This is a genomic window from Streptomyces sp. NPDC048696, from assembly GCF_043198895.1.
GTDB lineage: Bacteria > Actinomycetota > Actinomycetes > Streptomycetales > Streptomycetaceae > Streptomyces.
Genome location: NZ_JBICVJ010000003.1, coordinates 109,593 through 167,106, shown reverse-complemented (window position 1 = coordinate 167,106; position 57,514 = coordinate 109,593). Strand labels below are relative to the sequence as shown.

General features: G+C 70.5%; 52 protein-coding genes and 1 tRNA gene (2 of these 53 only partly in view). 34 read left to right on the top strand and 19 right to left on the bottom strand.

What is annotated here, in order from left to right:
• From ACGFRG_RS06915 to ACGFRG_RS06905, 3 genes are all read left to right on the top strand, one after another.
• A protein-coding gene (locus ACGFRG_RS06915) for a dolichyl-phosphate beta-glucosyltransferase (protein WP_393262056.1) crosses the window boundary here: on the top strand, positions 1-232 show its final stretch. The gene continues 2,246 nt to the left of window position 1, outside the view; 232 of the gene's 2,478 nt are visible here — the last part of the coding sequence; the start codon falls outside the window, past its left edge; the stop codon is at positions 230-232.
• A gap of 426 nt (positions 233-658) precedes the next feature.
• Complete coding sequence (locus tag ACGFRG_RS06910) at positions 659-1,309, top strand: hypothetical protein (RefSeq protein WP_188276894.1); 651 nt, start codon at positions 659-661, stop codon at positions 1,307-1,309.
• Between the two features lie 117 nt (positions 1,310-1,426).
• On the top strand, positions 1,427-2,296 hold the full coding sequence (locus ACGFRG_RS06905) for a class I SAM-dependent methyltransferase (protein WP_393262054.1): 870 nt from the start codon (positions 1,427-1,429) through the stop codon (positions 2,294-2,296).
• 439 nt (positions 2,297-2,735) lie between these two features.
• On the opposite strand, the gene ACGFRG_RS06900 is transcribed toward ACGFRG_RS06905, so the two are convergent.
• On the bottom strand, positions 2,736-3,464 hold the full coding sequence (locus tag ACGFRG_RS06900) for an SLATT domain-containing protein (RefSeq protein ID WP_393262051.1): 729 nt from the start codon (positions 3,462-3,464) through the stop codon (positions 2,736-2,738).
• Positions 3,465-3,849: 385 nt separating this feature from the next.
• On the opposite strand from ACGFRG_RS06900, the gene ACGFRG_RS06895 reads away from it, so the two are divergent.
• From ACGFRG_RS06895 to ACGFRG_RS06885, 3 genes are all read left to right on the top strand, one after another.
• The gene (locus ACGFRG_RS06895; protein ID WP_361428667.1) at positions 3,850-4,185 is read left to right on the top strand and encodes a YbaB/EbfC family nucleoid-associated protein; all 336 of its coding nucleotides are present in this window, start codon (positions 3,850-3,852) and stop codon (positions 4,183-4,185) included.
• Between the two features lie 115 nt (positions 4,186-4,300).
• Complete coding sequence (gene recR, locus ACGFRG_RS06890; protein ID WP_361428669.1) at positions 4,301-4,900, top strand: recombination mediator RecR; 600 nt, start codon at positions 4,301-4,303, stop codon at positions 4,898-4,900.
• On the top strand, positions 4,893-5,552 hold the full coding sequence (locus ACGFRG_RS06885; protein ID WP_361428671.1) for a DUF5063 domain-containing protein: 660 nt from the start codon (positions 4,893-4,895) through the stop codon (positions 5,550-5,552). Before recR ends, ACGFRG_RS06885 begins: the two co-directional genes overlap by 8 nt.
• Before the next feature lie 97 nt (positions 5,553-5,649).
• On the opposite strand, the gene ACGFRG_RS06880 is transcribed toward ACGFRG_RS06885, so the two are convergent.
• Complete coding sequence (locus ACGFRG_RS06880) at positions 5,650-6,330, bottom strand: LysR substrate-binding domain-containing protein (protein WP_393262048.1); 681 nt, start codon at positions 6,328-6,330, stop codon at positions 5,650-5,652.
• Positions 6,331-6,563: 233 nt separating this feature from the next.
• On the opposite strand from ACGFRG_RS06880, the gene ACGFRG_RS06875 reads away from it, so the two are divergent.
• The 11 genes from ACGFRG_RS06875 to ACGFRG_RS06825 all read left to right on the top strand — a co-directional run bounded on the left by ACGFRG_RS06875 (position 6,564) and on the right by ACGFRG_RS06825 (position 16,216).
• Complete coding sequence (locus ACGFRG_RS06875) at positions 6,564-6,956, top strand: hypothetical protein (RefSeq protein WP_393262046.1); 393 nt, start codon at positions 6,564-6,566, stop codon at positions 6,954-6,956.
• A gap of 307 nt (positions 6,957-7,263) precedes the next feature.
• On the top strand, positions 7,264-8,190 hold the full coding sequence (locus ACGFRG_RS06870) for a hypothetical protein (protein ID WP_393262043.1): 927 nt from the start codon (positions 7,264-7,266) through the stop codon (positions 8,188-8,190).
• Positions 8,191-8,311: 121 nt separating this feature from the next.
• The gene (locus tag ACGFRG_RS06865) at positions 8,312-8,530 is read left to right on the top strand and encodes a hypothetical protein (protein ID WP_393262041.1); all 219 of its coding nucleotides are present in this window, start codon (positions 8,312-8,314) and stop codon (positions 8,528-8,530) included.
• The gene (locus ACGFRG_RS06860; RefSeq protein ID WP_393262038.1) at positions 8,527-8,952 is read left to right on the top strand and encodes a PIN domain nuclease; all 426 of its coding nucleotides are present in this window, start codon (positions 8,527-8,529) and stop codon (positions 8,950-8,952) included. Before ACGFRG_RS06865 ends, ACGFRG_RS06860 begins: the two co-directional genes overlap by 4 nt.
• Positions 8,953-9,002: 50 nt before the next feature.
• The gene (locus tag ACGFRG_RS06855; protein WP_393262036.1) at positions 9,003-9,398 is read left to right on the top strand and encodes a hypothetical protein; all 396 of its coding nucleotides are present in this window, start codon (positions 9,003-9,005) and stop codon (positions 9,396-9,398) included.
• Positions 9,395-10,822, top strand: a complete 1,428-nt coding sequence (locus ACGFRG_RS06850) for an NB-ARC domain-containing protein (protein WP_393262033.1) — start codon at positions 9,395-9,397, stop codon at positions 10,820-10,822. The genes ACGFRG_RS06855 and ACGFRG_RS06850 overlap by 4 nt, the downstream gene beginning before the upstream one ends.
• Before the next feature lie 15 nt (positions 10,823-10,837).
• Entirely contained in the window at positions 10,838-11,419 is a 582-nt protein-coding gene (locus ACGFRG_RS06845) for a tetratricopeptide repeat protein (RefSeq protein ID WP_393262030.1), read from the top strand.
• A 200-nt stretch (positions 11,420-11,619) separates the two neighbouring features.
• Positions 11,620-12,891 (top strand): aspartate kinase, encoded by a 1,272-nt coding sequence (locus ACGFRG_RS06840; RefSeq protein WP_188276899.1) that lies wholly within the window; start codon positions 11,620-11,622, stop codon positions 12,889-12,891.
• Positions 12,888-13,994 (top strand): aspartate-semialdehyde dehydrogenase, encoded by a 1,107-nt coding sequence (locus tag ACGFRG_RS06835; RefSeq protein WP_361428679.1) that lies wholly within the window; start codon positions 12,888-12,890, stop codon positions 13,992-13,994. The genes ACGFRG_RS06840 and ACGFRG_RS06835 overlap by 4 nt, the downstream gene beginning before the upstream one ends.
• A gap of 267 nt (positions 13,995-14,261) precedes the next feature.
• Complete coding sequence (locus ACGFRG_RS06830) at positions 14,262-14,930, top strand: SigE family RNA polymerase sigma factor (protein ID WP_188276901.1); 669 nt, start codon at positions 14,262-14,264, stop codon at positions 14,928-14,930.
• The gene (locus ACGFRG_RS06825; protein ID WP_393262026.1) at positions 14,927-16,216 is read left to right on the top strand and encodes a hypothetical protein; all 1,290 of its coding nucleotides are present in this window, start codon (positions 14,927-14,929) and stop codon (positions 16,214-16,216) included. Before ACGFRG_RS06830 ends, ACGFRG_RS06825 begins: the two co-directional genes overlap by 4 nt.
• Before the next feature lie 174 nt (positions 16,217-16,390).
• On the opposite strand, the gene ACGFRG_RS06820 is transcribed toward ACGFRG_RS06825, so the two are convergent.
• From ACGFRG_RS06820 to tatA, 3 genes are all read right to left on the bottom strand, one after another.
• Positions 16,391-17,161 carry an SURF1 family protein gene (locus ACGFRG_RS06820; protein WP_361428683.1) on the bottom strand — a complete coding sequence of 257 codons (771 nt, stop codon included), beginning with the start codon at positions 17,159-17,161 and terminating at the stop codon, positions 16,391-16,393.
• Between the two features lie 82 nt (positions 17,162-17,243).
• Positions 17,244-19,022 (bottom strand): S9 family peptidase, encoded by a 1,779-nt coding sequence (locus tag ACGFRG_RS06815; protein ID WP_393262023.1) that lies wholly within the window; start codon positions 19,020-19,022, stop codon positions 17,244-17,246.
• 239 nt (positions 19,023-19,261) lie between these two features.
• Positions 19,262-19,543 carry a Sec-independent protein translocase subunit TatA gene (gene tatA / locus ACGFRG_RS06810; protein WP_361428685.1) on the bottom strand — a complete coding sequence of 94 codons (282 nt, stop codon included), beginning with the start codon at positions 19,541-19,543 and terminating at the stop codon, positions 19,262-19,264.
• An 80-nt stretch (positions 19,544-19,623) separates the two neighbouring features.
• Between tatA and ACGFRG_RS06805 the strand changes: the two genes are divergently transcribed.
• From ACGFRG_RS06805 to ACGFRG_RS06795, 3 genes are all read left to right on the top strand, one after another.
• Positions 19,624-21,156 carry an LCP family protein gene (locus tag ACGFRG_RS06805; protein ID WP_393262020.1) on the top strand — a complete coding sequence of 511 codons (1,533 nt, stop codon included), beginning with the start codon at positions 19,624-19,626 and terminating at the stop codon, positions 21,154-21,156.
• A 177-nt stretch (positions 21,157-21,333) separates the two neighbouring features.
• On the top strand, positions 21,334-22,872 hold the full coding sequence (locus ACGFRG_RS06800; RefSeq protein ID WP_393262018.1) for an alkaline phosphatase: 1,539 nt from the start codon (positions 21,334-21,336) through the stop codon (positions 22,870-22,872).
• A 119-nt stretch (positions 22,873-22,991) separates the two neighbouring features.
• Positions 22,992-23,552, top strand: a complete 561-nt coding sequence (locus ACGFRG_RS06795) for a hypothetical protein (protein WP_393262015.1) — start codon at positions 22,992-22,994, stop codon at positions 23,550-23,552.
• A gap of 32 nt (positions 23,553-23,584) precedes the next feature.
• Here the strand turns inward: ACGFRG_RS06795 and ACGFRG_RS06790 are convergent, their stop codons facing one another.
• The 3 genes from ACGFRG_RS06790 to ACGFRG_RS06780 are packed head-to-tail and all read right to left on the bottom strand — an operon-like array spanning position 23,585 to position 26,733.
• Entirely contained in the window at positions 23,585-24,412 is an 828-nt protein-coding gene (locus ACGFRG_RS06790) for an SDR family oxidoreductase (protein ID WP_393262012.1), read from the bottom strand.
• The gene (locus ACGFRG_RS06785) at positions 24,409-26,070 is read right to left on the bottom strand and encodes an FAD-binding dehydrogenase (RefSeq protein ID WP_393262009.1); all 1,662 of its coding nucleotides are present in this window, start codon (positions 26,068-26,070) and stop codon (positions 24,409-24,411) included. The genes ACGFRG_RS06790 and ACGFRG_RS06785 overlap by 4 nt, the downstream gene beginning before the upstream one ends.
• Positions 26,071-26,079: 9 nt before the next feature.
• Positions 26,080-26,733: a TetR/AcrR family transcriptional regulator gene (locus ACGFRG_RS06780; protein WP_361428697.1), complete on the bottom strand. Its 654-nt coding sequence runs from the start codon at positions 26,731-26,733 to the stop codon at positions 26,080-26,082.
• 237 nt (positions 26,734-26,970) lie between these two features.
• Between ACGFRG_RS06780 and ACGFRG_RS06775 the strand changes: the two genes are divergently transcribed.
• The gene (locus tag ACGFRG_RS06775) at positions 26,971-28,782 is read left to right on the top strand and encodes a S8 family serine peptidase (protein WP_393262006.1); all 1,812 of its coding nucleotides are present in this window, start codon (positions 26,971-26,973) and stop codon (positions 28,780-28,782) included.
• 36 nt (positions 28,783-28,818) lie between these two features.
• Positions 28,819-29,319: a hypothetical protein gene (locus ACGFRG_RS06770; protein ID WP_361428701.1), complete on the top strand. Its 501-nt coding sequence runs from the start codon at positions 28,819-28,821 to the stop codon at positions 29,317-29,319.
• 71 nt (positions 29,320-29,390) lie between these two features.
• On the opposite strand, the gene ACGFRG_RS06765 is transcribed toward ACGFRG_RS06770, so the two are convergent.
• Positions 29,391-30,065, bottom strand: coding sequence for a histone deacetylase (locus ACGFRG_RS06765; protein ID WP_393262004.1), 675 nt, complete (start codon positions 30,063-30,065; stop codon positions 29,391-29,393).
• Between the two features lie 49 nt (positions 30,066-30,114).
• Complete coding sequence (locus ACGFRG_RS06760) at positions 30,115-32,076, bottom strand: protein kinase (protein ID WP_393262001.1); 1,962 nt, start codon at positions 32,074-32,076, stop codon at positions 30,115-30,117.
• Positions 32,077-32,360: 284 nt separating this feature from the next.
• Between ACGFRG_RS06760 and ACGFRG_RS06755 the strand changes: the two genes are divergently transcribed.
• From ACGFRG_RS06755 to ACGFRG_RS06720, 8 genes are all read left to right on the top strand, one after another.
• Positions 32,361-33,125, top strand: a complete 765-nt coding sequence (locus tag ACGFRG_RS06755; RefSeq protein WP_393261998.1) for a MerR family transcriptional regulator — start codon at positions 32,361-32,363, stop codon at positions 33,123-33,125.
• Positions 33,126-33,326: 201 nt separating this feature from the next.
• The gene (locus tag ACGFRG_RS06750) at positions 33,327-34,091 is read left to right on the top strand and encodes a Crp/Fnr family transcriptional regulator (RefSeq protein ID WP_361428707.1); all 765 of its coding nucleotides are present in this window, start codon (positions 33,327-33,329) and stop codon (positions 34,089-34,091) included.
• A 91-nt stretch (positions 34,092-34,182) separates the two neighbouring features.
• Positions 34,183-34,995, top strand: coding sequence for a hypothetical protein (locus tag ACGFRG_RS06745; RefSeq protein WP_361428709.1), 813 nt, complete (start codon positions 34,183-34,185; stop codon positions 34,993-34,995).
• Complete coding sequence (locus ACGFRG_RS06740; protein WP_393261995.1) at positions 34,988-37,258, top strand: hypothetical protein; 2,271 nt, start codon at positions 34,988-34,990, stop codon at positions 37,256-37,258. Before ACGFRG_RS06745 ends, ACGFRG_RS06740 begins: the two co-directional genes overlap by 8 nt.
• A gap of 4 nt (positions 37,259-37,262) precedes the next feature.
• Positions 37,263-38,336, top strand: a complete 1,074-nt coding sequence (locus tag ACGFRG_RS06735; protein WP_361428713.1) for a hypothetical protein — start codon at positions 37,263-37,265, stop codon at positions 38,334-38,336.
• Positions 38,287-39,786, top strand: coding sequence for a DUF4407 domain-containing protein (locus tag ACGFRG_RS06730; protein WP_393261992.1), 1,500 nt, complete (start codon positions 38,287-38,289; stop codon positions 39,784-39,786). Before ACGFRG_RS06735 ends, ACGFRG_RS06730 begins: the two co-directional genes overlap by 50 nt.
• A gap of 89 nt (positions 39,787-39,875) precedes the next feature.
• Positions 39,876-40,415, top strand: coding sequence for a Pycsar system effector family protein (locus ACGFRG_RS06725; RefSeq protein ID WP_361428717.1), 540 nt, complete (start codon positions 39,876-39,878; stop codon positions 40,413-40,415).
• A 534-nt stretch (positions 40,416-40,949) separates the two neighbouring features.
• Complete coding sequence (locus ACGFRG_RS06720) at positions 40,950-41,474, top strand: hypothetical protein (protein ID WP_393261989.1); 525 nt, start codon at positions 40,950-40,952, stop codon at positions 41,472-41,474.
• Positions 41,475-41,570: 96 nt separating this feature from the next.
• Here ACGFRG_RS06720 and ACGFRG_RS06715 read toward each other — a convergent pair whose 3' ends face one another.
• The gene (locus ACGFRG_RS06715) at positions 41,571-42,023 is read right to left on the bottom strand and encodes a DoxX family protein (RefSeq protein ID WP_361428721.1); all 453 of its coding nucleotides are present in this window, start codon (positions 42,021-42,023) and stop codon (positions 41,571-41,573) included.
• Positions 42,024-42,181: 158 nt separating this feature from the next.
• Between ACGFRG_RS06715 and ACGFRG_RS06710 the strand changes: the two genes are divergently transcribed.
• Both ACGFRG_RS06710 and ACGFRG_RS06705 read left to right on the top strand, forming a co-directional pair.
• Positions 42,182-43,450: an amidohydrolase family protein gene (locus tag ACGFRG_RS06710; RefSeq protein WP_393261986.1), complete on the top strand. Its 1,269-nt coding sequence runs from the start codon at positions 42,182-42,184 to the stop codon at positions 43,448-43,450.
• A 103-nt stretch (positions 43,451-43,553) separates the two neighbouring features.
• On the top strand, positions 43,554-44,486 hold the full coding sequence (locus ACGFRG_RS06705) for an FkbM family methyltransferase (RefSeq protein ID WP_393261984.1): 933 nt from the start codon (positions 43,554-43,556) through the stop codon (positions 44,484-44,486).
• An 87-nt stretch (positions 44,487-44,573) separates the two neighbouring features.
• On the opposite strand, the gene ACGFRG_RS06700 is transcribed toward ACGFRG_RS06705, so the two are convergent.
• From ACGFRG_RS06700 to ACGFRG_RS06680, 5 genes are all read right to left on the bottom strand, one after another.
• Positions 44,574-45,335, bottom strand: a complete 762-nt coding sequence (locus tag ACGFRG_RS06700) for a glycosyltransferase family 2 protein (RefSeq protein ID WP_393261982.1) — start codon at positions 45,333-45,335, stop codon at positions 44,574-44,576.
• Positions 45,336-45,339: 4 nt separating this feature from the next.
• Positions 45,340-46,128: a GntR family transcriptional regulator gene (locus ACGFRG_RS06695; RefSeq protein ID WP_361428726.1), complete on the bottom strand. Its 789-nt coding sequence runs from the start codon at positions 46,126-46,128 to the stop codon at positions 45,340-45,342.
• Between the two features lie 348 nt (positions 46,129-46,476).
• The gene (locus ACGFRG_RS06690; protein ID WP_393261979.1) at positions 46,477-50,508 is read right to left on the bottom strand and encodes an AAA family ATPase; all 4,032 of its coding nucleotides are present in this window, start codon (positions 50,506-50,508) and stop codon (positions 46,477-46,479) included.
• Positions 50,509-51,105: 597 nt separating this feature from the next.
• Positions 51,106-51,179 (bottom strand) — tRNA-Pro (locus ACGFRG_RS06685).
• A 78-nt stretch (positions 51,180-51,257) separates the two neighbouring features.
• Entirely contained in the window at positions 51,258-52,187 is a 930-nt protein-coding gene (locus ACGFRG_RS06680) for a metallophosphoesterase (protein ID WP_393261976.1), read from the bottom strand.
• A 189-nt stretch (positions 52,188-52,376) separates the two neighbouring features.
• Here ACGFRG_RS06680 and ACGFRG_RS06675 point away from each other — a divergent pair, with 189 nt between their 5' ends.
• Positions 52,377-52,841: a GatB/YqeY domain-containing protein gene (locus ACGFRG_RS06675; RefSeq protein WP_361428756.1), complete on the top strand. Its 465-nt coding sequence runs from the start codon at positions 52,377-52,379 to the stop codon at positions 52,839-52,841.
• Between the two features lie 181 nt (positions 52,842-53,022).
• Here ACGFRG_RS06675 and ACGFRG_RS06670 read toward each other — a convergent pair whose 3' ends face one another.
• A complete protein-coding gene (locus ACGFRG_RS06670; protein WP_393261973.1) occupies positions 53,023-55,278 on the bottom strand; it encodes a transglycosylase domain-containing protein in 2,256 nt (751 codons plus the stop codon).
• 407 nt (positions 55,279-55,685) lie between these two features.
• Here ACGFRG_RS06670 and ACGFRG_RS06665 point away from each other — a divergent pair, with 407 nt between their 5' ends.
• Entirely contained in the window at positions 55,686-56,054 is a 369-nt protein-coding gene (locus ACGFRG_RS06665; protein ID WP_361428760.1) for a WhiB family transcriptional regulator, read from the top strand.
• Between the two features lie 111 nt (positions 56,055-56,165).
• Here ACGFRG_RS06665 and ACGFRG_RS06660 read toward each other — a convergent pair whose 3' ends face one another.
• On the bottom strand, positions 56,166-57,458 hold the full coding sequence (locus ACGFRG_RS06660; RefSeq protein WP_361428809.1) for an ArsA family ATPase: 1,293 nt from the start codon (positions 57,456-57,458) through the stop codon (positions 56,166-56,168).
• Between the two features lie 2 nt (positions 57,459-57,460).
• Positions 57,461-57,514 carry the end of an ArsA-related P-loop ATPase gene (locus ACGFRG_RS06655; RefSeq protein WP_361428762.1) on the bottom strand. The gene runs 909 nt beyond the window's last position, so only the last 54 of its 963 coding nucleotides appear in the window; the start codon falls outside the window, past its right edge — the gene reads right to left on this strand; it ends in the stop codon at positions 57,461-57,463.

Below are 57,514 nucleotides of genomic sequence, written 5' to 3'. Positions count from 1 at the left end.
CCCGCGCTGGACCTCCAACCTCCTGCGCGACGTCCGCTACGGCGCCCCGGTCCCGGACATCGGCGACGCCTGGCGCGCCCAGGCCCGGGCGGACCTCGCGTACTGGAAGGCGGGGGTCGTCGTACTGCCGCCACAGGACAACGAGGACGCGCTGTACCGGACGGTGTCGAAACTGCTGGCCCGAGAGGGCCGCCGGGTCGGCGGGGTGTGGATCTGGGACGTGGGCCGCTGAGCGGATCGGGGGGCGCTGGCCGCCGGCGGTGGTTCGGCGGGGGCCGGTGGGCGGGTCGGGCGGTGGTTCGGCGAGTGGTTCGGCGCGGGGCCGGTGGGCGGTCCGGTGGGCGGTCCGGTGGGGCGGTTCGGCGCGGGGTCGGTGGGCCGTTCGGTCGGCGGGGCGGTGCGCGGGGGCGGTGGCCCGTGCGCAGGTGTGGTCGCGCGCGGGGGCAGAGGGCGGGCGCGGGGCGTGAGGGATGTGCGAGTGGGTATCCATGGGCGCGGACGCGCGGTCCGGTGCGCCCCCAGAGGCGGATGTGACGCGTGAGCCGATGCCTTCGCGTCGCGTTGACGAGTCGGCCGCACCTGAGTTGACGGGCGAGCTTCGCGGAGCGTGCTCGGCGGACTACGCTGTCCCGACCATCGCGACCTCGTAAGGAGCCCCGTGGCCTGTGACTTGTGGCTGGTCCCCCTTGTCGACGTGCTGTGCCACAGCCCCGACAACCCGTTCGCCGAGGAAATCGCCTCGTACGACAAGGCGCTCGGCGAGGCCGGGCTGCCGCCCGTGCCCGTCTTCGCGTACATGCCCGGCCTCTCGGGCGACGTGGCCCCGGTCGCGGGCTTCGACTACGACGCGCTGCACTTCCTGCGCCGCGCCTACCTCCTCCAGCTCTGCCGCCTCGCGGTGACGCCGGTGGACGAGCTGGGCGGCGACTACGAGCAGCTGCTTGAGATGTTCGAGACGACGGCCCAGCAGTCACATCTGGTCTGGCACTACGACCACGCGGGCGCGTACGTCCCCGTCGACTTCGCCTCCCCGCTCGCCAACGAGGAACTGCTCGCCGGGGGCGGTCCGCTGGGCTCCACGCACGGGCTGCTGCGCGAGCTGGAGTTCGTGGCGCCGGCGATCGGCATAGACCCGGCGAACCCCCCGATGGCTCCGGCGCCGCCGGACCGCCCGACGTCCCTGGAAGAGCCCGCGGGCCCGATCCCGTACGACGAGAGCCCGTTCGCCCGGGAACGGCATGTGTGGCTGGGGCTGCACGCGGCGGCGACGAGGTCGCTGGCGCAGGGCTCTATGATCATCTTCAGCTGAGATCCCGACAGGGTTCCTGCGGGGTTCCGACCGCCGGGTGGGGATGTCGCCGGGGCACCATCGGCCCCATGCCTCGCCGTAAACTCCGCGCCATCTGGCGGGAGTAGGACCGGGTCCATGTCACAAACGACGAGCGCTCAGAGCGCCGCCCCGGCCCGCTTCTCCGACGTCAAGGGGTGGTTCTGGCCCGCCGACCAACTGCTCTTCGACTGGTTCCTGGCCCGCCAGGAACGCCAGGAACTCCACGGTGACCTGCTGGAACTCGGCGCGTACCTGGGCAAGAGCGCGATCTTCATGGGGTCGTACCTGCGCGAGGACGAGACGTTCACGGTCTGCGACCTGTTCGACTCGCCCGCGCCGGACGACCCCAACAGCGAGGAGATGGACCGCTCGTACGCGACCCTGACGCGGCGGGCCTTCGAGGCGAACTACCTCTCCTTCCACGACGAGCTGCCGGTGGTGGTGCAGGCGCCGACGTCGGTGATCGCGGGGCGGGTGCCGACGGGCAGCTGCCGCTTCATCCACGTCGACGCCTCACACCTCTACGAGCACGTCCACGGGGACATCGCGGCGGCCCGCGCCCTGATCGCCCCCGACGGGATCGTGGCGTTCGACGACTTCCGGGCCGAGCACTGTCCGGGGGTGGCGGCGGCGGTGTGGGGTGCGGTCGCGACCACCGGGCTTCGGCCGATCTGCATCACGGGTACGAAGCTGTACGGCACGTGGTCGGATCCGGACCCGGTCCGGGAGGAGCTTCTGACCTGGCTGTCCGGGCGGTCGGACATGTGGCACGGGGTGGAGGAGGTGGCGGGGTCTCCGCTGATCCGGATCGACGGGAAGAAGGCGAAGGCGCCGAAGGCGCCGAGGTCCAGGCATGAGGGCGCGGCCCCCTCAACCCCGAAGCCGCCCTCGGAGCCGGTCCCGGCCCCGAAGCCCCGCCAGCCCTTGGCCCGCCGCCTGGCGAAGACGCTGCTCCCCCGCCGCTGACGCGGGGCATTTCCCCCACCCCGCCCCTTCCCTAAACCCTCCGGGGGATCTGTTCGTCTGCGGACCGTGCGTGGCTGGTCGCGCAGTTCCCCGCGCCCCTAAAGGCGGGCCGGTGGTTCGGGTGCGGGTGGTGCGTGGCTGGTCGCGCAGTTCCCCGCGCCCCTTAGATGGGCCCTTCGGGCCCTCCTGTAGGGGCGCGGGGAACTGCGCGAGCAACCCAGCACGGTCCGCAGACGAAAGCGGGGTGCAGGGGCGTAGCCCCCCCGCTGCCCACCCACCCCCAGCCGGGTTCCGGGGCGGAGCCCCAAGCGGGGTGCAGGGGGCGCAGCCCCCGCCAAGGGGTCCGGGGGCCCCGCCCCCGGGAAACCGCCTCCACCCCCACCCACCCCCGGAGGGTTCAGGGAAGGGGCGGGGTGGGGGCCCAATCCGCCGTAGGAGGCTAGCGCGGGGGTTCCGGGGGCCGCTGGCGCGGCATGTTCGGGCGGGTGCCCGGGGGGAGGGGGAAGCGGCCGGGCCCCGGGGCCGCGTCGGGCCGCACCGCCGCCGACGCCAGCGACTGCATCACCAGCGGGGCCGGCCCCGACCGGAACTCCACCATCCAGTCCGCCGTCTCCGAGCGGATCAGCTCAGTCACGTCCTCGGAGAAGCGCCGCAGCACCAGCAGACACCTCTCCGCCGCCTCACTCGCCGTCCCCTCCGTCGGCCCCAGAACCTCCCGCACGCTCTCCGACGCCCAGTCGAACTGCAGGACCTGCAACCGCCGCTGCACCGCCTGCGCCGTCGCGACATCCCGCATCCACCCGGACGTGAGCCCGAAGTACCGGTCGCAGGCCAGGCACGCCGCGCCGAGCAGCAGCGACACGTACCCCCACCCCGACGCCCCCGACAGCGCCCCCGTGACGTCGAGCAGCGGCAGCCCCGCCCCGGCGATCGCCCCCGCCGCCGTGCACACCCGCAGCACCCGCGCGCCCCGGCGCTTCCACAGCCGGTCCGCGAGGTACCACTCGGCCGTGCGCAGCGCGCCCGTCTCCACCCACCGGTACAGCTCGTCGAGGCGTTCCGCGGGCTCGCCCCAGTCGCCGAGCGGGAACGGGCGCCCGGTCAGGTCGCCCTCGTCCCGGGGCGGTCCCGGCGGAAGCCCCTCGGGCTGCATCTCCGGCTGGCTCACCCGGCGCTCCCTCCGCGGTGCGTAATCGGCCCTGCATGATCGACCGTGCGTAATCGGCCCTGCGTAATCGGCTCTGCCTGATCGGCCCTGCGCGATCGATCTCCGTAACGTTCAGACGCGTAACGTACAGTCACTTATACGAGGCGCTACGTAACGATCCGTAGTCGTCCGGCACGCGACCGGCGCGCGGTCAGCCCTTCCTACCGCCGAATGGTGGGAGTCAGCGCCGATATCCCGGTATTTCCCCTCGTACGTGGCCCCCGGCCCGGCGCGGTGACGGCCGCCGACTCACTCGAAAGAGTTGTGGGGCAGGCGCCGGGGAGACCACGTAGGCTCGGAGGGAACCGACGCAGCACACGACACGCGACGAAAGACGGAGTGCACCGTGATCCCTGGTGGTGGCCAGCCCAACATGCAGCAGCTGCTCCAGCAGGCGCAGAAGATGCAGCAGGACCTCGCCCGCGCGCAGGAGGAGCTCGCGCACACCGAGGTCGACGGCCAGTCGGGCGGCGGTCTCGTCAAGGCGACCGTGACCGGCTCCGGTGAGCTGCGCGCCCTGGTCATCGACCCCAAGGCGGTCGACCCGGAGGACACCGAGACCCTCGCGGACCTGGTCGTCGCCGCCGTACAGGCCGCGAACGAGAACGCCCAGCAGCTCCAGCAGGACAAGCTCGGCCCGCTGGCGCAGGGCCTCGGCGGCATGCCGGGCCTGCCGTTCTAGACCCGCGACAGACCCGCCACAGACCCGCACGGGTCCGCCCTTCTGCGGCGCCCGCGCACCAACTACCGTAAGCACGGTATCGATAAGCACGGTATCGATCACGAGAGGCAGTCCGTTGTACGAAGGCGTGGTCCAGGACCTCATCGACGAGTTGGGCAGGCTGCCCGGCGTCGGTCCCAAGAGCGCGCAGCGGATCGCCTTCCACATCCTCCAGGCCGAGCCCACCGACGTACGCCGGCTCGCGCACGCCCTGCTCGAAGTGAAGGACAAGGTCCGCTTCTGCGCGGTGTGCGGAAACGTGGCGCAGCAGGAGCAGTGCAACATCTGCCGCGACGCGCGCCGCGACCTCTCCGTCATCTGTGTCGTCGAGGAGCCCAAGGACGTCGTCGCGATCGAGCGGACCCGTGAGTTCCGTGGCCGCTACCACGTGCTCGGCGGCGCCATCAGCCCCATCGAGGGGGTCGGCCCGGACGATCTGCGCATCCGCGAACTGCTCGCCCGGCTCGCCGACGGCACGGTCACCGAGCTGATCCTGGCCACCGACCCCAACCTGGAGGGCGAGGCGACAGCGACGTACCTCGCCCGGATGATCAAGCCGATGGGCCTGAAGGTCACCCGGCTGGCCAGCGGACTCCCCGTCGGGGGAGATCTGGAGTACGCGGACGAGGTCACGCTCGGGCGGGCCTTTGAAGGAAGGCGACTTCTCGATGTCTGACGCAACGCTGCACGCGGCCAACCAGGATCCGGACTCCTTCGCGGTCCAGATCGCGGACCAGGTCGAGTCCTTCATCGTCGCGGTCACGGAAGTGGCCAAGGGCGACGAGCCGGACAGCGCGGTGCCGTTCCTGCTGCTTGAGGTCTCGCAGCTGCTGCTGGCCGGCGGGCGGCTCGGCGCGCACGAGGACATCGTCCCGGACGAGCGCTACGAGCCGGACCTCGGTCCGGAGCCGGACGTCGACGACCTGCGCGAGCGCTTCGCGGCCCTGCTTGAGCCGATCGACGTGTACTCCGAGGTCTTCGACCCGTACGAGCCGCGCAAGGCGCCCGTCGCCTGCCGGATCTCCGACGACCTCGCCGACGTCGTCACCGACCTGCGCCACGGCCTCGCCCACTACCGCGCGGGCCGCACCACCGAGGCCCTGTGGTGGTGGCAGTTCTCGTACTTCTCCAACTGGGGCTCCACCGCCTCCGCCACCCTGCGCGCCCTCCAGTCCCTGGTCGCCCACGTCCGCCTCAACCAGCCCCTTCAGGAGCTGGACGGTCTGGACACCGACGAGGACCTGTCCGAGGAGTCCCTGGCGGACGAGGCGGGCCGCGTGATGGCCGAGGAGATCGCGGGCCCGCTGGGCCTGCGGACGGTCAAATAGCCGCAGCCGCCGGTCAGTTGAGCGCACGTACCGCCGTTTCGGCCGTACGTGCGCTCAGCCGATCACGCTCAGTCGATCACTCTCGTACGTACGCTCATCACGCCGTCCGCGCCCACGCCTCCCGCACCCGCTCCCGCAGCCACCCGTGCGCCGGGTCCGCGTCGTTGCGCGGATGCCAGGCCATCTCCACCCGCACGGACGGGAGTTCCAGCGGCACCTCGAACGTCCTGAGCCCGAGCGCGGCCGGGCGGTGCTCGCCGGTGCCGGCCGGGGTGAGGCACACCAGGTCGGTCTCCGCGCACAGGAACAGCGCGGCGGTGTGCGTGGGCACGACCGCCGACACCCGCCGCCGCAGCCCGAGTTCGGCGAGGCGGTCGTCGACCGGACCCCGCACCCGGCCCTTGCGCGACACCCCGATGTGGTCGGCGGCCGCGAACGCCCGCGCGGTGATCCGCCCGCGGGCCGGCAGCGGATGCCCGGCGCGTACGGCCCCGAGCAGCCGGGTCTCGCCCAGCGGCTCGGTGAGCACTTCCGGGTCGGCCCGGCCGGGCGCCCCGATCTCCAGGTCGACCCGCCCGTCCCGCAGCGCCGGGGCGTCCTCCAGGGACTCCGGTACGAAGGTGAGGGTGACCCCCGGCGCCGCCCGGGACACGGATGTGATCAGCCGGGCCGCGAGCGAAGCCCAGACCACCTCGTTGGCCTGAAGCGTGAACGTCCGTGTCAGCGCGGCCGGTTCGACCACGGGAGCGGCGGCCAGCACGTCCCGCGCCTGCTCCACGACGGCCTTCACGCGCGGCCGCACTGGTTCGCGCTGACCCCGGACGGACGCCGGGTCTACTCCGCCAACAAGGAGGCGCCGTTCGTCTCGGTCGTGGACCTCGCGTCGGGCGCGCTGACGGCCCGGATCGAGGTCCCGGACAGCGAGGGCATAGCGGCCTCCCCGGACGGCCGGTACGTGTATGTGGCCGCCCCAAGGGCGACTTCGGGCCGGGCCCGGTGGCCGGGGCCGGGGTGCGGATCATCGACACGGAGAACGACCGCGTGGTGCGCACCCTGGCGACCCGGGGCACGGTCTTCCCCGTCCACGTCACCTCGCGCGGCCTGGTGCTCGCGGGCGAACTGCGCACGGCCGAGGGCCCCGACGGCCGCGCCCTCGGCACCCAGGGCCCGGGCCTGCTGCGGGTGTACGACCCGGAGGGCGAGCCGCTGGGCCGGGTGGAGGTGGGCGTCTTCCCGCTGACGATCACGTCGTCCCCGGACGGCCGGCTCGCCTACGTCTCCGCGGTGGTGTCCAGCACGGTGACGGTGGTGGACCTGGCGGCGCTGACGGTGGTGCGGACGCTCACGGTGGAGCGCGCGGGCGAGCCGGGGGCGCACGGACTCGCGTACCTCCCGGGAGCCTGACCGCTGCCCGTATGCGCAGTTCGGCCCGGAGCTCAAGCCCCGAGCCCCGAGCTCCAAAACCAGGGTTTGGTTGTTGTGTCGGGGGATTTGGTGCCGCCCAACCGACCATGTCTGTACGGGAGTTGAAGCGCGTCACTCACACGTGTGACTTTCCGTGGTCAACTTGCGTCGGAAAGTAAAGGCACCCTAGGTTCGCGGCAAGAGAACGGCCCCGGCCGGTGCTAGCAACACCGGGTCGGGGCCTGACCGCGAATCGAGTGAGAGCTCGATCGTGGCTACCGACGAATCGAAAGCAGAAGGTTCGATCGTGGCTTACGCCGACCTTAGTCCCGCACTGCCCACCTCCGCACACCCCATGGCCAATCCGGGCTACGGAAAACGCCCTGCGGGTGACCAGGATCCGTCAGTCGAAGCGGACTTCGCGCATCTGTCCAGGCGCGGCACCCACATCGCCCTGTTCATCGACGCGCTCGAAGAAGGTGCGGCGATGGGCTACAAGACCCTCGCCAAGCACCACCCGGGGCACGGCCAGCAGGGTTGCCGGGCGGCGCTCAAGGAGCTCACCCGTGCCGGTCACCTCCGCCGGGTGAAGGAGCACCTCACGTTGGAGGACGGCTCCATGCGGTGGGTGACCAGGACTTATTGGTCACGCATCGCGCGGTCGGAGGCGTGGTGGGCTGAGTTCGTACGCAGTGTGGACGGCATCGACGTCACCGCGGAACGGCGGGCGGGCCTTGCCCGCGCCCGAGCGGCGGAAGCGGAAGAGGAACCGCCGTCCGCCGGAGCGCCCGAGCCTGCTGAGCCCGCGCGATCGAACGCGTACAAGACGCTTGCCCGACTCGGCGTCGTCGAGCCGCAGATGACGCTCTCCGACGCCGAATGCGTCGCCCTCGAACCCCTGGCCGCCGAGTGGCTGACGCGTGGCGCGACCCCCGGACACCTCATCCGCACGCTGACCGCCGGACTGCCGCAACCCGTGCACAGCGCCGGGGCGCTGGCCCGTAACCGATTGGAGAAGAAGATGCCCCCCAAGAAGGCCGCCAAAGGCACCGGGCGTGCCCGGGTCACGCGCGTGATCATGGCCTGCATGGGCTGTGACGAGGACGAACGGACGTCACCGATCGTCGACGGCTTGTGCCGCGAGTGCTCCCGCGAGGAACAGCTGGAGCCTGTGCTGCCTGACGGGATGAAGGTGCCCGCCACATTCCTGCCCGCGTCACGGCAGTACCGCTGACCTGTCGACCTGCCCCGGCGCCCCGTGGTCGCATGCCGAATCAGTACCCGATGTGAGGTGGAGACCTATCGTGGAGGAGAGTCCCGTGCAGCGCAGTGGCGAAGTGGAAAGGGGGCCTGACATGGCCCGTAACGTCACCATCGAGATGGATGAGGATTTCCTCGCCGACCTGCGCAAGGTGTTCGGCGTGCAGACGGACGAGGAGGCGGTGAAGGAGGCCGCCATGCGGCTGGCCAAGTATGTGCGCCGCCAGGACTTCATCGACGACATCAGGTCGGGAAGGATCACCTTGCAGTACGACCTCCCGAATGAGCACGGACAGGGGTCGTCGGCGGCGTGAGCGAGCGATACCTCATCGACAAGTCCGCACTCGCGCGTTGGGAGCAGGATGCTGTCGCCGACGTGCTCGATCCGCTCCACGAGCGAGGACTGCTCTGCGTTGCGGGCCCTGTGTACATCGAGGTCGTGTATTCGGCGCGCGACGGGCAGGATGCCCGGAGGGTACGCGAGCGATTACGTGGGTTCGACTATCTGCTGTGCCCCGACGAAGTGTGGGACTCCGCGATCGAGATCCAGGAAAAGGCGATTGCGAAAGGCAACCACAGGGCACTCTCGCTCGCAGATCTGGTGATCGCGGCCATCGCCCAACGCCACCAGGTCACTGTCCTCCACTACGACCAGGACTATGACCAGATCGCCGAACTGACCGGCCATCCGAACCGATGGGTCGTCGCGGCGGGGTCGGCCGACGGCAGTGGATGAGGCTCTTCGTTGTCGGGACACCGCTGGTGATCCGGCGCGATGATGGGCTGATGGCGGCAAGGGGACGGCCAACAGCGTGGCTGTGGACGGCAATCGGGCTTCTGGCGGCGGGAGCGGTGGCGCTCGTCGTGGTCGCCTGCGTCGATCTGGGGGCGGCGGGTTCCCTCGCGGGTGTGGTCGGCGGGGTGTGTGCCCTGATGGGCCTCGGTACCTCGGGGTACGCGCTGTATCAGGGGCGTACGACCCCCCATGTCCAGGCGGTCGCGGCGCGTTCGGTCGCGGCCGGAGGCAGTGTCGGGGTGGCGGTGACGGGAGACGGGGCCTCGGCCGGACCCGCGCCCGCGATGCCCGGCACGCCGCCGTCGGGTGGCACGGTCACCGCGTCCGGCGAGCGGTCCGTCGCCGCTGGTGGGGACATCGGGAGTGTGTCGACGGGGGACGCGTGACGTCCGCCGAGGCGTCGGGGGAGCGGGCGGTCGCGGCCGGGCGGGACATCAGGTATGCGGCCACCGGTGACCACCCTGTGCTGGCAGAGCATGCCACCGTTCTTCCGGCCGAGGCGTTCACCCAGGCGGAGTGCCCGCCGGGGGTGGTCAACCTCCCGTCACGCACGAATATGTTCGTCGGCCGGGAGCATGAACTGGCTTTGCTGGACGAAGCGTTGAACTCGGCCCGCGAGGTGGTCGTGCACGCCGTGCACGGGCTGGGCGGCATCGGGAAGTCGACACTCGCCGCGTACTGGGCGGCCCGGCACACGGGTGCCCTCAACCCCGTCTGGTGGATCACTGCCGAGACTCCGGCAGAGATCGGCACCGGACTCGCAGCCCTCGGGGTCGCCCTTCAGCCCGCCCTGGCCGGACTTCTCCCGAAGGAGGCGCTGCGGGAGCGGGCGGTGCAGTGGCTGGCGGCGCACGAGGGCTGGCTGGTGGTGCTGGACAATGTGGCCGAACCCGAGGACGTACGGCCGTTGTTGGCACGGGTGACGTCCGGCCGGTGGCTGATCACGAGCCGCCGTGCCGACGACTGGTACGGCATCGCCCGTCCGGTGGCGCTGGATGTGCTGCTGCCGGACGAGGCGGTGGACCTGTTCACCCGGATCGTGACCCACGCGGGCCGACGTGATGGGGGCGGTGCCGGTCAACTCTGCGCCGAGCTGGGGCACTTGCCTCTCGCGGTCGAGATGGCCGCCGCCTACTGCGCACGGACCGGTACCAGTGCGACCGAGTACCTGGAGCTGCTGGCGCGGTACCCGGCCGACAAGCACGCGGAGGGCCGACGGGCCGTCGCCCGTACGTGGCGGGTCACGCTGGACCGGCTGGTGGCCGAGGATCCGCTGACGGGACAGGTCCTGCGCGTCCTGGCCTGGTACGCCCCGGACGGCATCCCCCGCTCGCTGCTGGACGGTCTGGGCTCGCCCGTCGCCGTGCGGCGGGCGGTCGGCGCGCTGGCCGCGCACAGCATGGTGACGGTGGGGGAAGGCGGGGAGCTGTCGGTGCACCGGCTGGTGCAGGCGGTGGCCCGGACGCCGGACGAGCAGGACCCGCACCGGCGGCCGGAGGCAGTCGAGGAGGCTTGCGCGTTCGTGGTGAAGGCGCTTTCGTGCCTGTTCGACGAAGACCCGCACAAACCAGAGTCCTGGCCGAAATGGGGTCGGCTGCTGCCGCACCTAGACGCCCTTGGCGAGTACGACAGGCTCGGCGGGGGCGACAGTGACCTGGGGCGACTGCTCATCAGGGTCGGAAGAGTCCTCGGGGGGAAATCCGTGAGTGCCGATGCCCTGCGACACTTGGCCCGGTGGGTTCCCGTCGGGCCGACAGAGCACGCGGCCGAGCCGCCGGATGTCGACGAGTTGATTCCGCAACTGACGTAGGCGCTGGCGGAGAGCGTGCGCGAGCTGGGTGAGGATCATCCGCGCACGCTGCTGTCACGCAGTAACCTCGCGTTTGCGCACAAAGCGGCGGGGCATCTGGGCCAAGCTGTCTCTCTGTATGAGAGGACGCTGGCCGACCGGGTGCGGGTACAGGGCGAGGGGCATCCGGACACACTCACCTCGGCAAGCAACTTCGCGATGGCCTGCCTGGCCGTGGGCGATGCCGCTCGCGCAGTGCCGCTCCTCAGGCAGGTGGTGGCGGGCAGAGCCCGCCTGTTCGGGCTGAATGATCCGCGTACGCTCATCGCGCGGAAGAACCTCGCTGCGGCCTACCGGGCAGCGGGCGATCTGGCGCGAGCGATCCGGCTCTTCGAGCGGACGCTGACGGGGTGGGTGCAGACGCTGGGTGAGGGCGATCCGGACACGCATTACTCGCGGAACAACCTCGCTTCCGCGCTCTGGGACGCCGGTGATCTGGCCCGAGCCGTATCGCTGTACGAACAAGCCCTCGCGGGTCTCACCCAGGCCCTCGGTCACGATCACCCCCACACCCGCTTCGTTCGCAACAACCTCACCCGAGCCCGCCGCGCCCTGTGACCCCGCCCACATCGACGCGTACCGCCTGATGGCCGGGGCAGGTGATCCGCCGCGAGCGGACCGGGTCCGGAGCTTTCCGGGCTTCCCCCACCAAGATCACGTCGTGAGCGGGACATCTCACGATGTGGCACCACCCGGGAGGATCCGGCCCGCTCGTTAGACTGAGCCGACCGCAGTAATGGACTGAGCGAGGAGCGCACGTGGGCCTTGTCGTGCAGAAGTACGGAGGCTCCTCCGTTGCCGATGCCGAGGGCATCAAGCGCGTCGCCAAGCGGATCGTGGAAGCCAAGAAGAACGGCCACCAGGTGGTCGTCGTGGTTTCCGCGATGGGCGACACGACGGACGAGTTGATCGATCTCGCCGAACAGGTATCTCCGATGCCGACCGGCCGGGAATTCGACATGCTGCTGACCGCCGGAGAGCGGATCTCCATGGCACTTCTCGCCATGGCGATCAAAAACCTGGGCCACAAGGCCCAGTCGTTCACGGGCAGCCAGGCCGGCGTCATCACCGACTCGGTCCACAACAAAGCGCGGATCATCGATGTCACGCCGGGGCGCATCCGCACCGCCCTCGACGAGGGCAACATCGCGATCGTGGCCGGATTCCAGGGCGTCAGCCAGGACTCCAAGGACATCACCACGCTCGGCCGCGGCGGGTCGGACACGACCGCCGTCGCCCTCGCCGCGGCGCTGGACGCCGAGGTGTGCGAGATCTACACCGACGTCGACGGCGTGTTCACCGCCGATCCCCGGGTCGTGAAGAAGGCCCGGAAGATCGACTGGATCTCCTTCGAGGACATGCTGGAGCTGGCCGCGTCCGGCTCCAAGGTGCTCCTGCACCGCTGCGTCGAGTACGCACGCCGTTACAACATTCCGATCCATGTGCGCTCGTCCTTCAGCGGGCTGCAGGGCACCTGGGTCAGCAACGAACCGCGAGGGGATCAGCAGGTGGAGCACGCCATCATCTCCGGAGTCGCCCACGACGTCTCCGAAGCGAAGATCACGGTGGTCGGCGTCCCCGACAAGCCCGGCGAGGCCGCGGCCATCTTCCGTACCATCGCGGACGCCGAGATCAACATCGACATGGTCGTCCAGAACGTGTCGGCCGCGTCCACCGGGCTCACCGACATCTCCTTCACGCTGCCCAAGGCCGAGGGCCGCAAGGCCATCGACGCGCTGGAGCGGGCGAAGGGCACCATCGGCTTCGAGTCGCTGCGCTACGACGACCAGATCGCCAAGATCTCGCTGGTCGGCGCCGGTATGAAGACGAACCCGGGCGTCACGGCCGGGTTCTTCGAGGCGCTCAGCGACGCCGGGGTCAACATCGAGCTGATCTCGACGTCCGAGATCCGCATCTCGGTGGTCACCCGCGCCGACGACGTCAACGAGGCCGTCCGCGCGGTGCACAGCGCCTTCGGGCTCGACTCCGACTCCGACGAGGCGGTCGTCTACGGAGGCACCGGACGATGACCCGCAAGCCGGCGCTCGCGGTCGTCGGAGCGACCGGGGGCGCCGGCGCGGTGCTGCTCCAGATCCTGTCCCAGCACGCGGACGTCTGGGGCGAGATCAGGCTGATCGCCTCCCCGCGCTCGGCGGGCCGCGTGCTCGCCGTGCGCGGTGAGGACGTCGAGGTCCGGGCGCTGACCGAGGAAGCCCTCGACGGCATCGACGTCGCCGTCTTCCTGGCACCCGAGCAGGTCGCCGCCCAGTGGGCGCCGGTCGCCGCCGCCAAGGGCGCGGTGGTCGTGGACACCTCGGCGGCGTTCCGGATGGACCCGGCCGTGCCGCTGGTGGTGCCCGAGGTCAACCCCCATGCCGTACGGCTGCGGCCGCGCGGCATCGTGGCGTCCCCGCACTGCGTGACGCTCGCGCTGATCGTGGCGGTCGGCGCGCTGCACGCCGAGTACGGGCTCAGCGAGCTCGTCGTCTCCACGTACCAGGCCGTCAGCGGAGCCGGCCGGGCCGGCGTCGCCACCCTGCGCGACCAGCTCTCGCTCGTCGCCGGTACGGACCTGGGCACCGCACCCGGCGATGTGCGCCGGGCCGTGGGCGAGGACACCGGGCCCTTCAAGGCGCCGGTGGCGCTCAACGTGGTGCCGTGGTCGGGCGATCCGGCCGACGGCGGCTGGTCGACGGAGGAGCTGGGGCTGCGCGACGAGACCCGCAAGGTGCTCGATCTGCCGCGCCTGGCGGTGGCCGCGACCTGTGTACGGGTCCCGGTCGTCACCACCCACTCGGTCTCCGTGCACGCCCGCTTCGAGAACGAGGTCGAGGTCGCGCGGGCCAACGAGATCCTGGCGACCGCCCCCGGCGTCGTCCTCTTCGACAACCCAGCGGTGGGCGACTTCCCGACACCCGCGGACGCGGTCGGCACCGACCCCGCCTGGGTCGGCCGGGTGCGCCGCTCGCCGGACGATCCGCACGCGCTCGACCTCTTCGTCTGCGGCGACAACCTGCGCAAGGGCACCGCCCTGAACGCGGCGCAGATCGCGGAACTGGCGGCGGGCGAATTCACGGCGGAACAGCGAATGAACTCCGCGGAGAACTCCGCGGGCAACTCTGCGGCGAAGTAGCCACGATCTTTGTAGGATCTGTGAACGCTCTGTGAGCAAGTCGCTGGTCTGTACCACTTGAACTGCGCCGTTGCCCTGTTACACGATTCATTTCCGTGTCCCTGCAACCGGCAGCCCGGCATGGAGCGTCTATGCGGTCGCCCATTCAAGGTGCCGTAAATATTGGGGCATTGGGGAAGAGCGAGTACGCATGAGGACATTTGTCGCACTGTCAAAAACGGTGTCGTACGCGTACAACCCTGACGGGGGGAAGCGTGTCCAACTGGCGTGGCAGAGGTACTCGACATCACCGCGCTCCCGGTGCGGGGCGCGGTTGTGCGCCCGCTCCGGCGGCCGCGCACTCCCGGCGGCATGCCGGTGATCGCCCCCATGCCGGCGGCGCGCCCCACTCGTGTGCCCGCGCAGCCCTCGTCCCGCGAGGGCGCTGACGACGTCATGGCTGCGGGCACCACCGTCGACCACCTCACCGAGACGTACCGCGCGCACTACCGCTCGCTGCTCGGCCTCGCCGCCCTGCTGCTCGACGACACCGCCTCCTGCGAGGACGTCGTCCAGGAGGCGTTCATCCGCGTCCACTCGGCACGCTCGCGCGTGCGCGACCCCGAGAAGACGCTCGCGTATCTGCGCCAGACCGTCGTCAACCTGTCCCGCTCGGCGCTGCGCCGCCGCATCCTCGGGCTGAAGCTGCTCTCCAAGCCGATGCCGGACATGGCGAGCGCGGAGGAGGGCGCGTACGACCAGCTGGAGCGCGACGCCCTGATCAAGGCCATGCGCGGCCTCCAGCGCCGCCAGCGCGAGGTCCTGGTGCTGCGCTACTTCGCGGACATGACCGAGTCGCAGGTCGCCGAGACGCTGGGGATATCCCTGGGCTCGGTGAAGGCGTACGGCTCGCGGGGGATCGCGGCGCTGCGGATAGCCATGGAGGCCCCGGCATGAGCGCCCGGTGGAACAACCGGGGATCCGGGGAGACGGGCCGTAACGGGGACGACGTCTTCGGGGACGACGTGTTCGGGGACGGCACGTTCGGGGACGGCGGCGGGCATGGGGACGACGGCGTACGTGGGGACGTGCGCCGGGAGCACGGGTATCGGTATCCCGGTTACGACGGGGACCACGGGGAGAGTACGTACGGGCCCGACCGCCCTCTGGACGACCGGACTGGAAACGAAATTGTGAACGACCCCTTCCCACCTGGCCTCACGCCGGACGAACTCGCGCTGCGGCGGCTGCTGCACGGCGCGGTCGACGGCATGGAGCCCGCCGACGGAGCCCTGGACCAGCTGCGCCGGGCCGTGCCCGAGCGCCAGGCGCGCAAACGGCAGGCCGTGGTCGGCGCGGTGGCCGCCGCGCTCCTGATCGGCACGGCGATCCCCGCCTTCCTGCATGTCGCCAACACGTCTTCCTCCTCCGACGAGGACCGGCCCGCCATCGCCGGACACGGCCGGCAGGACCAGGGCGGCACCGGTGTCGCGCCCGGTGCGGAGGGCGGTGGACGGGGGGCGGAGAAGCCCTCCGGTCGGATGACCCCGAGCTCGGTGCCCGGCTCGGCCGTGAAGCCCTCGGCGAGCGGTTCGTCCCCGGCGGCGGCCGCCGCCGGTGCGAGCGGCACGGTCGGCGGGCCCGCCGCCCCCGGCTCACCGGTCTGCGACGCGGCCGAACTCGGGGTGAAGTACGCGAAGGTCACCAAGCCCGACGCCGACGGCAAGGTCTACGGCACGTTCCGCGTCGCCAACGTCTCGCACTCGCTGTGCCAGGTCAGCGGCGCCGGCAAGGTCAACTTCCAGGCGCTGGGCGCGGCCGACGCGTCCCGGATCAGCGTGGTCGACCACGCCTCGGGCGACCCTGCGGCCGGGCTGCCCGATCCGTCGCAGGAGGCCACCGGGCTGGTGCTCAAGCCCGCGGCCGCGTACGAGGTGAAGTTCGCCTGGGTGCCGTCGGAGACCTGCCCCAGGCCGCTGCCCACGCCCGCGCCGTCCACGTCCCCGGCCACGAGCCCGAACGGCTCGACCACGGGTACGGGCGGGACGCCGGTGGGCGCGCAGACCCAGCTGGGCGGCGCCGGTGATCCCGGTACGCCTACCGTCGCGGCGGACGGGAAGGTCGCGGTCACGCATGTCGCGGAGCCGGGTGCGCCGAGTGCCGAGGCGACGATCCCGAATGCGTGCGCCGGAACGATCTATCGCACCGGGGTGCTCGCGGCGCCCGCGCCCCCGGCCCCCTAGCGCCCCTCGCGGGCGCCCTGCGGACGGCTCCTCTCGGAGGGGGAGGAGCCGTTCGCGGTTCTTTGCCTGCGGGCCGGTGGGGGCTGGTCGCGCAGTTCCCCGCGCCCCTGGGGGTTGCGGGTTTGGGGGGTCCTGGGCGTCAGGCCCGGGGACGCGCCCCTGGGGGTTGCGGGCCTAGGGGGTTGGAACCGTGGCTGCTTCTGGCGTCAGGCCCAGCGCCGCGTCCTGGGCCGCCTCCGCCTCGCGGCGGAGCAGGCGGAACCACATGAAGATCACGAAGCCTGCGAAGACGAACCACTCGCCGGTGTAGCCGAGGTTCTGGAACGCCTTCAGGTCCAGGCCGGTGTTCTGCGGCTTGGCGGCCGGGACGGGCTTCAGCCCGGTGTCGGCGGCCGTCAGCGTGACCCACGCGTCGTACACCTCGTACGGGACGAGGTTGACCAGCGACGCCGCGCTGATCATGCCGAGCTGGCCCTTGGGCAGCCCGCCCGACGCGTTCACCCCGTCCGTCCCGGGCGTCTCGGACGCCTGGAGCGCGCCGGCGACGGTGACCTCGCCGGTCGGCGGCGCGGGCGCCCGGTGGCCCTTGGGCAGCCAGCCGCGTACGACGGGTAGCGCCTTGCCGCCGTCGGTGCGCAGCAGCGTCAGGACGTACGAGCCGCTCTTGCCGTCCACCTGCCGGTCCGGCACCAGGAACTGCTCGCCGTACTTCCCGCTGGCCGTCGCCGCCCGGCCCGAGGTCTTCTGGTCCACCGGCAGCAGCTCCCGCAGCGGCACGGCCTTCTGCTCGGCGGCGGCGGGCTGCTTCTCGGCCGCGTTGTGCGACTGCACACGGTCCTCGAAGCGGCCGAGCTGCCAGGACCCCATGAACACGCAGAACGGGATCGCCAGCAGGACGAAGACGTTGATCCCCCACCAGCGAGGGGTCAGCAGGAACCGGTACACACCCCCACGGTACGGAACCCTCCCGCCGTGCCGGTCACGGGGTACGCGCTGGGGCCGGGAAGGCGCCGACGGCGGTGTCCGCTCAGCCGATGCCCAGATGCCTCCCCGCGAACTCCAGCTCCAGCCTGACCTGCTTGATCCGCTCCTCCACCACCAGCGAGCCGTGTCCCGCGTCGTACCGGTACACCTCGTGCACCGCGCCCCGGGCCGCCAGCCGGTCCACATAGTTCTCGACCTGGCGGATCGGGCAGCGCGGGTCGTTGACGCCCGCCGAGATGTAGACCGGCGCCTTCACCGCGTCCACGTACGTCAGCGGCGACGACGCCTCGAAGCGCTCGGGCACCTCCTCCGGGGTGCCACCGAGCAGCGTGCGGTCCATCGCCTTCAGCGCCTCCATCTCGTCGTGGTACGCCGTCACATAGTCCGCGACCGGCACCGCGGCGAGCCCCAGCGCCCAGGCGTCCGGCTGCGTACCGAGGCCGAGCAGGGTCAGATAGCCGCCCCAGGAGCCGCCCGCCAGGACCAGCCGGGACGGGTCGGCGAGACCGGAGGAGACGGCCCACTCGCGGACCGCCGCGATGTCCTCCAGCTCGATCAGCCCGACCCGGTGCTTGAGCGCGTCCGTCCACTCCCGTCCGTACCCCGTGGAGCCGCGGTAGTTGACGCGCACCACCGCGTATCCGTGGTCCACCCAGGCCGCCGGGCCCGCCGCGAAGGCGTCGCTGTCGTGCCAGGAGGGGCCGCCGTGGATCTCGAAGACGGTGGGGAACGGGCCCTCGCCCGAGGGCTGCTGGACCAGCGCGTGGATCCGGCCGCCGGGGCCCTCCACCCACGCGTCCCGCACCGGCACCGAGCCGGGCGCCTTCATCCCCGGAGGGTCGAGGACGATCTTTCCGGTGGTGGAGCGCACTTCCGAGGGGCGGGCCGCCGACGACCACAGGTACTCCACGGACCCGTCGGGCCGGGCCGTCGCGCCCGACACCGAGCCGGCCGGGGTCTCGACCTCGACCAGCTCGCGGGCCGCCAGGTCGTAGCGGAACAGCTCGCTGCGGGCCTCGAAGCTGTGCACGACGAGCAGCGCCGAGCCGTCCGGATACCACTCCGCCGAGACGTCGCCGGGCAGTTCGAGGGCGAGGTCGCTCTGCTCGCCGGTCGCCACGTCCCACACCATGGGCTCCCAGCGGCCCCGGCGCTGGTGCGCGATCAAGAGGCGGGTGTCCCCGGCCAGCGGCGCGAAGCCCAGGATCTCCAGGCCCAGCTCGCGGGTGCCGCCCGCGGTGTCGTCGAGCTCGGCGGCCGTCGAGCCGTCGAGGCGCACCACGCGCAGCGCCGAGTGCATCGCGTCGCCGTGCTCGGTGTGCTCGATGGCGATCAGCGTTCCGTCGTGCGAGAGGTCGCCGACTCCCGCCGACTCGCGGTGCCGGTAGATCTCCACGGGCGCGGCGCCGGGCCGTGCGACGTGGATCGTCGAGCCGTCCTCGTCGGTGGAGCGGCCGATCACCGCCGTGCCGTCCCGGCCGAGCGCGAGGCCGCCGGGGTAGGAGGGCTCCAGGCCCGGCACGGCGGGCTCGTCCTCGCCCCCGCCGAACGGCTGGCGCAGCCACACGCCGAACTCGTCGCCGTCGGTATCGCTGAACCACCAGATCCACTGGCCGTCGGGGGTCAGCACCCCGTCCGTCGTCCCGTTCGGCCGGTCCGTCGCCTGGCGCTGGGCGCCGGTCGCCCGGTCCCATGCGTACAGCTCGTACGTCCCCGTCGCGTTCGACACGAACAGCGAGCGGTCCGGGGCGTCCTCCGCCCAGTCGGGCAGCCCGACCCTGGGCGCCCGGAACCGCTTCTCCCACTCCGGCATCTCGTTCATGGACCCATCATGCGCCGCGCCGCCGACAAACCGCCGACGGCCTCCGTGGCCTGTGGATAACTCCCGGACACGGGGGCGGATGTGACAGACGTCACGGCCTGCCGGTCGGGCATCGGCCGTGACGTCGTGTCAGGTTCCGGGGTGGGCGCCCGGCGGAATCGTGGTCATGTTCCGCGTGGGGCGTGCGCCGGGCTCCGGGTCGGACTCGGGTCAGGAGTCCGGGCCGGTGTGCGCCGGACTCAGGCGCCCGGCGCCGTGGTGTGGTGCGGCTGGGCCGGAGCCGGGTGCTGGTCGACGGGCGTGCCCGGGATGGTCCGGGGCGTGGCCTCGGCGGCCGGGGCCGGTGCCGCTCCCGTGTCCGTCGACTCCTCCTTCATGGCGCGCGTCTCGCTCTTCAGGATCCGCAGCGACTTGCCCAGCGCCCTCGCCGTGTCGGGGAGCTTCTTGGAGCCGAAGAGCAGGATCAGCACCACCGCAACGATCAGCAGATGCCAGGGCTCAAGGCCATTGCGCAGGAACATCCCGTGGTCCTCCCGTTCTCAGCGAGACTTGCTACATTGCGCAACTGTACAACCAACATGACACGGATGAGGGCGTACGGATGGCAGGCAGCCACAAGGCGGGACACGCGCGCGGCGGCGGTCGGGGAGGTGGCGCGTCTGAGCCGCCTGTCCGCAAGCGCCGGCGCCGCGGTGTGCGGCTGGCGCTGGCCGTCGTGGTGTCGTTCGTCGTGCTCGCCGTGGCCGGGGCCGGCTGGCTCTACCTCCAGCTCAACGGGAACATCAACACCTTCGACGACGGCGGTGTCTCGGGCGACCGCCCGGCCGCCTCGACCAAGGGCCAGAACGTGCTGGTCATAGGCTCCGACTCACGCGCCGGTGACAACGTCCAGTACGGCCACGGCCAGGGCGACATCGGCCGCTCGGACACCGCGTTCCTGATGCACGTCCACGCCGACCACAAGCACGCCACGGCCGTCTCCATACCCCGCGACAGCCTGGTCGACGTACCGCCCTGCAAGCTGCCGAACGGCCAGTGGACCCAGACCCAGCACAATGTGATGTTCAACTCGGCGTTCTCGGTCGGCGACACGATCAAGGGCAACCCGGCCTGCACCCAGAACACCGTCGAGAAGCTGACCGGTCTGCGCGTCGACCACACCGTCGTCGTGGACTTCGCGGGCTTCGCCAAGATGACCAAGGCCGTCGGCGGCGTCCAGGTGTGCCTGCCCAAGGACGTCTACGAGGGCGACCTCAACCCCAACCGCCACTCGCGCGGCGAGAAGATCTTCGACAAGGGCGTCCAGGACGTCTCCGGCCAGAAGGCGCTCGACTACGTACGCATCCGGCACGGCATAGGCGACGGCTCGGACATCGGCCGCATCCAGCGCCAGCAGGCGTTCATCTCCAGCCTCATGAAGAAGGTCAAGTCGCAGGGCCTCAACCCGACGAGCCTGTTCCCGCTCGCGCAGGCGGCCACCAAGTCGATGACCGTCGACCCGGGCCTGGGCTCGGCCGACAAGCTGATCTCCTTCGCCATGTCGATGCGCAACATCGATCTGCACAACACCAAGTTCGTCACCCTGCCCTGGCGTTACGAGGGCGCGCGCGTGGCCGTGGTGAAGCCGCAGGCCGACGCCCTGTTCGCGGCGCTGCGCGCGGACCGGACCGTGGACGGCAAGGACGCGGGCGGCAAGAGCGGCGAGGGCAAGCAGGAGGACGTCAGCGCCAAGAGCCCGAGCCCCAGTGCGACCCCGCCGTCCGGCGCCGGGATCTCCGTCGCCGTCTACAACGGCACCACCACCAAGGGCCTCGCGAGCCGTGGCGCCGACGCCCTGAAGGCGGCCGGGTACACGGTCACCGGCACCGCGACCGCCGCCACCCACGACTTCGTCCACACGGTCATCGAGTACGGCCCGAACGACCGCGCCCACGCCGACGCGCTCGCCCAGCGCTTCCCCGGCGCGCTGCTGCGCTCGGCCAAGGCCCCCGGCCTCAGCGTCATCCTGGGCTCGAAGTACGCCGCCGACCCGACAGGGGCGGCCCCGACCACCCCGGCCGCCGTACCGACCGAGGTCGCCGCGAAGGCCCGCTCGGCCGACGACAGCGTCTGCTCCAACCTCTCGTACGGGTGATCCGGACTCTCTCCTTACGGAGAGAGCCTTCTTACGGAGAGTGCCTTGGTACGGGGGGTCTTCGTGAGGCGAAGGTCTTCGATCGGGCAAGGCAATCCCAAGAACGGGTAAAGCAGTTCGTCCGCCGTATGCCCGCGCCTCACAACTCGTTCACATTCGGCTCATAGCTTCGCGGCCATGAGACCCAAGGGAGACAAGCGCCGCAAGGCGCTGACGGTGGTGGCGCTGGCCTCCGCCGTCGCGGCGGGCAGCGCCGTCACGGCCAACTCCGCCCCGCAGCACGGCGGTCACCCGTTCCCCGGCCGGGACGGGCAGATCCGCAACGTGATCTACCTCCTCGGCGACGGCATGGGGCGCACCCACGTCACCGCCGGCCGCGAGCGCTACTACGGCGCCCAGGGCAAGCTCACCATGGAGCGCCTGCCCTACACCGGCGCCGTCGCCACGTACGCCGTGGAGAAGGGGACCGACAAGCCCGCGCTGGTCACCGACTCGGCCAGCTCCGCGACCGCGTGGTCGTCGGGCGTGAAGACCTACAACGCCGCGCTCGGCGTGGACGCGTACGAGAAGCGCCGCGCCACGCTCATGGAGCAGGCCAAGAAGGCGGGCTTCGCCACCGGCAACGTGTCGACCGCGGAGGTCACCGACGCGACCCCGGCCGCCCAGTTCAGCCATGTGCTGCTGCGCGGCTGCCAGGGCCCGGTCTACTCGGACGCGGCCTGCCTGCCCAAGAACGCGGACGGCAGCTACGAGAAGGCCCCGGCCGACAAGACCCTGATCACCCCGGTCGCCGAGCAGATCGCCCGCAACGGCACCGCCGACGTCGTCCTCGGCGGCGGCCTCGCCCGCTTCGAGCCGGACGATCAGAAGGCGCTGCAGGCCCAGGGCTACCAGGTGCTCGGCAGCTTCGGCGACCCGAGCCTGCCCGCGCAGACCGCCGCCAGCCAGAAGGTCGCCACCAAGGCCGACCTCGACGCCGCCAGGGGCAAGAAGGTCGTCGGGCTCTTCAACCGCGGCAACCTGACCGTCGAGCAGGCCAAGGCCCAGCTCCCGGCGAATGCCCCGCAGAAGCAGGAGCCGACGCTCGCCGACATGGCGAAGAAGTCGATCGACCTGCTCGACGGCCGCTCCAAGAAGGGCTTCTTCCTCCAGATCGAGGGCGCCCAGATCGACAAGCGCTCGCACGCCAACGACGCCGCGCAGACGCTCGCCGAGGTCAAGGCGTTCGACGACGCGGTCAGGGCCGCGTACGACTTCGCCAGGAAGGACAAGCACACGCTGGTCATCGTGACCGCCGACCACGAGTGCGCGGGCTTCAACATCATCGAGAAGGGCACGTACACCAACGCCGAGGCCGTCGCGCCCCCGGCCAATGTGGACGCGGGCAACACGGCGAACAACTCCACCCCTTCGCGCGCCACGTCCGGTGCCAAGGACCCGGCCCGCTCCTCGGGCATCCTCAACGGTTCCGGCTCCGGTGACGCCAAGAACTTCGCCCCGGCCACCTTCCGTACCCCGGACGACCCGGCGGACGTGAAGGACGGCAGCCCCGAGGCGAGCCTCTGGCTGACCTACCTCTCCGGCAACCACACCGGCGCCGACGTGCCGATCTACGCGTACGGGCCGGGCGCCGAGCGGTTCGCGGCGAGCCAGATCAACACCGAGCTGTACGGCAAGATGTACCGCTCGCTGTTCGGCACGGCACCGCGCGGCTGACGCCAAGTACCGATGTCCGGGCCGATGTTTCACGTGAAACGGGCTGTTTCACGTGAAACGTCGGCCCAACCGGCGTACGCCGAGCCCCAGTTGACCCCCTCCAGCCGTAGGAGCCAGCAGTGAACCGTCTGATCCGCCCGGCCGCGTTGGCCCTCGCCACGCTTGCCCTCACCAGCGCCTGCTCGGGCTCCGGCGGCTCGGGAGACAAGGCAGACAACGGGCAGCAGGCCGTCCGGGCCGAGCAGGCGGCGGCCCCGGCCGTGACCTTCCCCGCACCCCGCCAGGCCCCGTCACCCGCGGCGACCCTCGCCAAGGTCCCGGCGAAGGGCGAAGTGATCCTGGAGCAGGGCCCGTTCACGGACCGCGTGCGGGTCACCGCTCTGAAGATCACCGACAAGCCGTCCGTCACCGGTCACTTCGCGATCACCTCCGACGTGAGCGACGTGCTCGCGCTCGAACTGCGTGCCGCCTTCTACGACGAGCGCGGCCGCCTGGTCGGCACGGGCAGCTTCCAGTACGCGGAGGAGGGCGAGGCGGGCGAGGCCGCGCACGGGAGCGCCGGGCACTCCGGGCCGCGCGCGGAGGGTGCCGGGATCGACTTCACGGCCACGCCGAAGACCCCGCTGACGGGGGCCCCGGCGAGCGCGGTCCTGTCGGTGCCGGTGCTGGTCAACGAGTAGCGCTCAGAGCGCCGCCGGACGGCACCCCGGCCTCACCGCAGCCCGTGCCGCCGCGCCACCAGCCGCTCGGCGGCGGTCCTCGGCAGCAGTCGGCGCAGGGCGAAGACGAGCGGCGCGTTGCTGCCCACCGCGTACAGCGGCTTCGGCCGGACGGCCTCGATCGCCTTCACGACGGTCGCGGCGACGGTCTCGGGCGAAATCCCGTTCGCCTCATTCGAGTTGAGTGCCGTGAGCATCGTGCGGTACTCGGCAGCGAACGGGGAGCCGTCCCCGATGTACTGGGTGCGCCGCTCGCTGATCCCGGTCCGGATCGCTCCCGGCTCGACGGTCGTCATCCCAACCCCGTACGGCGCCACCTCCCGGCGCGCCGCGCTCGCGAAGCACTTGATCGCCGCCTTGGACGCCACGTACGAGGAGCGGTACGCGAGCGGGAAGCTGGCCAGCATCGAACCGACCATGACGACCCGGCCGTAGCCCCGCTCGCGCATGCCCGGCAGCAGCAGCTGGGTGAGCCGTACGGCGCCGAAGACGTTGAGCCGGAAAACGCGCTCGACCGCGTCCATGGGCAGCTCCTCGAACGGCCCGTTCTGGCTCTCGCCCGCGTTGTTGACGAGCACGTCGACGTCCCCGGCGGCGGCCGCGCACGCCGCCACGGAAGCGTCGTCGGTCAGATCCAGCGCCAGATACTCCACACCGGGCACCGGCCGGTCCACCTTCTCCGGGTCCCGGCTGGTCCCCAGCACCCGGTACCCGCGCGCGACCAGCGAGGCGGCGACGGCCGCGCCGATGCCGGAGGAGGCCCCGGTGACCAGCGCGACGCGCCCGCGCGCGGCCCCGCTCGCCCCGACCGCCCCGCTCACCCCAGCCTCCGCGCCAGCGCCCGCCCCGCGGCCCGGCCCGAGAAGATGCAGCCGCCGAGGAAGGTGCCCTCCAGGGCGTTGTACCCGTGCACCCCGCCGCCGCCGAACCCGGCGACCTCACCGGCCGCGTACAGGCCGTCGAACGGGGTCCCGTCCGGCCGTACGACCTGCGAGTCCAGCGTCGTCTCAAGCCCGCCGAGCGTCTTGCGGGTCAGTACGTGCAGCCGTACGGCGATCAGCGGCCCGTGCGCCGGGTCGAGCAGGCGGTGCGGTCTGGCGACCCGGGTGATCCGGTCCGGCCAGTACGCGCGCGCGTTGCGCATCGACATGACCTGGAAGTCCTTCGAGTAGCCGTTGCCGATCTCGCGGTCGCGGGCCACCATCTCCCGCTCCACCTGGTCGAGTTCGAGCTTCGGTCCCGGGGAGATCGCGTTCATGCCCTCGACGAGCTCGGGCAGGGTGCGGCGCACGACGAAGTCCTCGCCGTGGTCGAGGAACGCCTGCACGGGCCCGGGCGCCCCCTTGCGTACGCGCGAAAGCACCAGCTTCAGGTCCTTGCCGGTGATGTCGGGGTTCTGCTCGGAGCCGGAGAGGGCGAACTCCTTCTCCACGATCGACCGCGTCAGGACGAACCAGGTGTGGTCGTGGCCGGTGGCGAGGATGTGCCGGAGCGTGCCGAGCGTGTCATGGCCGGGGAAGAGCGGCGCGGGCAGCCGCCGCCCGTCGGCGTCCAGCCAGAGCGAGGACGGCCCCGGGATGATCCGGATGCCGTGGCCGGGCCAGACGGGGTCCCAGTTCTTCAGGCCCTCGGTGTAGTGCCACATCCGGTCGCGGTTGACGATCGAGGCGCCGGCGTCCTCGCTGATCCCCAGCATCCGCCCGTCGACGTACGCGGGCACGCCGGTGACCATGGACGCGGGCGCGGGCCCCATCCGCTCGGCCGGCCAGTTCTCGCGGACCAGGTCGTGGTTGCCGCCGATGCCGCCGGAGGTGACGACGACGGCCTGGGCGCGCAGCTCGAAGTCACCGGCGCTCTCCCGCGAGGAGGCGACACCGCGCGCCTCGGCCGACGGCACCAGCACGCTGCCGCGCACACCGACGGCGGCCCCGTTCTCGACGACCAGACCGTCCACGCGATGGCGGTACTTGAAGGTGACGAGCCCGCGCGCGGCGGCCGCGAGGACGGGTTCGCGAAAGACGCGCACGACCTCCGGGCCGGTGCCCCAGGTCAGATGGAAGCGCGGTACCGAGTTGCCGTGCCCGGCCGCCGTGCCCGCCCCGCGCTCGGCCCACCCGACGGTCGGCGTCACGCGCAGCCCGAGCCCGTACAGATAGGCGCGCTTCTCGCCCGCCGCGAAGTTCACATACGCCTTGGCCCACTGGCGCGGCCAGTGGTCCTCGCGCTCGCGGTCGAAGCCGGCCGAGCCCATCCAGTCGGCGAGCGCCAGCTCGTAGGAGTCCTTCACGCCCATCCGGCGCTGCTCCGGGCTGTCGACGAGGAACAGCCCGCCCAGCGACCAGAACGCCTGGCCGCCGAGGTTGGCCTCGTTCTCCTGGTCGACGACGAGGACCTTGCGGCCCGCGCGGACGAGTTCGTACGTGGCGACGAGCCCGGCGAGTCCGGCTCCCACGACGATGACATCGGCGTCGTCACTCACGGAAATCTCCTAGGAGGTAGGCGAGTCGGTCGTGATCGGGGTGCTGTAGGCGTCCAGTACATGCAGGAAGAGGGCTTCGCGACGCGCGCGTACGGCGTCGTTCGCGGGGTCGAGCAGGACCTGAACGGCGGTGCCGTCGTGGACGGCGACGAGCGCCTGGCCAAGGGCGTCCCGGTCGGCGACCCGCCGCCCGGCGCGCTCCAACGCGGCCACCACGACCGGCAGTACGGCGTCCTGGACGGCCTGTTCCCGCGCGGCCATCACGCGCCGCAGCCCGGGGTTGCGCAGGGCGTGCGCGGTGAACTCGGCGGTGACCCGGTACCAGGCGTCGTCGACCGGGATCGCGCGCAGTGCGGCCCGTACGGCGTCCTCGGGCGCGGCCGCCGACACCTCGGCGAGCGCGGCGCGGACATCGTCGAGCATGCGGGTGGAGCGCTCCTCCCACATGGCGAGGAACAGCTCGTCGAGCGAGGAGAAGTTCGAGTAGAAGGCGCCGCGCGTGTATCCGGCCCGCTCGCAGACCCGCTCGACGGTGGACCGGCCGAAGCCCTCCTCGGCGAACACTTCCAGCGCGGAGTCGAGCAGCAGCCTCCGGGTCCGGGCGCGGCGCGTGGTGACGCGCCGGGGAGCGGGCGGTTGTGCGGGAGCGGTGGACGCGGGCATGGCGGTCTCTCCTTTTCGATACGCGAACGTATCGGATGCACTGATGTATCGACAAGGCCCCTGACCTGCCCGGTCCCGGCGCGTGTCTCATTGTCGGCCGCACAGCCGTTTGTCGCGATTGCGTCCTGTACAGGTCCGGGTCCCTGCAGCAGGGTGCTCACCGTCGGCAGGGCGGCGACGTCGGGGGACGGACGCCGGGCGGACTCCAGTGACGTACGGATGGGGAGTGAGGAAACGATGGCCGAGTCGGCCGGCGCACAGGACCCCGGACCCGAGGGCGCGGGCTTCGCGTACCACCCGATGGAGCGGGAACTGATCGTGATCGCGGGGGCGGGGGCGGGGGCGGGGGCGGCGGGGGCTGCCGCGCGTGCGGGCGCCTCTCCCCGGGAGCCGCTGGAGCCCCCGGAACCCCCGCAGCCCCTGGGGATGTTCCTGTCGGACCAACAGCTCACGCTGGAGCCGCTGTTCGGCGACACGGCCCGGGTGCGGGAGGCGCTGGCGCTGCTCCCCGGGCACGGCGCGGAGGTGCCCGACCTCACGCTCTTCCACCGGGTGCGCGGCGGTGAGGACCGTATGGACGAGCTGGCCTCCCGGCTCGCGGGCCTGCCGGGGATCGAGACGGCGTACGTGAAGCCGAGTGCGCTCCCGGCGCGCGGGAACGATGACACTACGTACGACAGCGACAGCCACAGCCACAGCCACAGCCACAGTGACAGCGACCGGGACGACGACGGCCGGCGCGAGAAGGAGGGCGCGGCGGCCCCCGACTTCAGCGGCCGCCAGGGCTACCTGGGCCCGGCCCCCGAGGGCGTGGACGCGGCCTGGGCCTGGCTCCAGGCGGGCGGCTCGGGCGACGGCGTGAGCGTGGTCGACGTCGAGGGCGCGTGGCAGCTGGGCCACCGCGACCTCGGGCCCAAGCTCGCCGGGATCGTCGTGGGCACGCCCGTCGAGGACCTGGCGTGGCGCAACCACGGCACGTCCGTGCTCGGCGTGCTCGGCGGCAGCCGCACCGGCAGCGGGACGCTCGGCATCGTCCCCGAAGCGGTCCTCGCGGCCGCCTCCCCGCACGGCATCGGCACGGCGCGGGCGATCACCGAGGCCGCCGACCGCCTCACCCCCGGCGACATCCTGCTGATCCCGTTGCACCGCCCGGGCCCGCGCTTCGGCTACACGGCGAGCGACGACCAGCGCGGCCATATCCCGCTGGAGTGGTGGCCGGACGACTTCGCGGCCGTGCGCTACGCGACCGCCCGGGGCGTGGTGGTCGTCGAGGCGGCCGGCAACGGTGCGGACAGCCTGGACGACGCGCTCTACGAGGCCCGCCCGGACGGCTTCCCGGCCTGGTGGCGCAACCCGTTCGGCCCGGCGGGCCCCTCCTCCGGCGCGATCGTGGTCGGCGCGGGCGCGCCCCCGCCGGGCACCCACGGCCGCGACCACGGCCCGGACCGCTCCCGCCTCGGCTTCTCCAACTTCGGTACGCGCGTGGACGCCCAGGGCTGGGGCCACGAGGTCACCGCGGCGGGCGGCTTCTGGAACCGCCCCGGCGAACTCCAGGGCGGCCAGGAGGAGGACACCTGGTACACGGACGCGTTCTCCGGCACCTCACCGGCGGCGGCCATGGTCGCGGGCGCGGTCGCCGCGCTCCAGGGAATGTTGCGCACAGCGGGTTTGAAGCCGCTGCCACCCGCATACGTACGTGACGTATTGCGTGCGACCGGCTCGCCCCAGCGCGAGGCGCCCGGCCGCCCGCCCTCCCAGCGCATCGGCACCCGCCCCGACCTGCGGGCGGCGGTGGCCCATCTCGTACCCCGGCAGTACGCGGAGGGCCTGGCCGAACGCTTCGCGGACGAGGTCCTCCCGCACCCGAGCGAGAACGCCCCGAGCCTGCGCCTGTACGTCAACGGGGCCTGGCGCACCCTCACGTGCCCCGAGCCGCACGTCCGCCAGGCGGTCCACACCGCCTTCGCGGGCGCCCGGCCCCGCGTACACGTCCGGTACGCCGACGACGAGGTCGTGGGCGTGATCGTCACCGGCGAGACGACACAGTGACCCGATAGCGAGCCCGAGTGAAAGGTGAACGAGAAAATGACGTCCTACGCACCCACGAACATGGGCGGCGGCGGTATCGGCACGCAGCCCATCACCGCCCAGGACCCGAGCCAACAATTCGGCCAGCCGCAGCAGCAGTTCGGCCAGCCCCAGCAGGGCCAGTTCCCGCAGAGCCAGTTCCCGCAGCACCTCCAGCACCAGCTGCAACAGCTGGGCCAGCAGCAGCCGTTCCAGTCGCTGCTCCAGCAGTTCGGCCAGCAGCAGCCCGGCATGCAGACCCAGGGTCAGGCCCAGCCGCAGACGCCGTTCTTCGTGGCGTACGCGACGGCCGTACAGGCCCCCATCGCCCCCTTCCCCGGCATCCAGGCGACGATGACGCTCCTGGTCAACGGCCGCCCGGTGCGCCTTGAGCACCCGAGCCAGTTCATCATCGAGTCCGTCCTGGCGGCGTTCCGCTACGGCCAGCACGTACGGGTCGCGTACGACGACAGGATGCAGGTCAAGGGGATAGAGATAGAGGCATCGAAGCAGATGTAGTACGGCAGTGGGCCCGGGCCGAGAAGAGGTCGGCCCGGGCTTCCGTGCATGATGCCCACCGGAGGCGGGACTTATCCGCCGATGAGCGCGGCGACAGCGCGAGCGGACCAGTACCCGGCGGCGCCGGGCCGACTGGCGACGTACGCGGCCACGGCGCCGAGATCCCAGGCCCCGGCCTCCAGCAGCCCCGAGGCGAGATGCCGCAGATAGGGGGCGGAGGGCAGGGTCCACGGCACGTCGTCGAGAGCCCAGGGAGCGGTGAAAGTGAGCAGGGGAACCCCCTTCACCTGCCCGGGGCAGACGAGGGTCTCGTACCGCCCACCACCGAGGGCGGCCCTCCCCTCGGCAAGGACCTCGGCCAGATCAAGATCGCCAGTCGGCTCCCGGTACATCTCCTGAGCGGCGATGTCGGCGAACTGCCCCGCCGACACGAGATGCGCCCGCGCGTAGACGAGCCCGTCGGCGTCGGGATCGTAGAACGCCCGCCCACCACCCCACACCGGCGACTCGGTGGCGAAGTACACGACCCCGGGCAGCTCCACGGCGACGGACTCCACCGGCAGCCGCCGATCCCGGCACCCCGGATACACCCGCGCGGTCCCCGGCAGCGGCCCGCCGCGAATGTAGTGGCCGAGCCGTTCGAGAAACATGTTCGACCCGTACGAGGTGTACCAGACCAGCTCCGGCGCCGGCCCGTGGAACGGCCCTGGCGCGATGGTGTGCGCGGTGGTGCGGGGGTGGGTCACCCGCCGATGGTCCCAGGGGGGACGTTCATGCGGTGGGCACATTCGTGGTTCAGCCGGGGCAGTCGGCCTCGGTGGACGCGATGCCCGAACGGACGACGATGTAACGGGAGGGGGTGAGCCGATCCACTGCGTAATGGACGTACGGCCATGCGGCCCCCGAAGCCTGTCGCTGCCTGACGAGGGCCCGGCACGCCTCACCGGCTGCCATGCTCGCCCACGCGTCGATCTGATTCGCGTCCCACGCGATGTAGTTGGACCACACGTACATGGCTGAACTTGTGGGGTCGAAGCCGACGCTGATGTCTCCGTTGGCCAGGATGCGATCCGTGCTCAGCGTCTGGCGCATTCCGTTCGTTCTCTCGATGATCTTCCGTGCCGCCTGGTCGGCGACACGGATCTCGGTGCGGTCCGTGCTGGGAACCATGGCGGCCGCCAATCCGTCGGCACTCGCCTGCCAGACGTCACCGACCAACGGGTTCGTGTCCTGGTCGGCGCCCGTCCGGCACAGGGTGTTGGTGAGGAAGTCGTCCTGCCAGGCGATCCGGGTGGCGCTGCCCGTTGTCTCGTTCACGAGGACATAGGTGCGGTAGGGAAGGTCCGGGTGCAGCCGACGGATCGCATCGCGCAAAGTCACGCATGTGGACGAGGCGATCTCGGTCTCCGTGTAAAGCCGTTCCGCCTCGGCGCCGGTCAGCGAATAGGAGAGGTACACCTCTTTGCGCGACTCGTGAAACGTCACGGTTTTCGGCGACACCTCGATCCCCTCGTGCCAGATGGTGCCGGTGTCGTGAAGGAGAGCGCGCGCCGCGTCGTGCTCACCCTCGCCTTGTGCCGGACGCGCCTGGCGCCACGTATCCAGGCTCGCGCGGCCGCCGCTCTCGGCCTTCTTCGCGGTAGCGGCAGCCGACGGCTGTCTTGGCGTCGCTTTTGTGGGGGCCGGTGCGGCGCGCGTCACCGGCGCGTCTGCGGCGGACTCGTTCGCGCTCTCCTGGGGTACGAAGGCGAGCGCACCGCCGACCGCCGAGCCGACGACCGCGGCAGCCACCAGCACGGTGACCACGGTCCGCTTGCCGGTACGTGTCGGTGCGAGGTGCCAGGCGGGGTCGGCGACGGGCGGCATCTGCCACCCCGCGGCCAGCAGGTCGCCGATCCTTGTCGGCTCCACCCCGGGACCCACCACCTGTGTGGTCTGGGCACCGAGCAGCGCGGCGCACCGCTCGGCGGCCTCGCTGGCTGTTGCGCGCTCGTCCGGAGCCTTGGCCAGGGCCTGCGCCACGATCTCCCGGAGCCCGTCCGGCACTCCCGTCAGATCCGCCGGCTCGGACATGACGCGGAACGCGACGACGTCCGGCGCTCCGGATCCGAACGGCAGTCGTCCGGTGGCCGCGTAGGCGACGAGCGCCCCCCAGGTGAACATGTCACCCGCGGGTCCGGAGGTGCCCGTCCGGTAGTGCTCGGGGCTGACCCAGCCGGGTGTGCCGGTCGACGATCCGGTCCGGGTCACGCTGGTGCCGTCGAGGGCATGGGCGATGCCGAAGTCCAGGACCATGGGTCCGGCCGCGGAGAGGATGACGTTCTGCGGTTTCACATCGCGGTGAACCACGTCGGCTGCGTGAATGGCGGCGAGCGCGGTGGCGGTGCCGGTGGCAAAGGCGTACAGACTTGCTCCGGCAAGGGGCCCATACGTGGCCAGGTGCTCGTTCAGGGTGGGGCCGGGGGCGTAGACGGTGGCCAGCCAGGGGCGAGCTGCTTCGGGGGCCGCGGCCAGGAGCGGCACCAGGCAGGGGCCCGTCACACGCCGGGAGAGCTCTACCTCGCGCCGGAACCGGGCACGGAACTCGGCGTCGTCGGCCTGTGCGGGATGGATGAGCTTCACTGCCACCCGTAGCCCCGCAGGATCGAGCGCGGCGTGGACGGTGCCCATGCCACCCGAACCGAGTCGGCCGACAATCCGGTACGGGCCTATACGGACGGGGTCGCCGGGCTGGGCGGGGCTGACACGAGCGGGCAACGTATCTCCTCCGGTCTCCTTCGGTACGCATCGAAGGATGCTTGGGAGCGTTCATCTTGAAGCCAACAGCCGTGGCACGTCTGGCATTTGCCGATCTATCACGGCTCTGGCCGCTGCGGAAGTCGGCGGGGCGCGCTCGCTGAGCGCGTTTCGGGCGGGCGGAACTGGGCGTGCCGAGCCGGGGGGCGCCGCGCGGAGGAGGCGGCGACTTGCGCTTTCCGCAGCGTCAACTCCTACCGTCGTCCGTGTGGCCGGAAAGACCGGCCGGTGAGGGAGGCGGAGCCATGGCCTGGTCGATCGCGGACGTGGCCCGGATGTCCGGGGTGACGTCCCGGACACTGCGGCACTACGACGAGATCGGCCTGCTGCCGCCCGCGTGGATCGGGAGCAACGGGCACCGCTACTACGAGGAGGCGGATCTGCTGCGGCTGCAGCAGATCCTGCTGATGCGGGAGCTGGACCTGGGGCTGCGCGAGATCGCGGCGGTCCTGGACAGCCAGGCGGACCGGGTGGCCGTACTCCGCGAGCACCACGAGCGGCTGCTCGCCGAACGCGACCGGCTGTCCACGCTGGCCCGCACGGTCGGCCGCACCATCGCCGAACTGGAGAGAACAGAGGACAAGGAGAACGGCATGACGAAGATCAACAGGCCCGAGAACCTCTTCGAGGGCTTCGACCACACCGGCCACGACGAGGAGGCGCGCGAGCGCTGGCCCGACCACTACGAGCAGTCCCGCCGGGCCAGAGAGACGATGACCCCCGAGGACATGGAGCGCTGGCAGCGCGAGGTGACGGCGCAGATGATCCGCATGGCGGAGTTCATGACGTCCGGCACCCCGGTGACCGACCCGGCGGTCCAGTCCGAGGTACACGCCCACTACCAGGGCATCTGCCACTTCTGGACCCCGAACGCGGCGGCATACAAGGGCCTGGCCCGGACGTACGTCGAAGACCCCCGGTTCCGCGAGAACTTCGACAAGGTGGCGGAGGGGTTGGCGGAGTATCAGCGGGATGCGATGGGGGTTTATGCGGAGGGGCGGCTGGGCTGATGGTGTGGAACGACTGACGGGCTGCGTTGAGCTGAGGGGCGCGTGACGGTCCGCCACAGATTCCGGCGGACCGTCACGAAAGCTCCCAACCGGACTAGTTGCCCATGGGAAGAATGTACATTCAGTCAATTCGCGCTACGAGGCTCAAAAACAGGCCACATATCGTCATGTCTGTTTGCCGCGGCACGGCACGGCGACAGCATGGGCTGGCATTTGAACGGCGTGCTGCGCCGCGTAGTGGGATCGTCGGGGGTGCTGGTGAATCACGTGTGGCCACCGTCCACATTTCTCGGCCGGTTGCGGAGTCCGACACGTGCAGAACTGCTTCGGCAGGGCACCCAGATCAGCTATCCGCCGCATCGCGCGCTGCTACAGCAGGGGGACGAGAGTCGGCACGTCCTGTTGATCACGAGTGGTGTCGTGAAGGTTGTCGCCAGCGCAGAGAGTGGCTACGACATGCTGCTCGCCGTCCGTATAGCGGGTGACTTGGTTGGTGAGATGGCGGCCTTCGAGGAGCGCCCCAGGTCCGGCACGGTGGTCGCATGCAGTGAAGTGACCGCCCGGATTATTCAGATGCAAGCGCTGGAGACCTTCCTGGCCCAACACCCTGACGCCATGCGGGCCATCCTCCACATGCTGTGCGCCCGGCTGCGCTGGGCCAACAGGCGCCGGATCGATTTCCAGGCCTACGACTCGCTGACCCGGCTGGCCCGGGTTCTGGCCGAGTTGAGTCAGGCATACGCCCAGCCCGTGCCGGATGGCGATGGCAAGCGCTGGGACCTCGGGGTGACGCTCACTCAGAAGGAACTCGCGTCGCTGGCCGGCCTCGCTCTCAACACGGCCGAAAAAAGTCTGGCCGCTCTGGCTGCCATGGGGCTCGTGGAACGTAGTTATCGCAGCATAACGATCTGTGACGTCTCGAAACTGCTTGAGTTCGCCAAAGTATTCGACGACAACCCGTATTGATACGGGATCGCGTCACGCTCTCTCTTCTAGCCTCTCGGGCAGTACTCGTGGGCAGTGTCTGCCCACGGCCTGCCCAGAGAGGAATGATCGGGTGGTTGAGTGGCTCGGGTTCTATCCCTGCACCTGCATAGCCGTGGACGCGCAGGCCTACAGCAGAAGGAACGACCGTAGGCAGTCCGAAATCCAGCGTGACCTGCCGCAGCTCCTCGATCGCGCGGCCAGGGGCGCGGGCTTGGACCGTGCGCAGTGGCAGATCCAGCGCAAGGGCGACGAGCAGCTGGCGGTGCGCCCCCTGGACGGCACCGAGCCGCGCCTGGTCGACGACTACGTCCGGCATCTCGTCGCCGAGTTGCGCGAATACAACGCCCAGCGAGTGCCAGAGGCCCGGATGCGCCTGCGGGCCGTCATCCATCAGGGCCTGGTGGAGTTGGCCGAAAACGGCTTCGCCGGTTCGGCCGTGGTGGCCACAGCACGACTCCTGAGTGCGCGTCAGCTTTACGACGCCCTGGCCGCGCACCCTGACGCCGATCTGGCGCTGTTGCTGTCCGACGACGTGTTCCGGTCCACGGTGGCAGGCGGCCACACGACCCTGTCCACGGATGACTTCACCCATGTCGCCGTCCGGGTGAAGGAGTACGAGGCGATGGCCTGGCTGCGCGTGCCCGCGCTCGGCGCAGCGCTCGCCGCCTCATGCGAGCCCGGAACGGTGGAGACGGGGAGATCTGCGGCTCCGGCGCCGAATGAGCCAGTGGGGGACCGGCTCGGACCGGTTGTTGCCGGTAGGTCCGGCGGCGGGAGGGGAATCAGCAACGAGTACCAGGCCGACAACATCAACGTGACCAACGTGGCCGGTTCCGTGGACGCTCGGGGTGCCGTCTTCGGCTTCGGGACCGCTGGTGGCTGACACTTCGGACCCGGACGAGGGATCGGCCGTACCGCCTGTCTCCGCCTTCGACGAGGACGTCGTGCCGCCCGCACCAGACGGCGAGGCTATCGGTGCGCCGGAGGCCGGGGCGGAGGCACTCGGCCCGGATTCCGAAAGGAACGCGACTGCCGACCGACGCAAGGAGCTCGACGAGCGGGAGGAGGACGACCGGGGCTACGACGATCTGCGCCGCGTCCACCAGCTCGTCAACAACAACTTCTATGGTGTTGTCGACGCTGCGGGAGCGGCGTTCGGCTTCGGCGCCGCCTCGTCGCCCGGACTCGCCCCCGGCACCATCGAGCCCGAGGAGACGCGCCGGGCCCTGCGGTTCTACGTCCCGCCCCAGCCCTGCTTCGACGACGCGCTCGGCAAGCTGCGCGAGGGCGCTCTCGTAGTGCTGACCGGCCAGGACAACTGCGGCCGGGGCGCAGGCGCCCTCGCGCTGCTCAGGCGGGTTCTGGGCGAGGAGGCCAAGCTGCGCAGCCTGTCGCCCGCCAATGCCCTTGCTGAGCTGGCTGCTTCGCGAGACCTCAAGCCGGGACAGGGATACGTCATCTTCGACTACGTAGGTGAATTGCGTCCCGAAGCCGTTCAGGCGTACGAGATCGGGCGGCTGAGCGCAGAGCTCGGCCGCAGGAAGTCGTACCTGGTGGTCACCTCGGGTGACACGGCCTGCCGACGGCTGGCGCTGCGGGACCACTGTGTGCCGTGGCAGGCCCCGGACCCTGTGGAGCTGTTCGAGCACTGCAGGGGGAAGCTGCCGTGCGCCGGCTTTGAGCCGGACACCGAGAAGGAGTTGCTGGACCGGGTTGGCGAACAGCAGCGGCCCGCGGACGTCGTCGCGGCCGCTGTAGTCCTGTCGCGAGAGGGGGCGGAGGCAGCACTGGACACCTTGCGGGACCGGCACCGGGAGCTGGTCCAACAGTGGTTCCGCGAGCCACCGACCGCGGGTGACCTCCTCCCGCTCGCGGCCCTGGCATTTCTGGAAGGCATCCCGGAGCGGACGTTCGAGCAAGGGTGCGCCGCTCTCGCCGCTCATGTGCGCAACTGGGAGCAGAGCGGCGAGACGCCGGTCGGGGAGCCGGACGGCTCGACCGGAACCTCGTTGCGCGGCGCGGTGGCAGACCAGTCCCGGGCCCGGTGGCGAGACCGGGCGGTGGGGCTCGTGACGACAGAGCACCGGCTCGGCCCGAGCAGGGACGCCGGGCGCAGCGAGCGGTGCCTGATCTTCACCTCGCCGCGCATCCGCGAACTCGTCATCGCGGAACTGCACGACCTGTACGGCTACGAGCTGTGGTACCCCCTGCGCCAGTGGCTCGGTGAGCTGGCTCTTCTGGGCGACCTGGACACCCGGACCGAGGTGGCTCGGGGTGTCGCGCTCCTGGCCCGGTACGCGCTGGTCGAGGTCGACGAGAACCTGCTCACGGTATGGTCCGACGGCATCACCAGTCAGCGGGTCACCGCTGCCCTGACGCTCCAGTTCATGTGCGATGTCGAGCATCTCGCCCCGCAGGCCCTGAACATCGTCCTGAACTGGGTGGACAACCGCGGTGCGGGGCGTGCTGTGACGGCGGCCATGGCGCTGACCGGCCGCTTGGGCTCGCTCTACCGCCTGGAAGCGTTCAACTGGCTGTGGTTCCTGACGAATCGGGGCGAGCGGATCGCGTTCTCAGCCCGCCGTTCGCTGGTCCTGCTGCTACAGACCGCCGAGCAGGACCCAGAACGGGCTCTGTTGATCCTTCGGTATGTACGGACCGTGACCGCGAGGGCGCTGCCTGGATCCCGGGAGCGGTCCATCGCGCTGAGGACTGCCGTCCAACTCCTCGAAGCCACCCGGCTGGAGGCTGCTGAGCCTGTCGCGGCGGCGCTGCTGAGAACTGTCCCGGACAGCGTCCGCCATCTCGGAGCACTGTGGGCGGAGGTCCTGCACAGCAGCAACCGGAGCCGGGCGGTGAGCGCGCTGTGCCGGCTGCTGGTGCAGTTGCGGGACGACCCGTCAGTCATCGGCGCCGTACGCGAACTCGGTGAAGCCATTCGGAACGCCATGAGTCCGCAGCAGTGGGCAGCGCTGTGCCGTCACCTGTCCATTGCTCTGAAGCACCCCGACTACGCGATTCCCGGCGCCCACCAGCTGGCGCAGGTGCTCGTCGGATCATTGCGCGGCCGGGCGTCGGCGGAGTCCCGGCGCCCCGCCGCATCCCTCATGTCCACCGTTCCCTTTCCTTCCGCACAAGGAGGCTGAGCAAGTGAACTACCCGGTCATAGCCGAGCACATTCTGGCCACGGTCCAGGGCGTCTGGTGGTCTCGGCGTCGCCGCCGCGAGGATGTGCCGCCGCTGCCGCCCGGCGCCGTCTATGTCTTCAGGGTCGGCGGGAACTACCGCACATTCCCCGAGGGCATGGTGTTCGACCCGTGCCACCCCGACGTGCTCGACGCCTCCTCGGTGAGCCTGGTCGACACCCGGGCGCGCCTGGTCGATGTCGAGCGCCCGCTGCCGTCGGTGAGCGAGGCGGACAACTTCACGATGCGGGCGTCCTTCACCTGCCAGGTGACCGACCCGACCGTCATCGCCCGTCAGGGCGTCATCGACGTCACCGTTCCTTTGCGTGCCTACCTGATGGGCGACGGCGACCTGCCGAGAGTGAGCGCCGGGCACCGGGTGGAGGAGATCAACGCGGTGCGCACCGAGGCCGGCCACCGTATGACCGCCTACAGCACGATCGTGCCGCCGCGTGTCGCGGGCATGAGCGTCGAGTTCGTCACCGCCGAGGTGCACGCGTCGGACGACCTGCGGGACTGGGAACAGACGTTGCGCGACGAGCGGCGCTCCTGGGAACTCCAACGGGGGCAGCGCGACTTCGAAACGCAGGACGCACTCCGAGTTGCGGAGTTGCTAGCCCAGGGATCCGACCACGTGGACGCTTTCGGCATCGCCCGGAAGGAGATCGACGTCACCGAGGTGGCGGCCCGCATCCATCGGATCACCGAGGAGGAGTCGGCCCGCCGGCAGAGCGCCGAGACGGCGGAGCGGGTTCACGCGCAGACGCTGGAAACGGCGGAGGCGCAGATGCGTCGTGAGATGCTGCTGACACTGCTGCGGCAGATGGGCGGCAGCGAGTACGTGGACTACCACCAAGTCCTGGAGCGGGTCCTTCAGGAGACGGGCGGCAAGGGCGCGACTGGTGTCGGAGTCGCTGGGGCATCCGCCCGCATGGTCGAGTCGGGACAGGCGCGCTCCGGTCGTACGACAGCGGGCCGGGACGGCTCGCGTGACCCGCAGGGCGGTTTCGTCAAGGACGAGGACGATCTCGTTGACTGACTTCCTGACGCAGCATGTGACCGGCTCCGGCTCCGGCTCCGGCTCCAGCTCCGGCCCGACCGATGGCCAGGGCACTGGCGATGAGGGTGCCTCCCGCACGGCAAATGCCCGCACCGCATACCGGCTCTTTGCGCGTACTCCCGGTAGTGGGGCTCCTTCCCGCGCCACCCGCCGTCCTTCCGGATTCGAGGCCGCACGACGTCTGCGCGCCCTGACCGGCGTCGACGAGGAGTTGCTGGACAAGGTCAGGTACGAGCGGAGCAAGTACACGGCCCTCGGCGGGGTGGTGCTCGGCACCTCCGTCATCGCGGGCTTCTCCATGTGGAACTTCGCGACCGAGGCGCTCGGCAGGCTCTCCTTCGTGGCCTTGGTCCCGACGGTCATCTGGATGCTGTTCGTGCTCAACCTCGACCGCTGGCTGGTCACACCTCAGCCGAACGCGCGGAGACGGGTCGGGCCCCTCCTCCTGCGTTTGCTGATCGCGCTGATGCTTGGTGCGGTGATCGCCGAGCCGCTGGTGCTGCGTATCTTCCAGACGGCCATCGAGGAACATGTCGTGGACGAACGCACGGACGTCATCGACCAGTTGCGAACGAACCTAGTTCGCTGCAACCCCGTGCCGTCCACGACGCAGACTGTCGCCTCGGGTGGCTGCGACAAGACGTACGTTCTCTCCTTCCACGCGGCGCCCGGCGAACAGGCCGACCAACTGGCCGCCTTGCGCTCTGACGCCGCCGCTCTGCAGAAGCGGGTGGACCAGGACACCACCAGGTTGGAGGCCATCGACTCCGAAGTACGGGACGAGTGCCGCCAACTGATCCGTATAGCCGCTACCGGTCTGTATCAGCGGACGTCCGAGTGCCTGCGCCTGCGCGACAAGGCGCAGGACTACCGGACTACCCACCGCACCAGTGAGAACGAAACGCGGCTGGCCGGTCTGAACAGCGGCATCTCGAAGATCGAGGGCGAGCTGACCTCGTCACGCGGCGAGTTCCTCAAGGCCCGGGCCGCCAGCATCGAGCGGCGGCTCGACGAGGAACGCGCCAAGCAGAAGGAGATCGGTGTCCTGGAACGGATCCGGGCGCTCGATGAACTCGCGACGGGGAATCCGGTGCTGTTCGTGGGCATCTGGCTGGTCCGCCTCCTGTTTGTGCTCCTCGACGTGCTCCCCGTGCTGGTGAAGTACCTGAGCGGCGAGACTGCGTACGACCGGATGCTCACCAGTGAGAGCAACAGTGCCGTGAAGATTCACGGGGAGGAGGTCCGGCTCGCTGAGCGCCGGGCCACGGCGAACTTTGAGATCGCCCAAGACGCCATCGAACAGGAGGTCCGGCGCCACCGCGCCGAGTCGGAGGCGGCGTTTCGGGAACACACGGCAGCGATGAACATCCGGGTCCGGCAGGCGGTGAACGCGCTGGAGGACGAGCTCCGTCGCTCGTCGACGGTCTGACGCACCCGCCTGCACCAGAAGCGGCACCACGGCCGCCTCGCACGCCGGGGCGGCCGCCTGTTGACACGGACGAAAAGAGTGGGGGAGGCGTGATCACACCCGGAGACGGTGCAGACACGGACCCGGAGACCTATACGGCGACCGACCGCGGTGCGGCAGTTGCCAGGGTCCTGCTGTCCGAAGCCCGTGAGGAACTAGTGAGGGCCGACAACAAGGCCGGCCTGATGCTGGCGTCCCTGGGAGCGGCCTTGACCGCTCTGCTCGGCGCGATCGGCAGCGACATCATCGCCCCACGGCACTACCCGGTCGTCCCACGCCTCCTCCTCTGGGTGGGCTGTGCCGCCTGCGTACCAGCACTCGGGTTACTGGGCCTGGCCGTGATCCCACGGCTCGGCACCCCCCGGAGCTCCCGCACTCACTACTTCGGCGATGCGAGGCTGGCCGTGTCGGTCGCACACCTGGAGTGGATGGTCCGCCGCACCGACCTCGTATCCAGGGACCTGAGCCAATTGGCGACGCTGTCCCAGATCGCCTGGACCAAATACCGCTGCATACGCCACGCACTGGCCTGGGGCACGGCCTTTTGCGCCCTCACCCTGCTGGGCATAGTGACGGGAGCGTCGACCTAGCGATCAACCCGCGGGGAGAGGGCCAGGCTGTCCGAGCGCAACGCGCTCAGCGAGATCCGCTCACTCCCCACGCCCGCCGAAAAGCAGCTCAAGCTTGGTTTCCCTTGCGAGGAAACCAAGCCTGAGCTGGTCTTGCAGCTGTCGAGGTGGCGGGATTTGAACCCACGACCTCTTCGTCCCGAATGAGGTTCGGAACCTTCCGACCAGGGACATGCGGTTGCCGCGCAGGTCAGGATGTCGGGAGAAAATGGTCTCGTGTGGCGTCGGCGGGAACGGCTTCCTTGATCCACTCCCCGCCCACTCCCGAACTTTCGCCTTTGCGCGGCTTGGTGACGGCATGCCGTGCTTGATCACCTCCGATAGATGGCAGTGATCCGTGTCGCACAACGCATGCAGGGAGCCTCTGGCCTGTTCGCGTGCGGCGTGTCACTCTGCCGCTCGCCCGTTGAAGGGCCCTGTCTTGCGCAGCGTCCCCGGCCACTCGCGGGCACCCGAACCGGGTCACACGTCGTCCCGACAGGCAAGGAGATGACCATGAGCGACCGCAATGGGAGTGAGCAGTCCGGGAACCCTCAGCGCCAGGGCACAGTGGTGTACGACGCCGCAACGACCCCAGCTGATGGAGTCGTTCGGCGGCCTCACATCGCGCGGGGGCAAAGCGCCACCGATCGAGCCGCAGCCGCGTGCCTTCACGCCGGCATCGAGTTGAGCCGGGCCGAGCTCGTGCCGACCGGAGGTGCTGCGCGGGCCGCCAATGGTGTTCGGCTGTCCCGGCAGGCTCTCGCCGAGCTCGCCAAGAACGCTCCCGATCCCGCGGCCGACGCCCGCGGCGCGAGGAATGCCGCGGCTGCCGCGGCCGTCGCCGCCCAGGAGGCTCGATCCCATGGCGGGGCGAGTGAGCTTTCCGAGGCTGCGTATCGTGCGGCGATCAAGGCATCCCAGGCCGCAGGCGCCGCTGCGGGGAGTGAGGGGTTGGGGCGGAACGACACCCTGAACGCCGAGGCGGACGCGGCCGAGGCCGCCGCCGTCGCCGCGGCTGTGGAGGCGGGCTGGATGTAGGGGCGGCCCGCCCCGACTGCCACCTGTCCGGACGTCGGACGTCGGATGCCGGGTGCTCCTCCGGTGTGCGGTGCCCGGCGTCTGACCCCCACCCCCCTACCCCCCGAACAACCCCAACGCGTCGTCCACCGACCAGCTCTGCCAGCACACACCGAACAGCCCGACCGCGGAGATCAGCGCCATCATCAGGTTCTGCCCCTGCTCCGCCCAGTCGTGGATCATCAGGGCGAAGTAGATCAAGCTGAGTACGAAGCCGCTGACGAGCGCTATCGGCGTCAGGAATCCAGTGGTCAGGCCGAGGCCGAGGGCCAGCTCGGCGTAGGCGACGACGTACGCCATCAACGTCGGACGCGGCTTCACCACCAGGTCGAAGCCGCGGCGGACGAAGGGCCAGCGGTGCTTCTCCGCTATGCCCGCGGCCCAGCGGATGCCGCCGCCCGCGAACCACTGCTTCTTGTCCTTGTGGCGCCAGCTCTCCAGCCACCACAGCCCCAGGCCGATACGGAGCACCGCGAGCCACTGTGGGCCACTGAGCCAGATCGTCCGCATCTTGGTCCCCTCGCCGCGCGCTGAACTGATGGGTCGTCAGTTCAGCGCGCCCCGGCTCGCCCCGCAAGAGGTGCGGCGGCTCTCGATTCGCCCTTGTCGTCTAAGGGGCGACCCCATACCCTGAAACCGAAAACCTGATGGGTCGTCAGATCTCGCCGGTGAGTCGGCAGGCAGTCTGGGGGTACACGGTGGTCAGCGACGTGGGCGGTACCAGGGAGCTCCCCAAGGTCATCAGCGTGGACGATCACGTGATCGAGCCCGCGCATCTCTTCGCGACCTGGCTTCCGGAGAAGTACCGGGACAAGGGCCCGAAGCCCTTCACCGCCGGGATCGGTGATCTGCAGTACGTCGGGGGGAAGTACCGGTTCACCACCGACCCGGCGGGACAGATCACCGACTGGTGGGAGTACGAGGGGCTGCTCTTCCCGTACAAGCGGATCATCGCCGCCGTCGGGTTCTCCCGGGACGAGATGACGCTCGACGGGATCACCCGGGACCAGATGCGGCGGGGCTGCTGGGACCCCAAGGCGCGGCTCGCCGACATGGACCTCAACCACGTCGAGGCCAGCCTCTGCTTCCCGACCTTTCCCCGGTTCTGCGGGCAGACCTTCGCCGAGGCCAAGGACAAGGAGGTCGGGCTGGCCTGCGTACGGGCGTACAACGACTGGATGGTGGAGGAGTGGTGCGGGGACAGCGGCGGTCGGCTGATCCCGCTCTGCCTCATCCCGCTCTGGGACATCGACCTCGCGGTCGCCGAGATCAGGCGCAACGCCGCTCGTGGCGTGCGCGCGGTGACCTTCAGCGAGATCCCGACGTACCTGGGGCTGCCGTCCATCCACTCCGGCTACTGGGACCCGTTCTTCGCGGTGTGCCAGGAGACCGGCACGGTCGTCAACATGCACATCGGCAGCAGTTCGCAGATGCCCGCCGCGTCCCCCGACGCGCCGCCCGCCGTACAGGCCTCGCTGAGCTTCAACAACGCGATGGCGTCGATGATGGACTTCCTGTTCAGCGGTGTGCTCGTGAAGTTCCCGCGCCTCAAACTCGCGTACAGCGAGGGGCAGATGGGGTGGATCCCTTACGCCCTGGAGCGCGCCGACGACGTGTGGGAGGAGCACCGCGCCTGGGGCGGGGTGAAGGACCTGATCCCCGAGCCGCCCTCGACGTACTACTACCGCCAGATCTTCTGCTGCTTCTTCCGCGACAAGCACGGCATCGAGTCGATCGGGACCGTCGGGGTCGACAACGCGACCTTCGAGACCGACTACCCGCACGTCGACTCGACATGGCCGCACACGAAGGAGGTGGCCGCCGATCACGTCGGCGGGCTGCCGGAGGATGTGGCGTACAAGCTGTTGCGCGGGAACGCGATTCGTATGCTGGGCCTGCCGTTCGACCAGGAACGGACGGCCGCAGCCACCGCCTGAAGCCCGGTGCCGCGAGCGGGGGGCGGGGGTGCCGGGGGCGCGGCTGCGGGGCCACGGCTGCGGCGCCACGGCTCGGCCGGCACCGCGCGCGAAAGGCAGCAGGATGGCGAATCCCGTTTCAGAGGCCCTGGTCACCCTGGGGCGCGGCTATCTGCGCCGCGCTTCCGGCCCTCCGCTTGCGCTCGCCAAGGCGTCGCTCGCCGCGCGCCATCTCAATTCCCACCTCATGGATCACCCGCGTCGACGGGTCGTCGACACCGCCTTCGGGGCCAGGTTCGCCGTCGACACCACGGACTTGATCCAGCGGTACATCTACCTGTTCGGGGTGTGGGAGCCGCACATGACAGCCTGGCTCCGGCGTCGGCTGCGGCCGGGGGACGGCTTCGTCGACGTCGGGGCGAACATCGGCTACTTTAGTGTGCTGGCGTCGCAACTCGTCGGGGAAGCGGGGCGGGTGACCGCGATCGAGGCGTCGCCGCTGTTCCACGGGCGGCTTCTGCGGCACGCTCGGCTCAACCGGTGCGGCAACCTCCGCGCGGTCAACACCGCTGTCTCCGACAGCCACAAGACGCTGGAATTCGTCCTCGCCAGCTCGCACAACATGGGTGCGAACAGCATCGTCCCGTACGACGGCACCGCCGAGTCCACTTTCGAGATCGAGGCGGTGCCGCTGCCGGAAGTGCTCGAACCGGCGGAGATCGCCAACGCGCGAGTGATCAAGATTGACGTGGAAGGCGCGGAAGGCGGAGTCGTGCGAGGCATGGTCCCCATGCTCGACCTGATCCGACCTGACGCCGAGATCACGGTCGAGGTCACCCCTGACCGTATGGCGCAACTCGGCGATTGTGCCGATCAGTTGTTGGAGACAATGCGGAGCCACGGCTTCAACGTGTACCGGCTGGCCAATGAATATTCTCCGGAAAGCTACTCCGAAGCACTGCGGCGCGCTCCCCGAATCCCGGTGCGCCAGCGGGGGCCAATCGTGGGTGAGAGCGATCTGATCTTTTCGCGCGTCGACGCGGACACGCTTGCCTGAACAGCTCAGCACTTGAACACCTGAACAGCCGCCTGGCGTCACGTGGCCTGGCGTGATCCCCGGCCTGGCCCTTTTACGCGCTATCGATCAACCCGTAGCGGTATAAAGCCAGTTGAACGACGCCAGCGCCCGCGCCCGGGACTCGATGACCGCCATACGGGCGTCCCGCTCGGCGGCGTCCGTGTGCGTCGCCTGGCTGGTGGCCTGGCCGGGCCACTTGCGGTAGAGCAGGCCGACCTCGGATGAGAACCACCCGCGGCTCGTGGCGTTCAGGGCGAGCAGCAGCCCCGTGTCCTCCGAGGCCGGCAGGGCCATCCAGCCGCCGAGCGCGAGGAGCAGGTCCCGGCGGACGAACAGCGTCGCCGGGTGGACCTGGGCGCGGAAACCGTTCGCCTTCCAGTGGTCGAGGACCGCGCCGCGCTCGATCGCGCCCGGCTCCGGGTCGCCGGGGAAGCCCACGTGGGAGCCGTCGGGCAGCAGGTCCAGGACGCGTGAGGTGGCCCAGCCGAGGGCCGGGTCGGCTTCCAGGGCCGCGAGATCGCGTGCCAGCGCGCCCAGGGGCAACTGGTCGTCGGCGTCCAGGATCTTGACGTACTCGCCGTCCGCGTGGGCGAGGGCGATCGTGCGGGTGACGCCCGGACCGCCGGGGCGCCCCTGCCGGAAGGTCACCCGTTCGTCGTCGAGGGGGACATGCGGAGCGACGTCGTCGCTCTGGCCGTCCTGCTGGATCACCCAATGCCACTCCCAGCCCTCAGGGAGATCCTGTTCGCGGATCGACTTGTACGCGTCCGGAAGGAAGTGGGCGGACGGGCCGTGGACAGCGGTAATGACCGTGATGCGCCGGCGCACGGCGTCACCACCTTTCCAGGGGAGTGGTGAAGAGCAGTTCCGTGCGGTCGCCGGGCAGCGTGACATCGGTGATGTCCACCACCCGCTCGTCGACGTCGATCGTCGTCTTGCGGAGGATCAGGACGGATGTCCCGGGCGGCAGCTCCAGCTCCTCCGCCTCCTCGGGGGTCGGCGGTCGGGCGGTGACCCGCTCCTGTACGCGGTCGACCTCGATCCCGACGGTGTGGAGCTGGTTCTGTGTGCCGCCCGGCCACGGCTCCTTCGTCTCGTCGAGGAGGTCGGGGTTCCCCTCGATCAGGCAGCGCGGGATGTACGAGGTCACCAGGCTGAAGGGGGCGCTTTCGGCGGCGTACCGCGTCCGATAGCTGCGCTCAAGCAGGACCGTCCCCTCGGGAACGCCGAACGTTTCCGCGAGCTTCCGCCCCGCCTTGATCTCCCGGTAGGCCGCGAAGAAGACGAGGTCGTCGGCCTTGAGGCCGGTGTCGTGCTCGGTCGCGCCCGTCTCCAGCCGCTCGGTCACGGGCTTGCGTGCCCGGTCCTTCTCCCATTGGTGGCGGGCGTTGTCGCGCAGCGCCGAGGTGCGGGGGCGACGGACGAAGTTGCCCCGGCCGTGCTGCTTCTCGATCAGGCCCTCGTCCCGCAGCAGCCGGAGTGCGTCGCGGATCGTCGGCACGCTGCGCCGGTAGGTCTCGGCGAGCTTCGTCTCCGGCGGCAGACGGTCTCCGGGCCGCAGCTCACCCGCGCGGATGGACCGCCGGAGCTCGTCCGCGATCCGCTCGTACGCCACTGCCATGGGCGCTCACCGTCCCGTTGTCCGACGATGATCAGCGTACGACTCCTCAAGAGGTCCTGACGAGTGGAGAGAGTGGAGAGGGGCGGGCGGGGCGGCCGCACCCGCACTTCCCGGGATTGCGCACGGAGCATTAGGCGCGCGCGGCTATTGCCTTTGGGGTGGACCAATTCTCTGCCGCATCGAAAGGCGCAGGCAGGCTATAGGCATCGGCCATAGAAGCGCCCGACCGCTGGCGACGGGGGATGCGCCAGCGGTCGGGCTGCGACCAACAGTAACAACGCTGCTCGCGCTGCGGGAATGGACTCCTCCACCGTATCGGCGACTTGTGATCGGGATCACACGGCGTGATTACTGGTCGCAAGGAGGCGTATACGAGAGGCGAGGCAGATTCTCGTGCCATTTCTCCGGCGTCAGGACGCCCCGAGTGGTCGAGCAAATACGGCTGATGGCCTCATCGGCGTCCAAGTTCCACAGCCGGACCGTATCGCTGCCGCTCGACACCCCGAGCATGTGACTCTGGGGACTGAACGACAGGAAATTGCCCGTCTTGGCGTTGGGGCTCATCGACTGACCGATGGGAGCGGCCTCGGACGGGTGGCCGACGTTCCAGAGCCGGACCGCGTTGTCGTTGCCGCCGCTCGCCAGGGTGCGGCCGTCCTGGCTGAACGTCAGGGACACGACCGCTTCGGTGTGGCCGGTCAGGGGTGAGCCCAACCGGGCAGCCTTGAGCGGGTCGGTGATGTTCCAGAGGCGGACCGTGTCGTCGTCGCTGCCGCTGGCCAGCGTATGGCCGTCCGGACTGTAGGCCAGTGCGTTGATGGGGCCGAGGTGTCCGGACAGCGGCGCGCCGAGCGGGGAGACCTGACGCGGGTCGGTCACGTTCCACAGCCGGATGGTGCCGTCCGCGCTGCCGCTGGCGAGAGTGCGGCCGTCCGGGCCGAAGACCAGGGAGTTGACGTAGCCCGTGTGGCCGGAGAGCGGTGTGCCGAGCGGGAGCGGCCGGGCCGGGTCGCCCACGTCGTACAGCTGAATCGTGCGGTCGTCGTAGTCGGCCGCCAAGGTGCGGCCGTCCGGGCTGAACGCGAGCGCGTCGGGGCCGGAGAACCGGGTGCGCAGGGCGATGGGCGACCCGTAGGGCCTGGGCCGGGCCGGGTCGGTGACGTTCCACAGCTGCACCGCGCTGCGTGTCATCTGCACCGCGAGTGTGCGGCCGTCGGGCGAGAACGTCAGCGAACGTACGTCGCCGTCCCCGGGCGTGAACGGCGCGCTCAGTGACACGGGCCGGTTGGGAGTCTGCACGTTCCACAGCCGAACCCGGTGATCGCGCGCGGCCGTGGCGAGCACCCGTCCGTCCGGGCGGAACGCCCCGATACGGCCGATCATGTCCGACGTCGGTATCGACCACAGCCGGACCTTGCTGTCGCCGCTCCCGGTGGCGAGGGTGCGGCCGTCGGGGCTGAAGCCCAGGGCGTACATCTCGCCGCTGCTCCCCGCGAGGGGCTCGCCGACCTGCGACGGGTAGGCCGGATCGCTGACGTTCCACAGGCTCGCCGTGCTGTCCGCGCTGGCGGCGGCGAGCTTGCTTCCGTCGGGGCTGAAGGCCACCGACCAGATGGGACCGGTGTGGCCGGTGAGCGGGGTGCCGAGCGGTGCCGCCTGACGGGGGTCGGCGACGCTCCAGAGCCGGATGGTGTCGTCCGAGCCGCCGCTGGCCAATGTGCGGCCGTCGGGGCTGAAGGCCACGGAGTGCACTGTGCCCGTGTGGCCGGTCAGCACCGTGTCGAGCGGCACCGGCCGCAGCGGATCAGCGGTGTCCCACAGCCTGATCGAGCCGTCGTCGCCACCCGCCGCCAGCGTCCGCCCGTCAGGGCTGAACGCCACGCAGCGCGCGGCGGCGGTGTGGCCGGTCAGGACGCCGAGGGCGTTCGGCCGGCGCGGGTCGGCCACGTCCCACAGCCGAACGGTGCGGTCCTCACCGGCGGAGGCCAGGGTGCGTCCGTCCGGCCTGAAGGCGAGGAGGTAGATCGTGCCGTGGTGGCCGGTCAGGGGAGCGCCGAGCGGCTGCGGACGGCCGGGATCGCGTACGTCCCACAGCCGGATCGTGCCGTCGTCCGAGGCGCTGGCGAGGGTGCTGCCGTCCGGGCTGAAGACCGCGCTGCTCACCCAGCTCGTGTGGCCGGTGAGGGGCGGGCCCAGCGGCTTGGGCCGGGCCGGGTCCGCCACGTCCCACAGCCGGACGGTCCGGTCGTAGCTGGCGGTGGCCAGGACCCGCCCGTTCGGGCTGAACGAGGTGAGGTAGACGGCTCCGGTGTGGCCGAGGAGCGGGGTGGCCAGCGGAGCGTTCACGATCGAGATCAGGCGGTTGTTCGTGCCCTGGTTGTCGGGCCGCAAGTGGTGGGCGACCAGGGCGAGCTGAGCGGAGAGCGACGGGTCCGTGTGCTGGGCCCGGTCGGCCTCGGCGACCACCTGCTCGAACACGGCGTCGTCCCGCTGCTGCCGGGCGACCCATGCCGCACAGACGGCCAGTACCGCCAGGACGACCAGGGCCGATATCGCGCTGCGGCTGATCCAGACGGTGCGCTTGCGCAGCCTGACCGAAGCGGCCAGGAACTCCTTGGCGCCCCGGGTCAGGAAGGTGTCACCCGCAGACTTCGCCCAGGTATGGGCCTGTTCGAGGCGAGAGCCCCGGTAGAGCAGCGAGGTGTCCCGCTTCGAGTCCTCCCAGGCCCGGCCGTCCTCCTCCAGCCGCTGGCGCAGCAGATGGTCGTTGCGGTCCTCGTCGATCCACTCGCGAAGGCGCGGCCAGGCGTGGAGCAGCGCCTCGTGGGTGATCTCCACGGTCTCCGCGTCGAGGGTCACCAGACGGGCGCGCACCAGCGCTTCGAGCGACTCCTCCGTCCTGTTGGGGTCCGTCGACTCCTCCGCGAGCTGGCGCCGCGTCCCCCGTCTACGGGTGGCCTGGGTGTCCTCGCTCAGCTTGACCAGCCTGAGCAGGAGCAGTCGCGCGGCCGTGCGGGCCGCCGGGTCGAGGCTCGACCAGGCACGCTCGGCGGTCGCCGCCACGGCGCCCTGGATTCCGCCCGCCGCGCGGTAGCCGGCCAGCGTGAGCCGTCCCGCCTTGCGCCGCTGCCAGGTGGCGAGGAGGGCGTGGGAGAGGAGCGGAAGCGCCCCCGCGTCGTGCACCCCTCGGGGGCCGTCGGCGCTCACTTCCCGGACGATCAGCTCCGCGAGCCCCGGTTCGAGTTCCATGCCCACGGCCTTGGCCGGGCCGGTCACCGCTTCCCTCAGCTCCGCGGTGGTCAGCGGCCCGAGCACCATGTGCCGGTGCTGCAGCGCGTCGGCCAGCTCGGGATACCCGAGGCACCGCTCGTAGAAGTCGGCGCGGATGCCGAGCACGACGAGCAGGGGGGCCGGGTCGCCGGAGCATGGGGGTCCCCCCTGCTCGACCGGAGTCGAGAGCTTGGGGGAAGGCGTGCACGCGGCGTGGAGGAGCTGGACGAACGTACGCCGGCTCGTCTCGTCGGCGCAGAGGGTGAACGTCTCCTCGAACTGGTCCACGATGACGACCGGAGCGGCGGGAGAAGAGGTCTCGCGCCGCGCCCATGCCGCGACGGCCTCCCGCACCGCGTGCGCGAACTTCGGAGTACCGGGCTCCTGCGCGCCGGAGACGACGGGTGCGAGCTCGGGTATTCGGCGCGTCAGCTCCGCGAGCGGATCGCCGCCCGGCACGAGCTGGAGTACCTGCCGCGCCTGCTTGTTCTGGCCCCTCGGCCCGCCGTTCTGCAACGCGGGCACCAGCCCGGCGTTCAGCAGCGAGGACTTTCCCGCTCCGGAGGCGCCCACGAGCATGACCAGGCCGCCCGTCTTCTCCGCCGCGCGGAGCTGAGCGACGAGGGCGTCCCTGCTGCGCTCCCGGCCGAAGAACCACCGGGCGTCCTGCTGACGATACGAAGCCAGGCCCCGGTACGGGCACACGCCACCGGGCACGGTGACGGCTTCGACCGGAGGTTGTTCGTCCTCTTCCGCGGGGGACACGGGGCGATCACCGACCGGGTCGGCGACCGCGCGCTCCCACAGGCGCTGCCAGTGCGCCAGGTCGTACAGGCCCGTGGACACGGGCGCGGGCCGCGAGCGCCGCGCCTCGGGAATCAGGACGTGCAGCACGACTGCGAGGGCGGCGAACTGGGCAGGCACATTCCGGGCCCGTCGCCAGTCGCTGATCCGCTGCGCGGACACCCGTACGGGCCGCCCTCGTTCGTCGACCCGCTGAAGCCGGACGACCGCCTCGGCCACGCGCTTGAGAGGAGGGTTGCCGGCCTCCGTGTACAGCAGCGCGAGACGTTCCGCGAAGGCTGTGCGTGCCCCTGAGTCGGAACTCAAGGTTCCACTCCTTACTTCCCCCGCACCTGAACATCCGGACCGGAAAACCCACCCTATACGGCTGACCTGCGGCTAAGCCGTGAACTCACTGCCAGGGACTCCTCCGTGGGAGCCGTAACTGGCAGGATCTCGACGCAGCAGCGCACCAACCGGGCGACGCCCGGACAGGCCACCGGCCCGGCGCTCGAAGAGACAGCTCATGATGCCGCATGTTCTCGGCCAGCTTCGGTTCGGAGCCACGAGACGGCGGCGACGGCCCCGCCGCGTGAGTTCGAGGATCCGTGGAGCTCGGCCCCATGCGGGGAGCCGGCGCGTCACCACGGGTCGGGCATTCCGACGCCGACAGTGTGGTCCGGCACCGGTCCCAACAGGGGAGGGACTGGCGCCGGACCCACACCGTCAGCCGGTGAATGCCCCGGCCGGTCGCCGAAGGCACCGGCAGCAGCGACGCAGAAGAGGCCGTTCCCCGATGAGGGGAACGGCCACTTCTGCGTCTGCCGGGTGCGACGGGCCGGCGCGACGGGCGGTCGGCCCGGAAACACAGGTCAGGCCCGGCACTGATCTCTCAGTACCGGGCCTGACCTGGTCCTACAGCTGTCGGGGTGGCGGGATTTGAACCCACGACCTCTTCGTCCCGAACGAAGCGCGCTGCCAAGCTGCGCTACACCCCGATGTCGCCCGTTGTCCTGGCGACGTCGTTTACTTTAGCCCACCGGCGGCCGGAGACGAAATCCGGTTTCGGGGGGCCGTCAGGGGCGGGGTGTCAGGGTCAGGAGGGTCGCCTCGGGCGGGCACGCGAAGCGGACCGGGGTGTAGCGGTTCGCGCCGCAGCCCGCCGAGACGTGCAGGTACGAGCGGTGGCCGCCCGACTCGTGGGTGGACAGGCCCTTCACGCGGTCCGTGTCCAGGTCGCAGTTGGTGACCAGGGCGCCGTAGAACGGGATGCACAGCTGGCCGCCGTGGGTGTGGCCGGCCAGGATCAGGGGGTAGCCGTCGGCCGTGAAGGCGTCCAGAGTGCGCAGGTACGGGGCGTGGACCACCGCGATCGACGCGTCCGCGTCCGTCTCGGGGCCGCCCTCGACCAGCCCGTACCGGTCCCGCTTGATGTGCGGGTCGTCCAGGCCCGTGAACGCGAGCTCGAAGCCGCCGGGCAGCTTCAGCCGGCCCCGCGTGTTGCTCAGGCCGACCCAGCCCGCCGCGTCGAACGCGTCCCGCAGGTCCTCCCACGGGTTGTGGACGACGCCGACGGCGGGCGGGTTGCCGTTCAGGCCGTGCCTGCCCTGGGCCTTCTCCAGCAGGTAGCGGGCTGGGTTGCGCAGCTTGGGGCCGTAGTAGTCGTTCGAGCCGAAGACGTACACGCCCGGGAACTCCATCAGCGGCCCCAGTGCGTCCAGGACCTCCGGGACGCCCTCCGGGTCCGACAGGTTGTCGCCCGTGTTGACCACGAAGTCCGGGCGCAGGCCCGCCAGCGACTGGATCCACGCGCGCTTCTTGCGCTGGCCGCTCACCATGTGGATGTCGGAGATCTGCAGCACCCGCAACGGACGCGCGCCGCGCGGCAGCATCGGTACGGTCACCCGTCGCAGCCGGAACGATCGGGCCTCGAAGCCGATCGAGTAGGCGAGGCCGGCCGCCCCGACCGCCGTGATTCCCAGGGGTACTCCGTATCGCGCGCGCATGCGCCCATCGTTGCAGACGGGTGACGGGCGTACGGCCACCGGCAGCGGCGGCCGCTCTCGCCGGAGAGGGGCGTACGTTCACCGGCCGCGGCGGCCGCCCCTCGCCGGAGAGCACCCGCGACCCGCCCGTACCCCTTCCGCCCGAAACTCGCACGCGCCCCCGCGCCGCCACCTGACACACTGGGGCGTATGACCACGCTCAAGGCCACGCTCAAGGACGACCTCACCACCGCCATGAAGGCGCGCGACGAGCTGCGCTCGTCCACGCTCCGCCTGACCCTCACCGCCATCGCCAAGGAGGAGGTCGCGGGCAAGAGCGCGCGCGAGCTCTCCGACGAGGAGGTGCTGAAGGTCATCGCCAAGGAGGCGAAGAAGCGGCGTGAGGCGGCCGACGCCTTCGAGCAGGGCGGCCGGGCGGAGTCGGCGGCCAAGGAGCGGGCCGAGGGCGAGATCCTCGACGCGTACCTGCCCAAGCAGCTCTCCGACGACGAGCTGAACGCGATCGTGGCGGACGCCGTCACGGAGGCCAAGGCCGGTGGGGCCGAGGGGCCGCGCGCCATGGGCGCCGTCATGAAGATCGTGAACCCGAAGGTCGCCGGACTCGCCGACGGCGGCCGGGTCGCCGCGACCGTGAAGCGCCTCCTCGCGGGCTGACCCGCAGCCGTAGACGGTAGGTAAGTACGTAAGAGGGGGGCGCCCGGTTTTCCCGGGTGCCCCCTTCTTACGTGTCTTACGTGTCTTATGTGCCTACGTGCCTACGTGCCTACGTGCCTACGTGTCTTATGTGCCTACGTGCCTACGTGCCTACGTGCTCATCGCGACGCGGGCCCGACCCCTACGGCCAGTTCCCGCCGATCGCCCCCGTGTCCCCGCCGATCATCCCCGGCGGGATCGAGATGCCCGGGTTCGGCGGGACCGTGACGCCGCCGCCCGGCTTGTTGTCGCCGCCGCCCGGGCGGTGCTTCTTGCCGCCGCCCCTCGGCTTGGCGGCGTTGTCGTCGCCCGCCGGGGGGTTCTCCTTGCCCTGCGGGTCGGGGATGTTGACCGTCACGAAGCTGGGGGACGGCTGGCCGCTCAGGGCGCCCGTCATGGCGTCCTTCCAGATCGGTCCGGGGACCTGGCCGCCGTACACCTTCTCCTGGTACTGGCCGCCGATCGTGATGTTCTCCATCTCGACCTTCTGCGTCGGGCTGCCGACCCACACCGCGCCCGACATGTTCGGCGTGTAGCCGACGAACCAGGCGTTCTTGCGCTGGTCGGTGGTACCGGTCTTGCCCGCGTTGTCGCGGTCCGACAGACCGGCCAGGGCGCCCGTACCGGAGTCGGTGACACCGCGCAGCAGCGTGTTGACGGCGTCCGCCGTGTTCTGCGACATCGCCTGGCTGCACGAGGTCTTCGGCACGGGCAGCGCCGTGCCGTCCGCCTTCTTGATCGACTCGATGGCGACCGGCGTGCAGTACGTGCCCCGGTTGGCGAAGGCGGCGTACGCGCTCGCCATGTTCAGCGGGGAGATACCGGTGGAGCCCAGCGTCAGTGCCGAGGGCACCATCGGGAGCTTCGTGCCGTCGCCCTGCACCACGTGCAGCTTGTCCGTCATCTGCGCGACCGGGCACATGCCGATCTCGCCGAGCATCTGCACGAAGTACGTGTTGACCGACTTCTCCATCGCGGTCTTCAGCGGGTACGGCCCGTGCTCGGACTCGTTCTCGTTCTGCAGCTGCTCGTTGTTGGTGTTCACCCACGGCTTGGCGCCGCACGTCTGGACGGTCGCCGGGTAGTCCATCTCGTACGGCGACGGGTACTGCTGCGTCGGCGGCTTGCCGCCCTCGATCGCGGCGGCGGCCAGGAACGGCTTGAAGGTCGAGCCGACCGGGAAGCCGAAGTTCGAGCCGCCCATCTGCTTGTTGACCGAGAAGTTGATCTGGGTCTCGTTGGCCCCGAAGCCGTACGGCCTCGACTGGCCCATCGCCATGATCTTGCCGGTGCCGGGCTGGACCAGCGTGACGGCGGTGGCGACCTTGTCCGTCTGGTAGACGTGGTCCTTGATCGAGGCCTGGGTGGACTGCTGGGCCTGCGGGTCCAGGGTCGTACGGACGGTCAGGCCGCCCTGGTTCCAGAGCTTGGCCCGCTCCTCCTTGGTCTTGCCGAAGACCGGGTCGGAGAGGAAGACCTCGCGTACGTAGTCACAGAAGAAGCCCGCGCCGCTGACGGCCGTGATGCAGCCGTTCTTCGGCTTGGAGACCTTCAGCTTGATCGGCACGGCCTTGGCGCGGTCGGCCTCGGCCTGCGAGATGTCCTTCTTGTCGGCCATCCGCTGGAGGACCACGTCGCGGCGCTTCTTCGCCTCGGTGGCGTCGTTGACGGGGTCGTAGCGGCTCGGCGACTGGACGATGCCGGCCAGCATGGCGGACTCGGGCAGCGTCAGGTCCTTGGCGGGCTTGGAGAAGTAGCGCTTGGCCGCGGCCTCGATGCCGTAGGCCTGCTGCCCGAAGAACGTGATGTTGAGGTAGTTCTCCAGGATCTTCTTCTTGCCGAGCTCTTCCTCGACCTGGATCGCGTACTTGAGCTCCTTGACCTTGCGGCCGAGCGTCTGCTGGGTGGCCTCGGCGACCTTGTCGGGGTCGTCGCCGGCCTCCTCCACGAAGACGTTCTTGATGTACTGCTGGGTGAGGGTCGAAGCGCCCTGGGCCACCCCGCCCGACGTCGCGTTCTTGTTGAGCGCGCGCAGCACGCCCTTGAGGTCGATCGCGCCGTGCTCGTAGAAGCGCGCGTCCTCGATCGCGACGATCGCCTTCTGCATGTACGGGGAGATGTCCGCGAGCGGCACCACCGTGCGGTCGCGCGAGTAGATCGTCGCGATCGCTCCGCCCTGGGAGTCCAGGATCGTGGTGCGCTGACTGAGCGGCGGGGTCTTGAGATTGGCGGGGATCTCGTCGAATCCGTCGACCGTGCCCTTGGCCGCGAGCCCCAGCGCGCCGAACGCCGGCAGCGCGATCCCCGCGAGCACGGCTCCGGCGAGCACACTCACCCCGACGAACTTGGCGGCCTGCTGGGTCCCGGTCAGACCACCGCCCGAGCGCTTCTTTGCCATGAGGGCAGCCTACGTTCTGATTCGCCGGACACGGGTCAATGCTCTGGCCTAAGCTGCGCTCAACTGTCACAGCAGTGCGGTTGCGCATCAAGTCGATGTTTATGGCTGTCCGGCTCCCGGACAAGCAGGCGATTGCCCGCAATCGCTGTCCGTTTACGCCTCATGCGTCATCAGGCGTCCGTTGTGGCTCAACTGAAACGCCCCGGTTTGCCGGGATTCTCACGCATGTCCCCAGCTCACTCCGTTGGGTGATCTGCCGCGTACGCATAGTCCGTTCGGGCCATTCAAGATTGGGCCCGAAGGGGGTGTTGCGCTGTGCCCACCTTCCGTAACGTCCTCAACTGGCAGCGGTGAATATGCCTCTGCCGCCGTGGGGGAGCCTCGATTCGGGAGAGGACGGCGCCGGCATGGGCTGGGTAACCGACTGGAGTGCGCAGGCAGCCTGCCGCACTACCGATCCGGACGAACTGTTCGTACAGGGTGCGGCTCAGAACAGGGCCAAGGCGGTGTGTACCGGATGCCCGGTACGGACCGAGTGCCTCGCGGACGCACTGGACAACCGCGTCGAATTCGGCGTGTGGGGCGGAATGACGGAGCGGGAGCGGCGCGCACTGCTGCGCAGGCGACCCACCGTCACTTCCTGGCGCCGTCTTCTGGAGACGGCGCGTACGGAGTACGAGCGCAGCACGGGCATCCTGTCCGTGGGCGTCGACGACGACGAGGCGTACGTCTATCGACCACACGCCGTGGACGAGACCTACGCCGCCGTGGGGTAGGCCGTGGAGTAGCCCACGACGTCGTACCCGCCGTACGACATGTACGCATACGACACGTACGTAGCGCATCGTCCTGACGCTGACGCGTACGGACGGACGCTTACGTACGGATCAGACAGCTCCGGCCTTCTCGTTCTGGGTCGCGAGCCGTTCCCCGATGGCCCGGAGCCCGGCGAGATCGTGTACGTCGCCGGGCAGGGCGGCCACTTCGGCCACCGGGACTTCGGGGTGGAGCGCGGTGAAACGGTCGCGCGTGCGCTGTTCGCGTGCCAGCACCTGCATCCGCTCTGCGTGCAGGCGCAGCAGACCGGCGGTCAGCCGGTCGACCGACACGCCGTCGGGTCCGGTGGTGGAAGGGGGGACTTCGGGAGAGGAACCACCGGTGCCACGCTCCTCAGCCTTCCCGTCCCTCTGATCGACAATGCGGCCGTCGACAAGATTTTCCCCATCGCCGTCGGCGGGGCCCCTCTCGCGCTCCTCGTCGAGGCTCTCCGCCGCCGCCAGCGCCCGCTGCGCCGAAAGCCGGGCCGCGCCGCTGCCGTGCACCCGGTTGAGCACGAGACCGGCGAGCGGCATCGAGTCGGCCGCGAGCCGTTCCACGAAGTACGCGGCCTCGCGCAGCGCGTCCCGCTCCGGCGCCGCGACCACCAGGAAGGCCGTCCCGGGCGCCTGGAGCAGCCGGTACGTGGCGTCCGCGCGGGTGCGGAAGCCGCCGAACATCGTGTCCATCGCCGCCACGAACGTCTGGACGTCCCGCAGCAGTTGGCCGCCGAGGAGCTTGCCGAGGGTGCCCGTCATCATCGACATGCCGACGTTGAGGAACTTCATCCCGGCCCGCCCGCCCATCTTGGCGGGGGCCATGAGCAGCCGGATGAACTTGCCGTCCAGGAACGACCCCAGCCGCTTCGGCGCGTCCAGGAAGTCGAGCGCCGAGCGCGAGGGCGGGGTGTCGACGACGATCAGGTCCCACTCGTCGCGCGCCCGCAGCTGGCCCAGCTTCTCCATCGCCATGTACTCCTGCGTGCCCGCGAAACCGGCCGACAGGGACTGGTAGAAGGGGTTGGAGAGGATCGCCCGGGCCCGCTCGCCATCCGCGTGCGCCTCGACGATCTCGTCGAAGGTCCGCTTCATGTCGAGCATCATGGCGTGCAGTTCACCGGCGCCGTCGACGTCCTTGACCCGGCGCGGGGTGTTGTCGAGCGAGTCGATCCCCATCGACTGGGCGAGCCGGCGGGCCGGGTCGATGGTCAGGACGACCACCTTGCGGCCGCGCTCGGCGGCCCGCAGCCCCAGCGCCGCGGCGGTCGTCGTCTTGCCGACCCCGCCGGAGCCGCAGCACACCACGATCCGCGTCTTCGGGTCGTCGAGCAGAGGGTCGATGTCCAACGGCGCGGCCGTGTCCATGCTCACTTGCCCACCCCGGAATTCCGCAGCTCGACGGCCAGGCGGTAGAGCCCGGC

Excerpts from the sequence above, each read along its gene's own strand:
- ACGFRG_RS06660 (WP_361428809.1), bottom strand. The coding sequence starts at position 57,458 with ATGGACACGGCCGCGCCGTTGGACATCGACCCTCTGCTCGACGACCCG.
- ACGFRG_RS06885 (WP_361428671.1), top strand. The coding sequence starts at position 4,893 with ATGTCTGACGCAACGCTGCACGCGGCCAACCAGGATCCGGACTCCTTC.
- ACGFRG_RS06705 (WP_393261984.1), top strand. The coding sequence starts at position 43,554 with ATGGCGAATCCCGTTTCAGAGGCCCTGGTCACCCTGGGGCGCGGCTAT.
- ACGFRG_RS06800 (WP_393262018.1), top strand. The coding sequence starts at position 21,334 with ATGAGACCCAAGGGAGACAAGCGCCGCAAGGCGCTGACGGTGGTGGCG.
- ACGFRG_RS06680 (WP_393261976.1), bottom strand. The coding sequence starts at position 52,187 with ATGCGCGCGCGATACGGAGTACCCCTGGGAATCACGGCGGTCGGGGCG.
- tatA (WP_361428685.1), bottom strand. The coding sequence starts at position 19,543 with ATGTTCCTGCGCAATGGCCTTGAGCCCTGGCATCTGCTGATCGTTGCG.
- ACGFRG_RS06755 (WP_393261998.1), top strand. The coding sequence starts at position 32,361 with ATGGCCTGGTCGATCGCGGACGTGGCCCGGATGTCCGGGGTGACGTCC.
- ACGFRG_RS06695 (WP_361428726.1), bottom strand. The coding sequence starts at position 46,128 with ATGGCAGTGGCGTACGAGCGGATCGCGGACGAGCTCCGGCGGTCCATC.
- ACGFRG_RS06835 (WP_361428679.1), top strand. The coding sequence starts at position 12,888 with ATGACCCGCAAGCCGGCGCTCGCGGTCGTCGGAGCGACCGGGGGCGCC.
- ACGFRG_RS06670 (WP_393261973.1), bottom strand. The coding sequence starts at position 55,278 with ATGGCAAAGAAGCGCTCGGGCGGTGGTCTGACCGGGACCCAGCAGGCC.
- ACGFRG_RS06775 (WP_393262006.1), top strand. The coding sequence starts at position 26,971 with ATGGCCGAGTCGGCCGGCGCACAGGACCCCGGACCCGAGGGCGCGGGC.
- ACGFRG_RS06905 (WP_393262054.1), top strand. The coding sequence starts at position 1,427 with ATGTCACAAACGACGAGCGCTCAGAGCGCCGCCCCGGCCCGCTTCTCC.
- ACGFRG_RS06770 (WP_361428701.1), top strand. The coding sequence starts at position 28,819 with ATGACGTCCTACGCACCCACGAACATGGGCGGCGGCGGTATCGGCACG.
- ACGFRG_RS06825 (WP_393262026.1), top strand. The coding sequence starts at position 14,927 with ATGAGCGCCCGGTGGAACAACCGGGGATCCGGGGAGACGGGCCGTAAC.
- ACGFRG_RS06720 (WP_393261989.1), top strand. The coding sequence starts at position 40,950 with ATGAGCGACCGCAATGGGAGTGAGCAGTCCGGGAACCCTCAGCGCCAG.
- ACGFRG_RS06780 (WP_361428697.1), bottom strand. The coding sequence starts at position 26,733 with ATGCCCGCGTCCACCGCTCCCGCACAACCGCCCGCTCCCCGGCGCGTC.
- ACGFRG_RS06815 (WP_393262023.1), bottom strand. The coding sequence starts at position 19,022 with ATGAACGAGATGCCGGAGTGGGAGAAGCGGTTCCGGGCGCCCAGGGTC.
- ACGFRG_RS06715 (WP_361428721.1), bottom strand. The coding sequence starts at position 42,023 with ATGCGGACGATCTGGCTCAGTGGCCCACAGTGGCTCGCGGTGCTCCGT.
- ACGFRG_RS06855 (WP_393262036.1), top strand. The coding sequence starts at position 9,003 with ATGGCGGCAAGGGGACGGCCAACAGCGTGGCTGTGGACGGCAATCGGG.
- ACGFRG_RS06805 (WP_393262020.1), top strand. The coding sequence starts at position 19,624 with ATGGCAGGCAGCCACAAGGCGGGACACGCGCGCGGCGGCGGTCGGGGA.
- ACGFRG_RS06865 (WP_393262041.1), top strand. The coding sequence starts at position 8,312 with ATGGCCCGTAACGTCACCATCGAGATGGATGAGGATTTCCTCGCCGAC.
- ACGFRG_RS06750 (WP_361428707.1), top strand. The coding sequence starts at position 33,327 with ATGGGCTGGCATTTGAACGGCGTGCTGCGCCGCGTAGTGGGATCGTCG.
- ACGFRG_RS06675 (WP_361428756.1), top strand. The coding sequence starts at position 52,377 with ATGACCACGCTCAAGGCCACGCTCAAGGACGACCTCACCACCGCCATG.
- ACGFRG_RS06665 (WP_361428760.1), top strand. The coding sequence starts at position 55,686 with ATGGGCTGGGTAACCGACTGGAGTGCGCAGGCAGCCTGCCGCACTACC.